This is a genomic window from Methylobacterium pseudosasicola, assembly GCF_900114535.1.
In the GTDB taxonomy this organism is placed as follows: Bacteria; Pseudomonadota; Alphaproteobacteria; order Rhizobiales; family Beijerinckiaceae; genus Methylobacterium; species Methylobacterium pseudosasicola.
In genome coordinates, this window is the sequence record NZ_FOTK01000008.1 from 166800 (window position 1) to 210848 (window position 44049).

Sequence of the window (44049 nt, forward strand, 5' to 3'; positions counted from 1 at the left end):
GGGCTACCTGACCCTGCGCCCGTCCTGCGACGCCTGTGGGCTCGATTACGAGAGCTTCGACTCGGCGGACGGACCGGCCTTCTTCGTCATGTCCATCGTCGGCCTGCTGGTGGTCGGCCTGGCCCTGTGGCTGGAGATCACCTACGAGCCGCCGATCTGGGTCCACGCGCTGGTGGCCGGTACGCTCTCGATCGGCCTGAGCCTGATCCTGGTCCGTCCGCTCAAGGGCATGCTGATCGCGCTCCAGTACAGCAACAAGGCCGAGCAGGGACGCTTCGAGCAGTGAGCCGATCCACGCCGCGTGCTGCCGCCTGGCGCGACCTCGTCGCGCCCGGTCTCGCTTCCCTGATCGCGCTCGCGATCCTGCTGAGCCTCGGGATCTGGCAGATCGAGCGCAAGAGCTGGAAGGAAGAGCTGATCGCCCGCATCACCCGGCAGACCAAGGCCGAGCCGGTGGCGCCGCCCGCCCCCGATTCCTGGGATCCGGCGCGGGACGAGTTCCGCCACGTGCGCGTCTCCGGCCGCTTCGCCAATGATCGCGAGACCCTGGTTCACGGTTTGGCGGCTGGCGAAACGCCTGGCCGGGCGCTGCAGGGCTACTACGTGATCACGCCGCTCCTGCGGACCGATGGTCCCACGGTCCTGGTCAATCGCGGTTTCGTGCCGACCGAGCTGAAGGCGCAGGCCGACCGCCGGGACGGTCTGATCGAAGGCCCGACCACCGTGACCGGCATCCTCCGCGCCAGCGAACCGCGCGGGCTGTTCGTGCCGGAGGCCGACCCGACGCGCGGCGAGTGGTTCAACCGCGACGTCTCCGGCATCGCCGCCGCGCGCGGGATCGCCGAGGCGGCGCCCTACCTGATCGAGGCGGATTCGGTGCCCGGCCAGACCACGTGGCCGCGCGGGGGCCAGCTGAAGGTCGATATCCCCAACAACCATCTGCAATACGCCTTCACGTGGTTCGCCCTCGCAGCGTGCCTGATCGGCGTCTTCGGCGTGTTCGCGTATCGGCGCCTGCACGACTCCGATGCCCTCGGCAGAGCGCGAGAATAAAATCGCGTTTGATTTCGCGGCAGGCAGAAGATTGCCGCCCGAACAGTCTATAAAACGGCAAACGGTTCCTTTGACCGGCGGCATGAGAGCCGGAATACTTCGCCTGTTCCTAAGCGGTCGCGCAAATCTGCATCCTGTATTCAGTTTGCCGCGACCCTTCGAAGATGCCGCGGAGCTATAACTCCGCGCGAGCGAGGTAGCGCGCCATGACCGTCCGTTTCGTCGAAGACACGCCGCCTGACCCCATCCGCTTCGCCTATTGGGTGCCCAATGTCTCGGGCGGCCTAGTGATCAGCAAGATCCCGCAACGCACGAGCTGGGACGCCGATTACAACCGCCGTCTGGCGCAGATCGCCGAGGAATCCGGCTTCGACTACGCCCTGACCCAGATCCGCTTCACCGCCGGCTACGGCGCCGAGTATCAGCACGAATCGGTGGCGTTCAGCCACGCGCTGCTGGCCGCGACCTCCCGGCTCAAGGTGATCGCGGCGCTCCTGCCCGGCCCCTGGCACCCGACGCTGGCAGCCAAGCAGATCGCGACCATCTCGCAGCTCAGCGGCGGCCGGATCGCCGTCAACATCGTGTCGGGCTGGTTCTCGGGTGAGTTCCGGGCGATCGGCGAGCCCTGGCTCGACCACGACGAGCGCTACCGCCGCTCGGAAGAGTTCATCCGCAGCCTGCGCGGGATCTGGACGCAGGACAACTTCACCTTCCGCGGCAATTTCTATCGCTACACCGACTACACCCTGAAGCCGAAGCCGGCCGATCCGCTGCCGGAGATCTTCCAGGGCGGCTCGTCCCGGGCGGCGCGCGACATGGCGGCCCGCGTCTCCGATTGGTACTTCACCAACGGCAACACGCCGGAGAACATCCGCGCCCAGGTCGACGACATCCGCGCCAAGGCTGCCGAGAACGGCAACCGCCCGCGCATCGGCGTGAACGCCTTCGTGATCGCCCGCGATACCGAGGAGGAGGCGCAGGCCGTCCTCCAGGAGATCATCGAGAATGCCGACCCGGATGCCGTGAAGGCGTTCGGCCACGAGGTGAAGAATGCCGGCAAGGCCTCGCCCGAGGGCGAAGGCAACTGGGCGAGGTCGAGCTTCAACGACCTCGTCCAGTACAACGACGGCTTCAAGACCAACCTGATCGGCACGCCGGACCAGATCGCCGAGCGGATCCTGGCGCTCAAGGATGCCGGCGCCGACCTCGCCCTGCTGGCCTTCCTGCACTTCCAGGAGGAGGTCGCGTATTTCGGCACGCACATCATCCCGCGGGTCCGCGCCCTCGAAGCCGCGCGCGAGAAGCGCGCCGAGGCGGCCTGATCTCCGCGCCCGATCTCAAAAAACCTGTCCTATCGGAGTGAGCCATGAACATCGCCGTCGATGCGCGCACGCTCGACACCCAGCCGCACCAGGGCGTTCCCGGCCCAGCGCGGCCGCCCTCCCCCGCCCACGTGATCCGTGACGATGCCGAGGCGCTGGCTGTGGCCCACCGCCTCGCCGCGGAGTTCCGGCTCGGCGCCTCCGAGCGCGACCGGAACCATACCCGGCCCCTGGCGGAGCTCGACGCCTTCTCCCAGAGCGGCCTGTGGTCGATCAACGTGCCCAAGGCCTATGGCGGCCCGGAGGTCTCCTACAAGACCCTGGCGCAGGTCATCGCGCTGATCTCGGCGGCCGATCCGGCGATCGGGCAGATTTCGCAGAACCACCTGGGGATCGTGGCGGCGATCCGGACCGTGTCGGACGAGCCGCAGAAGCGGCTGCTGTTCGGGGAGGTCCTGCGCGGCACCCGGTTCGGCAACGCCTTCTCCGAGCGCGGGACCAAGCGGGCCGCCGATTTCGACACCCGCTTCACCGATCACGGCGACCACGTGATCGTGCGCGGCCAGAAATTCTACGCCACCGGGGCGCTGCTGGCGCATCTCGTGCCGATCGTGGCCCTCGATGCCGAGGGCCGGGCCTGGTACGCCATCGCCGAGCGGGACGCGCCGGGGCTCACGGTGATCGACGACTGGTCCAGCTTCGGCCAGCGCGGCACGGCGAGCGGCACGGTGCTGATCGAAGATGTCCGGGTGGAGAAGAGCCACCTAGTGCCGGCCTGGAAGGGCTACGAGGCGCCGAGCGCGGACGGGGCGATCTTCCAGATCATCCAGGCGGCGGTCGATGCCGGCATCGGCCGGGAGGCTCTGGACGACACGATCCGCTTCGTGCGCGAAAAGGCGCGGCCCTGGATCGATAGCGGGCAGGAGCGTGCCCCCGACGACCCCTACACGATCCAGGCGATCGGCGACCTCACCATCCGCCAGCATGCCGCCGAAGCCCTGCTCGACAAGGCCGGCCTCGCCCTCGACGCGGCGGTGGCCCAGCCGGACGCCGAGAGCGTCGCCGCCGCGCAGCTCGCCGTCGCGGAGGCGGAGGTGCTGACCACCGACATCGCCCTGGCGGCCTCCAACAAGCTGTTCGAGCTGTCCGGCACCCGCTCGACGCTGGCCGCCGAAAACCTCGACCGGCACTGGCGCAACGCCCGGACCCACACCCTGCACGATCCGGTCCGCTGGAAGGTCGCCATCATCGGCAACCACGCGCTGAACGGCGTCGCCCCGCCGTTCCACGCCTGGAGCTAGCCGGGTCGCGTATAGAGTTGGCCGGCGCCCCGGATACCCATTCCGGGGCGCCGAACGTTCAGAGGACCGGCAGGCCCCGGGCCTTGGCTTCCTCGCCCGGCTCGACGTGGATCGTGACGACCGCCCCGGGGATCGTGGTCTCCAGGGCGCTCTCCAGCCGGTCGCAGATGGCGTGCGAGGCCTCAACGGTCATGCTGCCCGGGACCACGAGGTGGAAGTCGATGAACGTCGCCTGGCCCGCCGAGCGGGTTCGGACGTCGTGAGCTTCCAGGGCGCCCTCGCCGTGGCGGGAGATCAGCGAACGGATCTCGCAGACCATGTCGGGCGAGGCGGCCCGGTCCATGAGGCCGTCGACCGATTCGCGCACCATGCGGAAGCCGGACCAGAGGATGTTGAGCGCCACGAGCCCGGCCACCGCCGGGTCGAGGATCGGATAGCCGGTCAGCCAGACGGCCGCGACGCCGACGAGCACGCCGCAGGAGGTCACTACGTCGGCGAAGACGTGGCGGGCATCCGCGATCAGGGCCGGCGAGCGCCAAGCCCGGCCCCAGCGCATCAGCGCCCAGGCCCAGGCGGCGTTGATCGCCCCGGCGCCAAGGTTGATCGCGAGGCCGAGAGCCGGCGCGTCCAGCGGTTTCGGGGCAAGCAGGCCGAAATACGCTTCCCGCAGGATCAGGACCGCCGCCACGACGATGAGCGCGCCCTCGATCACGGCGGAGAAGAATTCCGCCTTGTGGTGACCGTAGGGATGCTCCGCATCGGCCGGGCGCGCAGCGACCCGCAGGGCCACGAAGGCGCCGATTGCCGCCACCACGTTGATGATGCTCTCGAGCGCATCGGAATACAGCGCCAGGCTGCTGGTGAGCCACGCCGCATAAAATTTGAGCGCGGTCACCACAAGGCCGATGCCGGCGCTGAGGAGGGCTGCTTTCTGGGTCCGGTCCATGGGGGCGCCGATCACGTGTCGACGTGCCCATACGGGACGCAGCTTGCCTCAGGCCACGGCAAAGCTTCAACGCTGCCGAATGAGTCTTAGCTTCGGCTATGCCTCGGCCGGTGGAATCCCCTGGCCGCGCTCGGCTTCGCGTTGCCGGCTCCGCTCGGCCTTGGCCCGCGCCTCGGCAGCCTTGCGCAACAGGCGCCGCTTCTGCCAGGCGAAGCGCGTGGTGGCCGCGATCGTCTCGAGGCGCGCCGCCTCCCGGTCCCAATAGCCGACGAGCTGACCATCGAGGGTGACGCGCCGGGTGCGGCTGGGCCTGAGCATGCGGTTCAGTCCTGCGGGGAGGCCGGCTCGCCGGTCTCGGCCACGATCAGCGAATCGGCATCGCCGCGAAAGCTGCCGGTCCCGGTATTGGGCACCGGCACGGCAGGGCTCCCAAAAGGCTCGCTCGGATAGGCCTCCTCGAACTTCGCCCGGGCGGCGGCCGGATCGTCGGCCTTGAGCACGATCTCCTCGGTGCCGGGTAAGGGCCAGCGCGGGTCGGCGGCATCGCGGGGTCGCACGGCGTACCAGGGCATCGTTTGAGCGTCTCCCGCGTCGGTGAGGCGAGAACCAGCAGGGCCGCGAACCGGTTCCGAGGTTGAAACCGCGTGCCGTTCGGTGCAGGCAGCCGGCGATGCGCGTAGACCTGTTCGATTTCGAGTTGCCGGAGAGCTGCATCGCCCTGCGCCCGGCCGAGCCGCGCGATGGCGGGCGGCTCCTCGTCGTGCGTCCGGGCGAGGCGCTGGCGGATCGCACGGTGCGCGACCTGCCCGGCGCGCTCCGGGCCGGCGATGCCCTGGTCTTCAACGACACGAAGGTGATCCCGGCGCGGCTTAACGGCGTCCGCACCCGTCCCGGCGCGCCCGGCCAGCGCACCGAGGTGTTGCTGCACCTGCGCGAGGCGCCCGCGCGCTGGCGCGCCTTCGCCCGGCCGGCCAAGCGTTTGAGCGTCGGCGACGCGCTTCAGTTTGGCGAGCTACGGGCCACCGTGTTCGCGAAGGGCGAGGCCGGCGAGATCACCCTCGATTTCGACCGCGCCAGCCCCGAACTCGACGCCCAGATCGCGTTGGAAGGCGCCCTGCCCCTGCCGCCCTACATCGCCGGCAAGCGCGCCACCGACGCCCGCGACGCGACGGACTACCAGACGATCTATGCCCGCCATCCGGGCGCCGTGGCGGCACCTACCGCGGGCCTGCATTTCTCCGATGATCTGCTGACGGCGCTGGATGCCGCCGGCCTGCAGCGCCACCACGTCACCCTGCATGTCGGCGCCGGGACGTTCCTGCCGGTCAAGGCGGACGATACCGAGGGCCACCGGATGCATGCGGAGATCGGCATCCTCGACGCCGAGACCGCCGCCGCCCTCAACGCCGTCCGGGCATCCGGCGGCCGGATCGTCGCGGTGGGCACCACGGCCCTGCGCCTGCTGGAGAGCGCCGCGCGCCCAGACGGCACGCTCTCGGCCTTCTCCGGTCCCACCGACATCTTCATCACTCCCGGCTACCGGTTCCGCGCGATCGACGCGCTGGTGACGAATTTCCACCTGCCGCGCTCGACCCTGTTCATGCTGGTCTCGGCCTTCTCGGGCCTCGACACGATGCGGGCAGCCTACGCGCACGCGATCCGGAGCGGTTACCGCTTCTACTCCTACGGCGACGCCAGCCTGCTGTTTCCGGGCCCGCGCGCGGACATCTCATGACCGTTCCTGCCATGACCGAGACCACGCCCTTCGGCTTCACTCTGCACCGGCAGGACGGAACCGCCCGGACCGGCGAGATCGCGACGCCGCGCGGAAACATCCGCACGCCGGCCTTCATGCCGGTGGGGACCGCCGCCACCGTCAAGGCGATGTATCCTGGTCAGGTGCGGGAGCTCGGCGCCGACGTGGTCCTGGGCAACACCTACCACCTGATGCTGCGCCCCGGCCCCGAGCGGATGGCGCGGCTCGGCGGCCTGCACACGTTCATGAACTGGGACCGACCGATCCTGACCGATTCCGGCGGCTTCCAGGTGATGTCGCTCTCGGCCCTGCGGAAGATCGACGAGCAGGGGGTGACGTTCCGCTCGCATATCGACGGCACCGCCCACCACATGAGCCCGGAGCGCTCCATCGAGATCCAGGGCCTGCTCGGCTCCGACATCCAGATGCAGCTCGACGAGTGCGTGCGCCTGCCGGCTGAGCACAAGGCGATCGAGAAGGCCATGCACCTGTCCCTGCGCTGGGCCGAGCGCTGCCGGATCGCCTTTGGCGAGCAGCCGGGCAAGGCGATGTTCGGCATCGTGCAGGGCGGCGACGTCCCGGCGCTCCGCGTCGAGAGCGCCCGCGCCCTGACCGACCTCGACCTGAAGGGCTACGCAGTCGGCGGTCTCGCGGTCGGTGAGCCGCAAGCAGTGATGTTTGCCATGATCGAGACCGTGGAGCCGCACCTGCCGCAGGCGAAGCCGCGCTACCTGATGGGCGTCGGCACCCCGGACGATATCCTGGGTGCGGTCGCCCGGGGCATCGACATGTTCGACTGCGTGATGCCGACCCGGGCCGGCCGCCATGGCCTCGCCTACACCCGCAACGGCCGGGTCAACCTGCGCAACGCTCGCCACGCCGAGGACACGGCGCCGCTGGACGAGAGCTCGACCTGCCCGGCCGCGCGGGACTATTCCCGGGCCTATCTCCACCATCTCGTGCGGTCGAACGAGATTCTGGGGATGATGCTGCTGACTTGGAACAACCTCGCCTACTATCAGGACCTGATGGCCGGCGCCCGGGCGGCGATCCGGGACGGGCGATTCGCGGATTACTGCGGCGCCACCCGCGAGGGCTGGGCGCGGGCCGAACGCGCCGCCGGCTGATAGGGCCGAGTCACGGGTGCGCAAGCACCCGGTAAATCCCGGCCGGGTCGTCGGCGCCGGTGCGGACTGCCGCATTCAGATCCGCCACGATCCACGCGGCCACCGGCAGACGGTAATGCAGCGCGTCCCAGTAATTTGCGTCCTGCATCGTCACCGGCGAAGACCTGCGGAAATCCACGACGACGGCTCCGTGCTTCGCACCGATCGCCGCGACGCGGGCCTTGCAGGTCTCCTCTCGCTGGCCAGCGAGCGTTCCGGGTGCGCCTTGCGCCGCCGCATGCACCGGCATGAAGGCCAAAAGCTTCAGGGCGCCCGCAGGGATTTTCGCGAGGAGCGCATCGAGGCGTGCCAGTGCCGGCATCGGGGCATCCGGCGAGTCAGTTGCGGCAGCCGGATCGAGGGCGCCGGCCCGGATATGGTCGCGAGCGCGCACGGGATCGTAGAGCGCCTCGGGCGGCGTGAAGACCGCGTAGCCGTCGGGGCGGATCCGCGGCCGGGCCAGGCCGAGGCGCGCCAGCCCGGCCTGTGCGGCGATCGTGACCGAGCGCAGGCTCACCTGCCGCAGCACGCCCCAGGGCGCCCCCGCTTCATAGAGCCAGTCCGGGAAGGCATTGGTGGTGCGGGCCGGCGGATCGGCAGCGCACCAGGTCGTGTCGAGCCCGAACAGGATCGCTTTCACCGGCCGGTGCGCGAGGAAGAGTTCGGCCAAGCGGATCTGCTCGTCCGGCGTCGCCGCGTTCATTGCTAGATTGGCGAAGCGCGCATCGAAAGCGGCATCGAGCGCGGCCGGATCGAGAAGCCGCGCCGTCGAGGTGCCGAACACGGCTGCATCGAATGGGCCGCCGCGGGCGATCTGCGGGTAGGAGAGCCGCTGGTTGGTGTCCATGATCGGACCGGGCGGATGGTCGGGACCCGCGCGCAGGCCGTAGGGGTCGAGACTCGCGACGCCGACGACGATTGCGAGGCCGAGCAACGCGGCGGCGATCAGGAAAGCCCGCGTGAAGCCGGCCCAAACGGTGGGCGCGGCGTCGGCATGAACGGGAGAGGCGGACGAATCCGGAGCCATGGGCAGGCGGCATACCCGCTTCGGTTCGAGGCGTCGCGGTGATTTGGAGGGCGGACCGTGTTCCGGAGGACGATGATCCGCCGCTACGTCGGGGGCGGAACCCTCGCCGGAACGGCCGGCGACCGGTCCGAACCGAAAAGGTCAAGTTTGTTCGATCTGAGAAGCCGGGAAGACCCTAACTCCGTGAAAGAGCTTGGTCGGAGTGGCAGGATTTGAACCTGCGACCCCCACGTCCCGAACGTGGTGCGCTACCAGACTGCGCTACACTCCGAAGGCCGGCTTGCGTGTCCGCAACTGCCGGCAGCGGGCTTATAGCTGCGCCTTTCCCGGACCGCAAGGGCGGTTTTGGGCGATCAGCCAAGGCGGCTCGGCCAATCGTCCGGGAAATGTCGAACTGCGATCCCAGCCTCTGCGGATCGCACCGCGACGGTCGCGGCGTAGCCCGGTCCGCAATCGACGCTCGTGAGGGTCCACGTGCCGTCCTGTGCCATGCGCAGGAAACGCGGCGGCTCGGGCGGCACGCTGACGCTGAAGCGATCAAGCGGCAGCAACAGGCCGGTGCCCAGCGCCTTCACCACGGCTTCCTTGCGGGTCCAGAGGCCGAAGAAGGCGGGATCGATGGCGCTCAGCGGCAAAGCCGCCAGGGCGGCGGCTTCGTCGGGCGCGAAATGCGCGCGGGCGATGCGCAGGGCGTCCGTGATGGGCCGGATCTCCTCGAGATCGACGCCGATAGCCGCGCCACGGGCGAGGCCGATGAGGGCGCGTCCGCCGGAATGGGACAGGTTGAAGTCGAGGGCGCCGCGCGCGGCCCCGCCGAGTTCAGGCTTGCCGCCGGCACCGGCCTCCAGGCGGATCTCGGCCGGCGCGAGGCTCAGAGCCTCCGCGAGGATCAGCCGGAGCGCCGCATGGCTCGCCCGATGGCGCGCGCGGTCGGCAGGCCGCAGGAAGCGATTGCCGCGGTCGCGCTCGTCGGCGTCGAGAACCGCCTCGCAAAGATCGAACTCGTTGGGCGACAGGGCGAGATCGACGACCCAGATGTCGGCCGCGCTCACGCGACGCCTCGCGGGTTCTGAGTGCACGACGTAGTCTGCTTAGGACGAAGCGGCACGGGTTCGGATCCGGTGACGGTGGGATGAGGAGCATCGGCGTGCGCCACCGGACCGGCAAGTGCATCCCAGCTTGAGCGCCCAATCGCGTGTGGGATGGCTGCAAACCCCGAGCCTCGCCGGGCGGCGCGCCCGCTACGGCGTGTTCTTCGCCACCTACCTCTATCAGGGCCTGATCGCCGGATTCTCGCTGACCGCCCAGGCCAATCATCTCGCGGCGCGTGGGGTCTCGGCCACCGAGGTCGGGTTCCACTTCGCCCTGGCCGGGTTGCCCTGGACGATTCAGCCGATTCTGTGGGGTCCGCTCATCGATCGGTCCGCCGATTTCCGCATGGGTCGGCGTCGGCCCTTCGCGGTGGCGGCGATCCTCGGTTGTCACGCGGCGATCGCCCTGATGCTGCTGCTCAGCGCCGATCAGGTGGGCCTGCTCGGCTTCGCCTTCCTGGTCCACAGCGTCTTCGCGTCCCTGCTCGACACCGCCTGCGACCGGATGATCATGGATCACGTGCCGGGGGACGAGCTCGGCCGGGTCTCCGCCTGCACGCGGGCCGGGTTCGTCGCCGGCACCAGCCTCAGCGCCGCACTCTTCGGCTGGACGCTCGCCGCCTATGGGCTGGATGTGAGTCTCGCCGGGTTGCTGGCGGCCGGAATTTTGGCGAGCCTGCCGATGCTGATCGTGCGCGAGGCGCCCAGCGACGCGCTGGTGGATTTCGGCCGGCGCGGCTCGGCACCGCGGCGCATCCCGTTTCCGCGCTTCCTGCGCCGCCTCGGCCTCGCCCTGCGCCGGAAGCGGGCGCTGCAGCTTCTCGCCCTGTGCTTCGGCCTCGACGGCGCCCTCGGGCTGTTCGAGCTGCCCTTCTCGGTCGACCTGCTCCAGGGCCAGGGATGGGACGCGGCGGCGCTGTCGCGCCTCCAGGCCGGTCTGGCCTTGGTGAGCGGGACCGCGGGCGCCTTCGCGATCGGCCTCTGGTCCGACCGGGCGGGGCCGGTCAGGCCGCTCAGACTGCTGCTTCTGGCGAGCGCGATGACCTTCGTGCTGGCCGGCGCCCTGATCGCCGCGGGTCTCCTCGGCTCGGCGGCGCCGCTGATCCTGGCGCTCACCAACGCGCTGCCGGGGCTGCTGATCGTCGCGCTGATGCCGGCCCTGCTTCAGGCCAGCCGCGGGCGCGCCGGCGCGGCGACCCAGTTCGAGGTCTACATGGCGGCGATGAATCTCGGCTCGGTCACCGGCACGGTGCTAGCGGGGTGGCTCGCCCCAATCATGCCGCTGGCCGTGCTGAGCGCGGTCGTCGCCGCCGTGTTCTTCGGCGCCTTCCTGGCGGTCGGCCGCGGCGATCTGCTCGCCTCACGTGGCTGAGGGTTGTGGGGACGCCGCGACGCGGCCGGGTCCCGCCGGGCGCGCGATGCGCTAGAACGCCCCCATGCCAGCCGCGAAACCCGACACGCCCGAACTCGACCTCACCGCCGAGGAGGCGCGCACCGAGCATGCGCGGCTCTCGGAGGCGATCCAGGAGGCCGATCGGCTCTACCACCAGGAGGACGCGCCCGAGATTTCGGACGCCGAGTACGACCGCCTGCGCCGCCGCCTCGAAGAGATCGAGACCCGTTTCCCGGATCTCGCCGGGACTGGGGCGGCCAGCACCTCGGTGGGTGCCAAGCCCTCGGAAAAGTTCGCCAAGGTCCGGCATGCCGTGCCGATGCTGTCGCTCGGCAACGCCTTCGATCCGGAGGAAGTCAGCGAGTTCGTGGCCCGGGTCCGCCGCTTCCTCGGGCTTGCCGAAGACGCGCCGCTCGCCTTTACGGCCGAGCCGAAGATCGACGGCCTGTCCCTGTCGCTGCGCTACGTGAATGGCCAGCTCGAGACGGCGGCGACCCGCGGGGACGGCGAAGTCGGCGAGAACGTCACCGCCAATGCCCGGACCGTGCACGACATTCCGGCGACGCTCGCCGGCACCGGCTGGCCGGAGATCTGCGAAGTGCGCGGCGAGGTCTACCTGTCGCACGCGGATTTCGCCGCGATCAACGCGCGCCAGGAGGCGGCCGGCAAGCCGCTCTTCGCCAATCCGCGCAACGCCGCCGCCGGCAGCCTGCGCCAGCTCGACCCAAGCATCACCGCCTCCCGGCCGCTGAAATTCTTCGCCTATGCTTGGGGGGAGCTCTCGGGGCCGATTGCCGAGACGCAGTCCGGCGTCCTGAAACGCTTTTCCACCTGGGGTCTGCCGGTGAACCCGCTCACCCAGACCTTCACCGACATCGAGTCGATGCTCGGCCATTATCGTCGGATCGAGGCGGACCGGGCCGGGCTCGGCTACGACATCGACGGCGTCGTCTATAAGGTCGACGATCTGGCGCTGCAGAAGCGGCTGGGCTTCGTCTCGCGCTCGCCCCGCTGGGCGCTGGCCCACAAGTTCGCCGCCCAGGAGGCGACGACGGTGGTGGAGGACATCGTCATCAATGTCGGCCGCACCGGCTCGCTCAACCCCCTGGCGAAGCTGAAACCGGTGACGGTGGGCGGCGTCGTCGTCTCCAACGCGACTCTCCACAACGAGGGCTACGTCAAGGGCGTCGGCGGCGACGGCGAGCCGATCCGCGACGGGCGCGACATCCGCGTCGGCGACACCGTCACGGTGGTTCGGGCCGGCGACGTGATCCCGAAGGTCATGGATGTCGACTTGACCAAGCGGCCGCCGGATTCGCAGCCCTACACCTTCCCCGAGACCTGTCCCGCCTGCGGCAGCCGCGCGGTGCGGGCGATCAACCCGCGCACCGGCCGCCCAGACGCGATCCGGCGTTGCACCGGCGGCCTGATCTGCCCGGCGCAGGGGGTCGAGCGGTTGAAGCACTTCGTGTCGCGCAACGGCTTCGACATCGAGGGCTTCGGCGAGACCTATATCGAGGTCCTGTTCGAGGCCGGGCTGGTCCGCCAGCCCGCCGACCTGTTCCGGCTCGACTTCGAGACCCTGAAGGCCGCCGTCGTGGCCCGGCGCGAGGCGCTTTCGGCCGAGCGGCGCGCCGAGGCCGGGGCGACCGAGCCGCCCAAGAAGGCCGCGAAGAAGAAGGGCGAAGAGGAAGACAAGGCGATCAAGAATCTGCTCGCCGGCGTCGAGGGACGCCGGACGGTGCCGATGAACCGCCTGCTCTTCGCCCTCGGCATCCCGCAGATTGGCGAGGCCACCGCCAAGGCCCTGGCCAAGCGCTTTCCGGACATGCCGTCGCTGATCGCGGCGATCCGCGAGGCGGCTGCCGTGCAGCCCGGGCCGGACTGGGTTGAGCTGACCGCCGTGCCGCGGGTCGGCGGCACGACCCGGGATCGCCTGCTGGATCTCGGCTTCCCAGACGACACGCCTTCCGACGCGCCGCGTGCCCGCCTCAGCGCCCCACAGCGCGAGAATCTGCTTCAGCATTACGGCGATGCTGATGGCGTGCGGGCCGCCCTCGCCCGGGCCGCCGCGCAGAAGCCCGGCGATGCCTACCGCCTGTTCGCCGATGACGGCGAGATCGGCCCGGTGGCGACCGACGCGCTGATCCTGTTCTTCTCCGAGCCGCACAATGCCGACGCGGTCGATGCCCTGCTTGAACAGGTGACGGTCGAGCCGATGGAGCGGCCGGCCGCGGTTTCGACCTTCGCCGGCAAGACCGTGGTGTTCACCGGCACCCTGGAAAAAATGACCCGCAACGAAGCCAAGGCGGTGGCCGAGCGGCTGGGCGCGAAGGTCTCCGGATCGGTCTCGGCCAAGACCGACTTCGTCGTCGCGGGCCCGGGCGCCGGGTCAAAGCTGAAGGATGCCGAGAAGCACGGCGTCCGGGTCGTGTCGGAGGACGATTGGCTGGGGATGGTCGCCCAGGGTTGAAGCGCGAGTCGCGCGGGCTTAGACCGGTCGGGAACACCCCGAGAACGTTCCCCGGCATGGTCCACCCGCGATGACGGTCCTGGCCCTCGACTTCGAGACGGCCAACGAGCGGCGCGACAGCGCCTGCGCGGTGGGGCTCGCCTGGATCGCGGACGGGCGGATCGTGCGGCGGGAAAGCCATCTGATCCGCCCGCCGGAGATGCGGTTCTCGCCGGGCAACATCCGGGTCCACGGCATCCTGCCAGCCAACGTTGCGGATCAACCGGACTTCGCCGGGGTGATGGCGCCGTATCTCGGCGACCTGTCCAGCGGCCTGATCCTGGCCCACAACGCGAGCTTCGATATCGGCGTGCTGCGCGCCGGTCTGGCCCGCGCCGGCCTGCCGGTGCCGGCCCTGTCCTATCTCTGCACCGTTCAGATTTCCCGGCGGGTGTTTCCGGCGCAGGAGGGGTGTGGCCTCGGCAAGGTCGCCCGGCGCCTCGGCATCCGCTTCGAGCATCACGATGCCGGCGAGGATGCCTATGCCTGCGCGGCGATCGCGCTGGCGGCCATGCGCGAGACCGAGACGCCGGACGTCCACGGCCTCGCCGCGGCGATCGGTGTGCCAATCACCCGAGTGACGGGCGGACCCACCCTCCCCCGCCGGGCTCCGGGGGCGATCAGCAATCGGGCGCTGGCCGCCTTTCCGGCGGCGCCCTCGGCGCTGAGCTTCACGATCCGGGGCTCCACCGGCAACCAATACAACGTCGTGCTGGAAGAGCGGGCCGGCGGCCCACAGCTGCGCTGCACCTGCACGGCCGGCCGCTACGGGATGCGCTGCCGCCACGTGAAAGCGCTGGAAGTCGGCGACATCACCGACCTCCTCTCCGACAACGCCAACGATGTCGAACTGCTCGCCCGCATGCTCGGCGCGAAGGTCCGCGTCGCCTGACGGTGGCTTTCCTGGCTGAAGGCGTTCGTAACGCGGCGACGCGCTCGATATTGATCGCGCCGATATACCGGTGCGTGATCAGCCGTCGACGCCGCGAGGCGAGCCGTTCCCGAGGCGGTCGGGAACGGCTCTCTGGCCCTGGTCTGATGGGCCTCGGCCAAAATATCAGGCGGCGCGTTTGTGCTCCCCGTAAAAAGTCCCGCCCTGCTCGGCCATGGCCGCCAGGGTGTCGGGCACCCGGAAGCGGGGGCCGTGCTTGGCCTCTAGGCCGCGGGCGAGCGCCACGAAGGACGCCGCGCCCATGAAGTCGATGTAGGACAGGGTACCGCCCGTGAAGGGCGCGAAGCCGAAGCCGAGGATCGAGCCGACATCGGCCTCCCGGGGATCCGTGACCACGCCCTCGCCGACCGTGCGGGCGGCTTCCAGCGCCTGCACCACCAGGAGCCGCTGCTTCAGCTCGTTGAAGTTCACCGCCTCCGGGTCGAGCCGATTGGGCTGCAGCTCCGCCAGGCCCGGCCAGAGGCGCTTGGGCGCGCCTTCCGGGTAATCGTAGAAGCCCTTGCGGTTCTTGCGCCCGAGCCGGCCCTGGCCTTCGACCATAGCGGTGAGGATCGACTTCTGGGCCGGGTCGACCGCCCCCTCCCCCACCTGCGCCTCGGTGGCCTTGGCGATCTTCAGCACAAGGTCCAGGGCGACCTCGTCGTTGAGCGAGAGCGGCCCGACCGGCATGCCGGCCTGGCGCCCGGCGCTCTCGATCATCGCGGGCGGCACGCCCTCGGCCAGCATCTTGTGGCCTTCGAGGATGTAGGCGCCGACGCAGCGGTTGGCGAAGAAGCCGCGGGCGTCGTTCACGACGATCGGTGTCTTCTTGATCAGCCGCACGTAATCGAGGGCGGTGGCGAGCGCCGCGTCGCCGGTGGCCTCGCCCTTGATGATCTCGACCAGCATCATCTTCTCGACGGGCGAGAAGAAGTGGATGCCCACGAACCGATCCGGCCGCTGCGAGCTCTTCGCCAGGCCGGTGATTGGCAGCGTCGAAGTGTTGGAGGCGAAGATCGTGTCGGGGCCGATCACCGCCTCGACCTTCTGGATCACCTCGGCCTTGACCTTGGGATCCTCGAACACCGCCTCGATCACGAGGTCGCACCCGCTGAGGGTGGCGTAATCCGCCGTGGTCGTGATCCGACCGAGCAGCGCGTCGCGATTGGCGGTCTTGGCGCGGCCCTTGTTGATCTGGCCGGTGATCAGCGTGTGGGCGTAGGCCTTGCCCTTCTCTGCGGCCTCGATCGACTGGTCGACCAGCACCACTTCGAGGCCGGCCTGGGCGGTGACGTAGGCGACGCCGGCACCCATGAAGCCGGCGCCGATCACCCCGACCCGCCGCAAGTTGGTGGCCGGCACGTCCTTGGGCCGGCGGGCGCCCTTGTTCAGCTCGCCCATGGAGATGAACAGCGTGCGGATCATCGCCGCCGCCTCCTTCGAGCGCAGGATATGCGCGAAGTACCGGCTCTCGACCCGCAGGGCGAGGTCCATGGGCAATTGCAGGCCCTCGTAGACCGAGGCCAGGATCGCCTTGGCGGCCGGGTAATTGTCGTGGGTCTCGCGGCGGTAGATCGCGTTGGCCGGCGGCCAGATCATCATGCCGGCCGGCGAGTAGACCTTGCCGGAGGGCGCCTTGAACTTCGGCACGTCCCAGGGGGCGACCGCGGAGCCGCCCTCGCGGATCCAGGCCTTGGCGCGCTCGACGATCTCGGCCTGCGGCGCCACCGCGTGGATCAGGCCCATGCCCTTCGCCATGGGCGCGCGGATCTGCTCGCCCTTGAACAGCATCTGGAGCGCGTCGCCGGTCTGCATCAGCCGGGCGACGCGCTGGGTGCCGCCGCCGCCCGGGAACAGCCCGACCTTGATTTCCGGCAGGCCGACCCGCGTTTTCGCGTCGTCCGAAGCGACCCGGTGATGGCAGGACAGGGCCAGTTCGAAGGCGCCGCCCAGGCACAGGCCCTGAATCGCTGCGGCAAACGGCTTGCCGCAGGTCTCGAGCCGGCGGAACAGCAGCGAGAGGCGGCGCGACGCCTCGAAGAAGTGGCGCATCGCCACCTCCTCGCCCTGCTCGGCTTTCAACTGCTCGTAGGCCCGGCGGTGCGCCTGCAGCATCGTGAGGTCGGCGCCTGCGGAAAAATTGTCCTTGCCGGTGGCGATGACGCAGCCCTTGATCGCGGCGTCCGAGGCGACCTGCTCGATGATCTGCTCGAGCTGGTCCATCACCCCCTCGGTGATCACGTTCATCGACCGGCCGGGCATATCCCAGGTCGCCATCGCAACGCCGTCTGAATCGATCTCAAAGTGGAAATCCGTCAGCGTCATGGTGCCGTCCTCTCAAAGTTACGCCGTCTAAAAGCCGAGGGTTTTGCGTTAAGGTTGCATTGAGTGCTGGGGCGCATGATCCGCCGGTCGGGGGGTACCGACGGAATCGGCACATGACGAAGGACAAAGGCTGCCGCGCTTGCCGCGACGGCGCCGCTCTCGACTTCGACTTCACGATGGCGTTCCAGCCGATCCTCGACGTCGGATCGGGACACGTCTGGGCCTACGAGGCTCTGGTGCGCGGGCCCAACGGAGAGCCGGCGGGCACGATCCTCGACCGGGTGACCGACGCGACGCGCTACCAGTTCGATCAGGCTGCGCGCGTGAAGGCGATCGAGCTGGCCGGGCGCCTGTTCCCCCGGGACAGCGACACGCGGCTCTCGATCAACTTCATGCCGAACGCGGTCTATGAGCCGAATGCCTGCATCCGCGCCTCCCTGGAGGCGGCCCGGCGGGTCGAGTTCTCGTACCGGCGCATCATGTTCGAATTCACCGAGCAGGAGCGGTTCCAAGACATCGAGCACGTGAAGCGCATCGTCGCCGCCTATCGCCAGCAGGGTTTCTTGACGGCGCTCGACGATTTCGGCGCGGGCTTCGCCGGGTTGAATCTGCTGGCGAATTTCCGGCCCGATCTCATCAAGATCGATATGGAGCTTGTGCGCGGCATCGACACCGATGCCGGCCGTCACGCGATCGTCGCGGGCGTCATCGCCATCGCCCGGGCCCTCGGGGTCACCGTGCTGGCGGAAGGCATCGAGACCGCGGCGGAGCGTGAGGCCCTGCGCGGCCTCGGGATCACGCTGATGCAGGGTTATCACTTCGCCAAGCCGAAGCTCGAAGCCTTGCCCCCCGTCGAGGGGTTCGGCCATCGGGCGGCCGCGCGCGCGGCCTGAAGCCAGCCGATCGCGCGCGGGGGAGGTCATGGGCTACTTCGGTGCCGGAGCGGGCGGAGCCGCCGGCGGCGGAACCGGCGGCGCCCCGGTCTTGGGCGCGTTGTCGGTGGCCGCAGCCACCGCCAGCATATTGAGCAGCTTCGTCACCGAGTTCTGCGAGATCGCCGTGACCGCCGAGTTGGGATCGGCGTTCATCGTCTGGAACTTCAGGTAGGTCGGGTCGGCGTAAATCTCGTCGAGATGCTTAAGCTCGGCCAGGGTGAACTTCTGGGCGTATTCCTTCGATAGCCCCTCGATCATGATGCCGCGCTGCTTCTCGAACTCGTCGGTGAGTTCCTTGCGCACGGCCTCGGCGCGCGATTCCGGCATCGGCGCCACGGTCTTCTCCAGGGCGACGTTGAAGCCGGTCTGGAGGTTCTTGATCAGGGTCTTGTTCACGAGCGCGGTCGCCGCGGTCACGCGGTCCGACGCTTCGTCGGCGCGCGCAGCGAGCGGCAGGCTCATGGAGACGCCCAGGCAGAGCGTCGCGATCAGGCGGTTCAAGGGCTCGACTCCCAATTTGTTATCGTTCGGCCCGGATTCGCGCCGCACGTCGTCCGCGCCTCTAGCAGCGTTCCCGGGCTTTGGGGAGCGGCCCCCACCGGCTCCCGCGCCGCAGTCTGGTCTCAGACCCGCTCGATGATCGTGGCGGTCCCCATGCCGGCGCCGATGCAGAGCGTGACCAGGGCGCGCTCCTTGCCGGTGCGCTCCAGCTCGTCGAGCGCCGTCCCGAGGATCATCGCCCCGGTGGCGCCCAGCGGATGACCGAGCGCGATCGCGCCGCCGGTGACGTTGACGATCTCGGGATCGAGATCGAACGCCTGGCAGAAGCGCAGGACCACGGCCGCGAAGGCCTCGTTCACCTCGAACAGGTCGATGTCCGACAGGCTCAGACCGGACCGGGCCAGGACCTTCCGGGTGACGTCGACCGGGCCAGTGAGCATCAGGGCCGGGTCCGAGCCGATATTGGCAAACGCCCGGATCCGCGCCCGGGGCCGCAGCCCGGCGGCGTCGCCGGCCGCCTTGGAGCCGATCAGCACGGCGGCGGCGCCATCGACGATGCCCGACGAGTTGCCGGCGTGGTGGACGTGGTTGACCGTCTCGACATCCGGATGCGCATCCGTCGCCACCGCGTCGAACCCACCCATCTGGCCCATCTGAACGAAGGAGGCCTTCAGCGCGGCGAGAGACTGCATGTCGGTGCCCGGGCGCATATGCTCGTCGCGGTCGAGCAGCGTGATGCCGTTCACGTCGCGCACCGGCACCACCGATCCACCGAACAGACCGTCCGCCCAGGATTTGGCCGAGCGCGCCTGCGAGCGGACCGCGTAGCCGTCGCAATCGTCGCGAGAGAAGCCGTACTTGGTGGCGATCAGGTCGGCCGAGACGCCCTGCGGCATGAAGTAGGATTTGATGGCGATCGCCGGATCGACCGGCCACGCGCCCCCCGAGGCGCCGATGCCGATGCGGCTCATCGATTCGACGCCGCCGCCCACCGCCATCTCGTGCTGGCCGCTCATCACCTGTGCGGCGGCGAAGTTCACCGCATCGAGGCCCGAGGCGCAGAAGCGGTTGATCTGGACGCCCGGGACGTGGTCGCCGTAATCGGAGACGAGGGCCGCGGCGCGGGCGATGTCGCCGCCCGCCTCGCCCACCGGGTCGACGCAGCCGAGGATGACGTCATCGACCAAAGCCGTATCGAGGCCGTTGCGGTCCTTGAGCGCCCGCAGGGCGGTCTCGGCCAGCCGCAGGGCCGTCACCTCATGCAGCGCGCCATCCGCCTTTCCACGGCCGCGGGGCGTGCGGACGTGATCGTAGATGAAGGCTTCGGGCATCGGCGTTCCCCAGCATGTTCTTGCCTGTTGGCGACGCGGCCATACCGGGCCGACTCGCTGGACGCCAGTCTGCCACGGCCCATACGCGTCGCACCATCCCGGGCCACAGGGAAACGGCCGGCCCGACAGGCGCCTGAAACGAAACCGCGCCCGATCGGGGTTCGATCGAGCGCGGTCGCGAGGTCGGTCAGCCTGGGTCCCGGCGGGATCCTAGTCCTGCAGCATGCGCTTCAGGAGCTCGACCTCATCGCCGAGCACTGCGTCCTCGCCGATCTGCTTCTCGATCTTACGCACGGCATGGAGCACGGTGGTGTGGTCGCGCCCACCGAACCGGCGACCGATCTCGGGCAGCGAGCGCAGGGTCAGCACCTTCGATAGGTACATGGCGATCTGGCGCGGCTTGACCACGGCGGCGGTGCGCCGCTCCGACAGGATGTCCGAGCGCGAGACGTTGTAGCGCGAGGCGACCAGCTTCTGGATGTCCTCGATCTTGATCCGCTTCGGCTCGCGGTTCTTCACAAGGTCGCGGATCGCGCTCTCGGCGGTCTCCATGGTCACGGCGGTGCCGGTGAGCGTGGCATGGGCCAGCAGCCGGTTGACCGCCCCTTCGAGGTCGCGGCCGTTGGCGGTGATCGCCCGGGCCACGTAGGTCGCGACCTGCGGCGACACGTCGAAACCCGGATGAGCGGCCCGCACCGCGGCAAGCCGCGCCGACAGGATCGAGACCCGCAGGGCCTCGTCCAGAGCGGTGATCTCGACCACAAGGCCGCCGCCGAGACGCGAGCGGACCCGCTCGTCCAGCGCTTCCAGCTCGGTCGGAGGCCGGTCCGAGGCGACGACGACCTGCCGGCCGGCATCGATCAGCGCGTTGATGGTGTGGCCGAACTCGGCCTGGATCGACTTGCCCTGGATGAACTGGACGTCGTCCAGGATCAGCAGGTCGATGCCGCGCAGCCGCTCCTTGTAGGCGAGCGCCGACTGGGTCTTCAGGGCGTTGACGAAGCCGTACATGAACCGGTCGGCGGTCAGGTAGATCACCCGGCGCCCGGCCTCGCGGGCGGCGTGGCCGATGCCGTGCAACAGGTGGGTCTTGCCCAGGCCGACACCGGCATGGAGATAGAGCGGGTTGTAGAGCGCGCCCTCGCCCTGGTGCCGGGCCACGCGCTCGGCGGCGGCGTGGGCCAGCGCATTCGAGCGGCCGATGACGAAGCTGGAAAAAGTCAGACGGGCGTCGAGCGGCGTGCCGCTAAGGTCACCCCCGGCATCGGCGTTCCGCTGCTCGGAGGCGGTCGCGACAGTAGCGGCCACGGGAGCCGGCGTGTTGGTGGCGTGGAGCCGGGCGAGCGGGCCGCTGGCCGGGCCGGCCTTCGGGGCGCCGACGACCGCGGGGCGGGCCGGGGCGCCGGTGCCGCGCACGCCGACCTCGATCCGGGCGATCTCCTCGGCCTCTGCCTTGAAGGTGCCGAGCACCCGGTCGAGGTAGTGAGATTCGATCCAGCTCTTCAGGAAGCGCGTCGGCACCGTCAGCCGCGCCGTACCGGCCGAGACGCCCTCGAGTTCCAGGCGGGCGAACCAGCTGGCGAATACGTCCTCGCCGAGCTCGGCGCGCAGCCGACGCTTCACCCGCGCCCAGGCGGATCCGAAATCCGTATTGCCGCCGCTGCGGCCTCCCTCGTCGTCGCTCGCCACCGTTCCGTCGACACGCATCACTGGCTCTCCCGACGCCGCCGGCGGAAACCCGCAGGCCGCGCGTACGCACGATTTACGCCCTCAGCGTCCCGCATGACCGGGCGGGACAGATCCCTTGAGTGGAGTCAACTCCCCACCGAGGAACTTTTGCCGATTGGAAGAGCCTATCAACAATTACCTACAGTTCCTTTAACAGTGGGACTTGTGGGGATGGCCCAGATTCCCAACCGCAAGTGTTTCCTGCCCCAACCAGACCGCTTGCTAGAGTCTTGGCGAATCGGATTGATTCGCTCTCGTCCCGATATCGGCGGCTTTTGCTTGAACGCCGTCAGTTTCTGTTAAGCTACACGCCGCCCTTAGACTCTGCAACGCGCGAAATTCTGGTCTAGGGTTAACGCTTCGCGACGGCCCGGGCGCTGAGCGATCCGACGCATCCGGACAGCGGACACGAAAAAGCCCGGCGCGACGGCCGGGCTTTGTCTCGTCCAGTGCTGCGGTGGCGGTTTAGGCGGCCAGCGCCTTCACCCGGGCGGCTAGGCGCGAGACCTTCCGCGAAGCGTTGTTCTTATGGACGATGCCGTGCTGGGCAGCGCGCATCATCTCGGGCTCGGCGGCCCGCAAGGCAGCCAGGGCGTCCTGCTGGTTGCCGGTGGCGATCGCCTCCTCGACCTTGCGGACGAAGGTGCGCATGCGCGAGCGGCGCGAGCGGTTGACCGCCGTGCGCTTCTCGATCTTGCGGGTCATTTTCTTGGCCGAAGCGGTGTTGGCCATGGAGTCCTCGTTCTCTTCGTCGGGCGATGCCGACGGGCCGGCTCAGCCGGAAATCGGTCGTCGCATCAGGTTGTCAGGCGATGGCCGAGACGCAGCGCGCGCGAAAGCGCGGCCCCTCGGCGAAGCGGCCTCTATAATTAGCGCGATGCGGCGCGTCAACGCGGAACAGCCCGCAGCTATCGGCGCGAGCCCAAGTTCTTAGATCTTGACATTTTTCCTATGTTCTTGTTTTGTTTCAGGCGGCCACGGAATGGGCGGTCTGGCAGGGCTTGGCCACGATGCGTGAAAAGTCTCAAGCGCACAGCGAGTCTATCGTCCTGCGCAACGTTCTCGCCGGTCTCGTACTGGAGACCAAGCTGATCCGCCTGCAGCGGCAGCTCCAAGCCAAAGGTTGGGAGACGCAGCCACGCGCCCCAGCAGGACAGCCAAACGGCGGCGAGTGGGTGCAGGGTCCCGGCGGTGGCCAGTGGGCCTCGCTCCACGAGGATCGACCCGGCGGACCGTCCCCACAGGATCCGCCCGCACTTACGGACAGCACGACGCTCGAGGATGGGACGCGCGTCCTCTCGATCCGAGTGCATGCTGGGCGAAAATCCTTCGATGAACAACACACCGTTACAGCGCCGGACGGCGAGCGCCGGATCTTCGAGACATCCGGCGCTACGCAAACAATCCTAGACGGTCAAACCGGCGATGTGCTGTCGCGCAGCATCTTCACGGCGACGGACTTCGTCTCGGAACCCCTCGTGCAGCCAGCTTTCCTTCCAGCTGTGCCGTTGGCGATCGAAGGCGCTCTTGCGGCGATTCAGTCAGCGCGAACGCTCGAACTCGCCCTTTCGCTGCTGACGGTTCTGTCAGCGCGCAAGAACGGCTTCGGAGCAGTGCTGGGGCTAACTGCGCACGAATATGCGCTCGACGCGAGTTCTCAGGCGAACATGGCGATCTGGGTCGGACCAATCGGTCAGCAAGCTCTCGACGGTGCTTGCCCACGCAACGGCGAAGTTCGAGCCATGACCAATGAAGTCGCGAAAACGGACAGGGCGTCGGGAAACTATCGGAACGCGACGGATTTCGGCAACAAAGTCCATATCGAAATCGCGAGACGGGTGAATTTACAAGCGGATCAGGATTTCAAAGCCGAACTCCTACTTGACCCTTCTGGACATAAGCCGAATGCACGACGCCCTGGAAACGTCAGGCTCGACCTGCTGGAAAATGTCAGAGCCTCGCAGACCGTGTGCATCTACGACTACAAAACCGGCAACGGGGAGATTTCGATGGCCCGCGCTGCGCAGCTCGTTGCAGCCGCGGCAAAATCATATCCTGGCCTTCGACGAATCATCATGATTCAAAAGAGACCGGAATTATGAGCTCGGCTCCGCAGATCAAAAGATTAGCCGGCCCTTTGTTCGCCCGGCATAACAATCTGGTGATGGTCGCCGGAAACATCGTATGTTTCTGCCCAGTTACACACTGCACTCGGTATGTTTACATCGATAATCGACCAAAGCGAGGTTACTTCACCGTCGAATGGCATGTCGACACCCTGTTTGAGCCTTCGGACTCTGCCTACATCGCCTTGGGTAGAACGTTCGGCCTGCTTGGCCGGTCGCTGCGCTACCGGCCCGAGGGGCAGACCGGTCTCTTCGAGTGGGATGACCCGACCATGCCCGGCGATTTCGTCGATCAGGTCGAGGCCGAGATCCTACCTCTGTTCGACAGCCTCGACACTTTGGAGAAGACGATCGCGTTCCTGCGCCCACACCCGCAGAACCCCTTCGCAAACTATCCGCCCTGGAAGACGCTCATGCATGTCGCCCTCGGCGAGATTTCGGCCGCACAAGCGACGTGGCAGGCCGTGATGCATCATTACGTGACCGGAACGGTCCTCCAGGACGCTCGGAGCCAACGCCAGTACGATCAGTGGTGCTTGTTGACCGAGCCGCTGATGGCTGACGATCGCGCGGCATTGGCGCGGTTGCTGCACGGCTGGGAGGCCTCCAACGTCATCGGCACGAAGCTTGAGTCTTATTGGCTTCCGACACCGTTCCCACTTGAACTCGGTGCGTGAAGTATCGTCTGACGGGTTGAAGATCGCAGCATACAGTGCACGACAGCAAACGATCACTCCGGCCAGCGCAAAGCCGCCGCCGCCGCCAGCGTGCCGACTACGGCGGCGATCAGGGTCAGCGCCGCCAACACCGCCAGCGGCACCAGGAACGGCACCGTGCCGCCCGTCGCCGCCTGGGCGGCCGAGACGCCGAAGATCAGGCTCGGAATCATCAGCGGCAGGACCAAGACGGCGAGAATCAGCCCGCCCCGGCGAATCGAGGCAGTCAGCGCCGCTCCGACCGCACCGATGAAGCTGAGCGCCGGGGTTCCGGCGAGCAGCGTCAGCGCCGTGGCGCCCATGGCGGTGCCGTCCAGGGCGACGAGGAGGCCGAAGAGCGGCGAGGCGAGCGCCAGGGGCAGACCGGTGGTCAGCCAATGGGCCGTGACCTTGGCGAGCACGATGCCTTCGAGGGGCACCGGGGCGGCACTCATCAGGTCGAGGGAGCCGTCCTCCTCGTCGGCCTGAAACAGTCGGTCGAGGCCGATCAGGGTCGAGAGCACCGCGGCGAGCCAGAGGATCGCGGGTCCGATCCGCGACAGCAGGTTGAGGTCGGGCCCCAGCGCGAACGGCACCAGGGCGACGATCATCAGGAAGAACACCAGCGACAGGGCACCGGAGCCGCCGACCCGACCGGCCAGGCGCAGGTCGCGGGCGATCAGGGCGAGGATCGCGCGGGTCACGCCCAATCCTCCAGGGGCTCGGGCTCCGGAGCGGCCGACGCCTCGATGCGCAGCTCTGCCGCCCCGTCGAGGCCGAGCGCCTGGTGGGTGGCGGCGATCACGAGGCCGCCGCCGGCCCGATGCGCCGCCATCAGGCCGGCAAGCAAGACCTGCGAGGCGGTGTCCAGGGCCGCGGTCGGCTCGTCGAGGAGCCAGAGCGGGCGCTCGCAGACCAGCAGCCGCGCCAAGGCCACCCGCCGCCTCTGGCCGGCCGACAGGTAGCCCACCGGCAGGTCGTGGGCATGGCCGAGGCCGAGCTGCTCCAGCGCATCCCGGGGCGACAGGCGCGGCGCACCGAGGAGTTTTTGGGCGAACAGCAGGTTCTCGCCGGCGGTCAGCGAACTCTTCAGCCCGTCGCGATGGCCGACGACGTGGAGAAATTCCGGCAGGCTCGCCTCGCCGACCTCGGCCACGTCGATGCGCCCGGCATCTGGCCGCAAGCGGCCCGACAGGATCGCGAGCAGGCTCGATTTCCCGGCGCCGTTCCGCCCGGTCACCGCCAGGGCATCACCCGGCCCGAGGGCGAAGGCCAGACCGGAAAAAATGCGGCGCCCGGAGCGGCGGCAGGCGAGATTGTCCACGCTGAGCCGCACCCGATACCCCACCCTCTCCCGCCGACGCGCGGCGCCTCCATGCCCGATTGCGGCCCGCAACGGAACCGTGCCGCTACGCTGCGTCTTTTTCTCCGGTACCGGAGGCTCCGATGAACGAGGCACACAACCCGACCGAGGCCGAAGTCGCCGCGACGGCGGATGCGATGGCAGGCCGGGCGCTGGTCGAGGCGCGGATGGCGCTCTGCACGTCCGAGGAACAGGCGGCGTTCTGGGAGGCGGTGGGGCGCTGCTTCGGCGGCGGCAAGCCGCCCGACATGCAGGCCGCCGACTGATCAGGTCCCCTTTCGCGTCAGCGCCCGCAGCGCGCCGCGGAAAGTGCGGACATCCTGCTCGGTCAGGCTCATGCGGTGGAGCATGTCGCGCATGTTGCGGGCGATGATCTCCCGCTTTTCCGGCGGGTAGAACCGGGCTTCGTCGAGGGCCGTCTCCAGGCTGCCGAACAGCGACATCAGCGCCTCGCGGGTGGCCGGCGGCGACAGCAGCTCCCCCGAGAACGGCAGGACCGCCCGCCCGCTGGCCTGGCGCCAGGCATACCCGACCAGCAGTACCGCCTGCGCGAGATTCAGCGAGGGGAAGTCCGGCGAGACCGGGAAGGTGATGATCGCATCGGCCAGCGAGACCTCGTCATTGGTGAGCCCCACCCGCTCGCGGCCGAACATCACCGCATTGCGTTGCCCCTCCCGGGCGACCAGCTCGCCCATGGCGGCCTCCGGGGCGAAGACCCGCTTCATCTGTCCGCGCTCGCGGGCCGTGGTGGCAAGGACGTAGTGCAGGTCACCGATCGCCTCGGCGACGCTGCCGTGGATCGTCGCCCGGTCGAGCACGTGGGTCGCGCCCGAGGCCGCCTCGCGCACGCCCTTCTTGGGCCAGCCGTTCTTCGGGTTGACCAGACGCAACTCCGACAGGCCGAAATTCGCCATGGCCCGGGCGGTCATGCCAATATTCTCGGCGAGCTGCGGCTCCACCAGGATCACCACCGGGGCGATCCCCGGCGGCACCTCGGTGATCTTCGTCGGCTTCTCGCTCGATGCGTCTGGGGTCGTCATGCCGGCCCTCTGGCACAGGGGGCGACCGCCCGTCGAGGGCCGGGTGACGAAGCCGGCCGGATGACAGCCCGCGCCTTCCGCTGCCGAAAAGGTCGCGCTATGTCGCCGGGGCGATACGGACCCGGTCGATATTCGGGCGGGCGACCGCACGGCCCTTGCATGCCGTGCGCGGGGACAACGCGAGAAGGCATCGGTCCATGGCGAAGATCAAGGTAGCGAACCCCGTCGTTGAACTCGACGGCGACGAGATGACCCGGATCATCTGGGCCGAGATCAAGAACAAGCTCATCCATCCCTATCTCGACGTCGACCTCGAGTATTACGACCTCGGCGTGGAGCATCGCGACGCCACCAACGACAAGGTCACAGTGGACGCCGCCGAAGCGATCAAGCGCCACGGCGTCGGCGTGAAATGCGCCACCATCACCCCTGACGAGCAGCGGGTGAAGGAGTTCAATCTTAAGGAGATGTGGCGCTCGCCCAACGGCACGATCCGCAACATCCTGGGCGGCGTGATCTTCCGCGAGCCGATCATCTGCAAGAACGTGCCGCGGCTCGTGCCCGGCTGGACCCAGCCCTTCGTGATCGGCCGCCATGCCTACGGCGACCAGTATCGCGCTACCGATTTCAAGGTGCCCGGCAAGGGGCGCCTGACCATCAAGTTCGAGGGCGACGACGGCACCGTCATCGAGAAGGAGGTGTTCAAGTTCCCGGACGCCGGCGTCGCGATGTCGATGTACAATCTCGACCAGTCGATCATCGACTTCGCCCGCGCCTCGCTGAATTACGGCCTGGCCCGCAAGTACCCGGTCTACCTGTCGACCAAGAACACCATCCTCAAGGCCTATGACGGCCGGTTCAAGGACCTGTTCCAGAAGGTCTACGAGGAGGAGTTCGAGGCCAAGTTCAAGCCGCTCGGGATCACCTACGAGCACCGCCTGATCGACGACATGGTCGCCTCCTGCCTGAAATGGTCGGGCGGCTACGTCTGGGCCTGCAAGAACTACGACGGCGACGTGCAGTCGGACACCGCCGCGCAGGGTTTTGGCTCGCTCGGCCTGATGACCTCGGTGCTGATGACCCCGGACGGCCAGACCGTCGAGGCCGAGGCCGCCCACGGCACCGTCACCCGCCACTACCGCGAGCACCAGAAGGGCCGCGAGACCTCGACCAACTCGATCGCCTCGATCTTTGCCTGGACCCGCGGCCTGTCGCACCGGGCCAAGCTCGACAACAATGACGAGTTGGCGAAGTTCTCGGCGACGCTGGAGAAGGTCTGCGTCGACACCGTCGAGGCCGGTCACATGACCAAGGATCTCGCGCTCCTGGTCGGCCCCGACCAGAAGTGGCTCTCGACCACGGGCTTCCTCGATAAGGTCGATCAGAACCTGAAGAGCGCGATGGGCGTCTGAGACGACTTTTCGGTTAAGGCTTGAGCGGCGGGCGCCTCCAGGGCGCCCGCCGTTTTCATGTCGTCGTCCGGCGGGGCCGGCCGAGCGCCAGGGCGGTCGCCGCCAGCGTCACCGCCATCCCCACGGCCTCGGCCATATCGATGCGCTCCCCGGCAAAGGCGTAGCCGATCAGGACGGCGATCACCGGGCTGACGAAGGCGTAGAGCCCGGCCCGGAACGCGCCCCAGTCGCGCAGCAGCATCAGGAAGATCGGGAAGGCGATCAGCGATCCGCCGCCGACCATCACGGCGAGCCCCTGCAGGACGCGCGGGTCTGGGAGGGCGGCGAAGCGGGCCGGATCCCAGCCCTCCACGGCCAGCGAGATCGGGATCAGCCCGAGCGTGCCGAGGCCCGATTGCCAGAAGGCCAGCACGACCGGCGGAGTCACGCGCACCAGCGGGCGACTGATCACCGTGCCCCAGGCATAGGCGAACGTGCCGAGCGCCACCGCCGCGAGGCCGATTGCAGCCTGCCCGCCCTCCCCGCCGGTGCCGAGGCGGCTGGAGAACAGCAGGCTTAAGCCGGCGAGGCCGAGGATGATGGCTGCGACCCGGAGCGGGGTGATCGGCTCCTGCCGGTAGGCCGCCCCGATGCCGATCAAGAAGATCGGAATCAGCCCGAGATTGACCACGGCGGCCAGCCCGCTCGGGGCCTGCGCGAGCCCCCAGAACACAAGGGCGTAGCAGGCCGTGGTGATGAGCATCGAGGCCGCCAGGACGCGCCCCGGTTGCTCGACCCGCAGCGTGAAACCGCGCAGCCGCGCCAGCACGAGAAACCCGAGCGCCGCGAAACTGAAGCGGAGGCAGGCGAAGAAGATCGGCGGCAGGACCTCCATGGCGAGCTTGGTCGGCAGCCAACCGGCGCCCCAGATGAACGCCATGAGGAGGAAGGCGAAGATCCGGCTCGATTCCGCCGGCCGTCGCCCGGCCGCATCGGCCAGCGATGCTTCAGACATCGGCCGCCGCCCTGGCGCCCGCGCAATCGATCATCGGCCGGGAGACCATCACGGTCGGGGTCCTGCACGTCGTCGCGACCATCGGCGGAACTCGCCCGGCGCCAGACCCTATGCACCGCATCCCGACCTCGACCTTCAATTCCCGGCCGATCCGGATAGACCGGCCGTGGGTCGAACTGGCGCCCTGGTCCGGGACGGTCAATCGCGCGCCGAGCACAGCAGGCGCGAGTTCCAAGCAGGGGCCACGGCGCAATGAGCCGCAGCCCCTGCCTGATCAGGCTTCCGCCTGACGATCCGGCCCGCAACTCTCCGCGAGCGCGCGGCCGACCTCGATCAGCAACAGGTCGATCGCGGCCCGCATCAGCGGGTCGCCGACCGAATCGATCAGGTCGCGCACCGTCAGGCACTGGGCCGCGAGGGTGTCCAGCGGGGCATCATTCATGTTGGGACTTCTCATCAGGCAGCCAGGTAGGCCGGCTCGGACACGAGGACGGAGCGGCTGTCGCCATGCACCGTGCGGAGGCGCGCCAGGGTGCGCTCGTCGAAGGCGGCGGTGGCCGCCATGATCTCCTCGCCGCCGATCAGCACCGGCAGGCCCAGCGGCTGGGCGCGGAAATGCAGCTGGATGACGTGGATCATGTAGAGGGTCGGCATCTGCAGCAGCAGGCCGGTGAGGCCGTGCGCCATGCCCCACTCGACGATGCCGGTGAGCAGCGCGATCGAGACTGGGTTGACCACCCGGCCCCGGGCACGGTGCGAGCGGGCCACGCCCTGGCGGGTCCATTCCCAGAGATGGGGACCGGCAGGCCGCTCGCCCTCGCAGAGCTGCGGATAGACGTCGGACAGGAGGTGCGGGCGGGTGGTCGGCAGCAGGCGGCTGTAGCCGATGACCCTGTCGCCCTCCATGGCCAGGAAGTGCACCGCGTGGGCCGTGTCGAACTGGTCGATCTCGCGCCCGTCCGGCCGGGCCAGATCGGTCCAGCCCTTCTCCTCGACGAAGATTTCGTGCCGCAGGCGCCAAGCCTGCTCCATCGCGCCGGCATATTGCAGCGCGTTGGCGGGGGTGACCACATGGATCATGGAACAACCTCACGTCTCTATGGCGTGAGTGTCCCGCGTCGGTGGCCGGGTGTGTACTACGTAAAACCGTAGGGTCGCGTGCATCGAAAGCGGTCAATACAACCGCAAATATCGGCTGCGGGCGGCGGGGTGCCCGTCCGCGCTGGTGTTGCCTCTAGGTTATCAGGCCGGCCCGCAGCGCCTGGGCCACGGTATGCGCCTTGTTGACCGTGTCGAGCTTCGTGCGCGCCGAGCGCAGATGGTAATCGACCCCCGCCGCGGTGATGCCCATGACCATGCCGATCTCCACATCGGTCTTGCCCTCGGCGGCCCATTGCAGGGTTTCACGCTCCCGGGGCGACAGGCGCACCGGCTCGCCGGGCACCGGCCGGCTGTTCATCAGCAGCAACTGCCCGACGGCGTAGGTCGCCACCAGATTGACCGCGATCCGGTCGGCCGCCTCGATCTCGATCGCCGCACCGGAGAAGCTGATGCCGCCCGGTTCGCCGTCGAGGGTGACGAACGGGATCGTCAGGCCGGCCCGGATGCCGAACTCGGTGGCCTCGTTCATCACGCGACCGGCCGCCGGAGTGTCGGGCTGCACGGCGCCCCAGTCGAATGGCACGGCGCTGGTGCAGAGGCGGCGAACCGTCGGGTCGTGCACCGCGTAGCCGCGGGCGACGTAACGGCGGGCCCATTCCTCCGGCATGGTGCTGGCCAGAACGTATCCGGCGTGACGCCGCGCCGGGAGGTTCGGCTCCGGCACGATGCCGGCCATGACGTAGGAAATCCCGTAGCCCCCGAGTGCGCCGACCAGCAGGCGGGCGATCTCGTCGGGCGTCGCGGCCCGGTCGAGATCACGTAAGACGTTGAACGTCCTGTCCAAATGTCTCGCTTGCGGCATGCTCGCCCCGAAATTTTGCACGTAGCGCGACAAATCGCTGGCCACCACAACCTTAGGATGGCATCTGCGGCGCTTCGGCGATAGGTTGTCGGCGAAATCTCTCCCGCGAGGCCGAATTCACTTCGGCTTCGATGTGTGACCCGTATCGGGTGCGAGCTTCGAGCCAATGATCGACGATGAGACGCCTCCGACGACGCGCTACCTGCTCGAACGCATCGCCCAGACTCTGGACGTGCCGCCCGCCTATTTCTTCCGCGTCGAGTCCACGCCGGCCGATCCGTCCGGGCCGAGCATCGCGCAGTGCGAGGAGGCCGCCTCCCTGTTCCGTGCGATCCGGTCGCCGACCCGCCGCGGCGCGGTGCTGAAGCTGCTCCGCGAGATGGCCGCCGATAGCTGATCGCCCGCTCGTCCCGTCTGTCTTTGATTCTTAGGGACGTTACGGCCTCTGCCGCCCTTGCGAGCGCAGGAAAAACCGGCCCCCCGCTCCGGCCGGAAACCGCAGCGGCTTTGCGCGGTTCAGGCGGCCACCAAGAGAGCAGCACCGGCGACGCCGGAGAGGACGAGCCGCAGGCGGCCGAGCCACAGCGGTACGAGGCCACGGCGGGGCAGGTCCTGATCGATCAAGCCCCAGGCCAACACCAGGGCGCCGAGGATGCGCAGATCCCAGGGCGCCGGCGCGGCCATCGCCGCCCAGGCCACCAGGGATGGGATGATCGCAAGGAGGTAATCGCCGTTACCGGAATTGCGGGCGGCGGCCGCGCCCCAACGGATTCCGCCCAGGAACGACGCGATCACCGCCCCGTAGGCTGACAGGATCGTCCGCGGCGACAGGCCGATGCTGCTCAGGCCGCCATCGGTGCCCGAGACAGCCAGCGCCGCGAAGCCCAGGAACGGAATGAGGCCGGCCACGCCGAGCACGAGCGCGCTGATCGGGACGGGGTTCCGATGCGCCATCCATCCTCCGAGCCGCCCTACGGGCAGCGGCCACGCGTCTTCAACACGGGCGGTACCACCTGTGCGAAGCGTTCCCGCATCACGGCAGAGCGGTCAAGCTGGGATCGGGGCGGCAAAAGAGAGCATCACCCCGAACGGTTTGCCGCCTTTCGGGGTGATGCTCGAGCCGCCATCCGCGACCACTATGACTTGCGCGACGGCGCGGTGAAGGTGTTCGGGTTCGGCGTGGGTGCGCCGAGCAGCGACATCGGCGCGGTGATGCCCTCCTTCGGGGCGGGCGGCTCGTTGACCGCCGGGTCGATCTTGCGCGGCTTGAAGGTGGCGGCGAGGCTCTTGGCGCTGGCGAGGTCGGCGGGGCTCAGCTTGTTCGCCACGTCGTCGCGCTTCTTGGCGGCGTCGTCGTCGCCCTGCGCCGCCGCGGCGGAGAACCAGGCGTAGGACTGCACCAGATCCTGCGTCAGGCCGAGGCCGCGGGCGTAGAGCACCGCGAGGTTGTACTGGCTGTCGCGGACGCCGAACTCGGCCCCCTGCCGGAACCACGAGGCCGCCGACGCGAAGTCGGGCTTGCCGTTGGCGGCGGGGTTCTCGGCGTAGAGCACTGCCAGATTGTGCATCGAACGGGCATGACCCTGCTCGGCGGCGCGGCCGTACCAGAGCTTCGCCTTGTCGAGGTCGCGGACGAGGCCCGAGCCCTTCTCGTAATGACCGGCGAGCTTGTACTGAGCCGGGGCGTAGCCGGCGACCGCCAGCTTCTCAAACAGTTTTGCCGCAACAGCGAGGTCACGCGGCATGCCCCGGCCATCCGCCTCGCGGGTCGCCAGATCCCAGATCGCCGTGCCGTCGCCGTCGAGCGCCGCCTGCTTCACCTTGGCGAGTGCCGGCGGCAGGGTGCCGAGATCCGCCTGCATCGTGTTCATGCCCGAGACCTGCGGCACCGCCGCCTTGACGTTCGCCGGACGCGGGTCGGACGGGGGCGTGGTCGGGATGGCCTGCGTGGTCACGGGATCGGCGATCGGCGCTTTGGGCGTCTGCGCTTCGGGGGCGGCCTCAGGGCGCGTGTCCCGGGCCGGCTCGGTCCGGGCCGGGGCGACCTGCGAGGTCTGGACCGGGCGGGGGGCCTCCTCGGGCGCGCGCAGGCTGATCGCCTGGAGCGCGCCGAGCGCCAGCACGATGGCGGCCAGCCCGAGCAGCAGCGGCCGGCGGCGGCGGTTGATCTCGGCCCGCAGGCGATCGAAGCGGCTCTCTCCCGATACCGCCGGCTCGCTGTCGCCCTTCTGGGCGCGCAGGTCCCGGCGATCGGCCGGCGCTTCCGCGGCCAGTTCCGCCTGGGCGGCCTGGGCGGCGCGGCGGGCCGCCGCGATGAAGCTGGTCTTGATGTCGGTCTCGCCGGCCTCCGGGTCCGGACGGCCGCGCGCCGGCTCAGCTGAACGGTCCCGGGTGGCCCGGCGGGCAGCGGTCTCCCGCGCCGGGCGCGGCTCGCGTCCCGGGCGCCCGCTACCGGGCTCCAGCAGGTCGTCGGCCAGGCGCGACGCCTCGGAGGCAGCGCTGCGGGCGACCTCCGGGCTGGTCGAGGCGAGCAGGCGATCGTCGAGGGACGGCCCTCGCGGGTTCATCGCCTCGGCCGGGCCGAGCCGGTTGACCAGGCGTTCGAGGGCGGACTGGACGCCCTCCAGGGTGGCGCCGAGGCGCTGGTCCGACGCGATCTGCCGCGCCTGCATGTCGGCGAGGCTCGCCCGCAGAAGCCCGATCTCACCGAGATCGGCGCTGGGGATCGCGGATCCCTTCAGCGTCTGAGCGACGGCGTTGCGCGCGGCGCGCTCGACGGCGGCCTCGCTGGGCGCCGATTCGCGGAGCGCCGCGACCTGCTGCAGCAGGTCGTCCATGGAGCGACCGAGGCCGGCCAGGGCCGGATCGCCGCCGCGGGGCGCATCGAGCCGGCCCGCCAGCGAGACGACCTGCTTCTCCAACGCGTCGAGGCCCTCGTATTCCGAGCGGCTGCCGACCTGATCGACCTTGTCCACGAGGCTGCGCAGCATCGCGTGGATCGAGGCCATGTCGCCGGACTGAGCCGGATCCGACGCCCCGGAACGGTCGAACCGCTGGTCCCGGGTGTACAGGCCGTCGACCTTGTCGGCGAGCGTCTGGATCTGCTCGGCGATGGCCGCCGGCGCGGCGGTGCGCACGTCGCTGCGGATCTCCTCCAGCAGCGGGCGCAAGCTCGCATCGGTGCCGGTCCGCTGCAACTGCGCGATCTGGGCGCTCATGGCCTGGAGACTGTTCGCCAGCCCCTGGATGCGCTCCGGACCGGCCAGGGCGCCGATGAGGCGGCGGATCTCTTCAAGCTCGGCGAACAGGCCGGCCAGGGTATGGCCGTCCGAACCGGCGGGGCCGGTGGCGGCGACGCTGTCGAGGCGCTCGGCCAGACGGCGGACGTCATCGGCAACGCGGGTGTGGACGTTCTCGGCCACCTGCTCGGCCAGGCGCTCGACCTGCGCCCGGACCTGCTCGATCGGGGCCGCGATGGCGGCGAGATCGGTGCCGACCTGCGCCCGCTCGATGCCGTGGGCGAGCGAGATCACCGCCTGCTCGAGGGCGCCGACATCCCGGCTGGTCGCCAGCTGGTTGATCGCCTCGCGCAGGCGCACGGTCTCGCGCTGCAACTCGGACACGGCGGCCGACGGGCCGGCCATCTCCTCGACCCGAGCCTCCAGGCGGCGGGCGAGGTCCATGCGCATGCTCGCGACGACGCCGCCATCGGACTGGCCGGCCACGAGCGCCCGCTCGCCGACGCCCTCCGACAACTCGCGCTGGCGCTGGCGGATATCCTGGACGGCATTCCGAACCTCGACCACGTCCGGGCGCCCGCGGCGGGCGGCGGGGCGCGCGGAGGCGAATTGCTCGCCGAGCAGGGACATGCGCCGCTCGATGTCGCCGAGGCGCTCGGTCACCTGCTGGACCGGCGTCGCCTTCAGGGCGCGCTCGATCCGGGTTTCGATCTCAGCCAGACGCCGGGCTTCCGCCTCCTGGGCGAGGCGCCGTTCCTCGTCGAGGGTCCGGTTGAGGCCGTCGATGCGGCTCATCAGGGCGGCGAAGCCCTGGCCGTAGGAGTCGGGGCCCGATTCCGGCAGCGTCTCGGCCGGCCGTGCGAATCGGGAGGCTTGGTCCGCGAGGTCGTCGTGGTGATCGATCTCGTGCCGATCCTCCGGCCTAACGGCCTTCTCGGTGCGGGGCCGGCGACGCGGGCGGCGATTCCCCTGCACGCTCTGCTGCTGGGGCACCACCGAGGCGATCCAGGTCTCGAGCGGCACCCCCGCTCGCGCCGCGACATCACGGGCGGCATCCAGCACCTCCGGGTCGAAACTGTCGAGCTGCGGCATGGCGTTACGGGTCATCGGAGGCCTGTCGTCGGCAGCGTTCAGCGCTGATCCTGTTCGCGGGGCGGGACCGAGAGACGGTATCCACGGAACGCGGGTGCCGGATCGTTCGAGGCGACCTTTAACTTTCTTGGTAAACACACGGTTAAGGCGAGGTTGACCCAGTAATCTTCGGCGCAGGCGTGCATGAGCCTGACACGTCGCCCGCCCGCGTCGGCTGCGCCGTTGCTCCGGACGCGGGCACGCGCTTAGATGCCCGCAAACGGGCGGGCCGATAATGGCGATCAGCCCGCGCAAGGGGGAACCAGGTCATGCCGATTTACCGCGCACCGGTCGACGACACGCTGTTCCTGCTCAACGATGTCCTGGGCTTCCACAACCGGGACAACCTAGCCGGGTTCGCCGATGCCTCTCCGGACGTGGTCGAGGCGGTTCTGCGCGAGGGCGCCAAGCTCGCCGAGGAGGTTCTGGCTCCGGTGAACCGGGCGGGCGATCTGGAAGGCTGCCGCCGCGAGCCGGATGGCAGCGTGCGCACGCCCACGGGCTTCAAGGCCGCCTACGACGCCTACGCCAAGGGCGGCTGGATGGGCCTCGCGGTCCCGGAAGAATTTGGCGGCCAGGGCCTGCCGCACACGGTCAACACCGCCATGCAGGAATTCGCCTCCGGGGCGAACCTGGCGCTCGGGATGTATCCGGGCCTGACCCAGGGGGCGATGGCCGCGCTCCTGGTCCACGGCACGGACGAGCAGAAGGCGCTCTACCTGCCCAAGATGGTCGAGGGCGCCTGGACCGGCACCATGAACCTCACCGAGCCGCATTGCGGCACGGATCTCGGGCTCCTGAAGACCAAGGCAGTGCCGAACGGCGACGGCTCCTACAGCCTCACCGGCACCAAGATCTTCATCTCGGCCGGTGAGCACGACCTGGCCGAGAACATCGTCCACCTGGTCATCGCCCGGATCGAGGGCGCGCCGGCCGGGACCAAGGGCATCTCCCTGTTCGTGGTGCCGAAATTCCTGGTGAACCCGGACGGCTCGCTCGGCGCCCGCAACGGCGTGTCCTGCGGTTCCCTGGAGCACAAGATGGGCATCCACGGGAACAGTACCTGCGTGATGAACTACGACGGCGCCACGGGCTGGCTGGTCGGCCAGGAGAATCGCGGCCTCAACGCCATGTTCGTCATGATGAACGAGGCGCGGCTCGCGGTCGGCGTCCAGGGGCTCGGCCAATCCGAGGTCGCCTATCAGAACGCTGTCGCCTACGCGAAGGAGCGGCTCCAGGGCCGGGCGCTCACCGGCGCCAAGGCGCCCGACAAGGCGGCGGACCCGATCCTGGTTCATCCGGATGTCCGCCGGACGCTCATGCAGATCCGCGCCTTCAACGAGGCCGCCCGCGCCCTGATGCTCTGGACCGCCCTGCAGGCCGACATCCTGCACCGGTCCGAGGATGCCAAGGAGCGCCAGACTGCCGACGACCATCTCGGCCTGCTCACCCCGGTGGTGAAGGGCGTGCTCACCGATCGCGGCTTTGCCAACGCCGTCGAGGCGCAGCAGCTGTTCGGCGGCCACGGCTACATCGAGGAATGGGGCATGTCGCAGTTCGTGCGCGATGCCCGCATCGCCATGATCTACGAGGGCGCCAACGGCATCCAGGCCATGGACCTGATCGGCCGCAAGCTGCCCAAGGACGGCGGCCGGGCGATGATGACCTTTTTGGGCGAGGTCCAGACCTTCCTGAAGGACCACGGCGAGGATCCCGCCATGGCGCCGTTCACCCAGCCGCTCCAGGCCGGGCTGAACGATCTCCAGGGCGCCGTGATGTGGCTGATGCAGAACGCCTTCGCGAAGCCCGACAATGCCGGCGCTGGCGCCGCCGACTTCATGCACCTCTTCGGCCTCGTGGCACTCGGTTACATGTGGGCGCGGATCGCCAAGGCGGCCCAGGCCCGCAACGCCGAGGAGGCCTCGCCCCGCTGGGACTCCAAGCTTACCACCGGCCGGTTCTTCATGGAGCGGATGCTGCCGGAGACGAGCCTGCGTCTCGCGCGGATCAAGGCCGGGGCGGAGACGACGATGGCTCTAGCGGACGAGGTTTTTTAGGCTTGGGCCTGTCCTACCCATCCACCTCATCCTGAGGTAGCGCGAAGCGCCCTCAAAGAAGGCCTCTAGAGATCGTTGAGATTCTGGAGGCCTTCTGACGAAGCGCCCGCTTCGCGAGCGCATCTAAGAGGAAAGGCGCAGTTGGGAGATCCCGAATTACGCGGTTCCCCGTCAGATCATTCAGCCCATCATCCAACGCGGTCATTGCGAGCGTAGCGAAGCAACCCAGGGCAGCGCACGATCTCAAAATTTAGCGAATCCCTGGGTTGCATCGCTACGCTCGCAATGACGGGATAGCTACGAATCAGGTCCTCGAAAGCCGCGCGAGATGCCTGCCCTGCTCTCACCCGCTTGAAAGTGGGAAGGCCACTTTCAAGCCCGCAGCGCGCCGTCCAGATCCTCGATCAGGTCCGCCGGATCCTCCAGCCCGATCGACAGCCGCACCACCTCCGGGCCCGCGCCGGCGGCGGTTTTCTGGTCAACGGTGAGTTGGCGGTGCGTGGTCGAGGCCGGGTGGATCACCAGCGAGCGGGTGTCGCCGATATTGGCGAGGTGCGAGAACAGCTGCAGGTTCGAGACCAGCTTCACCCCGGCCTCGTAGCCGCCCTTCAGCCCGAAGGTGAAGACCGCGCCTGCCCCGTTCGGCGTGTAGCGCTGCGCAAGCGCGTGGTAGCGGTCGGTCTCGAGGCCTGGATAGCTCACCCAGGCCACGGCCTCGTGCTGCGCCAAGTGCTTGGCCACAACCAGGGCGTTGTCGGAATGGCGCTGCATCCGCAGCGGCAGGGTCTCGATGCCGTTGAGGATCAGGAAGGCGTTGAACGGCGACAGGGACGGGCCGAGGTCGCGCAGGCCGAGCACGCGGCACGCGATGGCAAAGCCGAAATTGCCGAAGGTCTCGGCAAGCACCATGCCGGAATATTCCGGCCGGGGCTGGCTCATCATCGGATAGCGCGCGTCGCCCGCCCACTGGAACGAGCCGCCGTCAACGATCAGGCCGCCGATCGAATTGCCGTGGCCACCGAGGAACTTGGTGGCCGAGTGCACGACGATGTCGGCCCCGTGCTCCAACGGCCGGATCAGGTACGGCGTCGCCATGGTGTTGTCGACGACCAGCGGGAGGTTGTGTTTTTTCGCGACGGCGGACAGCGCCGCGATGTCGGTGATGACCCCGCCCGGATTGGCGATGGACTCACAAAAGATCGCCTTGGTGCGCGGCGTGATCGCCGCCTCGAACGAGGCCGGGTCGTCGTTGTCGGCCCAGGCCACCGACCAGCCGAAGTTCTTGTACGAGTGATTGAACTGGTTGATCGAGCCGCCATACAGCTTGTTCGAGGCGACGAACTCGTCCCCCGGCTGCATCAGCGCGTGCATGGTCAGGAACTCGGCGGCATGGCCCGAGGCCACGGCGAGCGCCGCGGTGCCGCCTTCGAGCGCGGCGATGCGCTCCTCCAGCACCGCGTTGGTCGGGTTGGTGATCCGCGAGTAGATGTTGCCGAAGGCCTGGAGCCCGAACAGCGAGGCGGCGTGGTCGACATCGTCGAACACGAAGCTCGTGGTCTGGTAGATCGGCGTGGCCCGCGCGCCGGTGCTCGCGTCGGGCGCGGCGCCGGCATGGATCGCCAGCGTGTTGAAGCCGGGCAGGCGGTCGGTCATGGTCGGGTCTCCTCGCACCGTTCCGCCTGTATGCCCGCCCGGGAGCGGTGCGCAAGGTCGTGGCGGGCGCCCTCCGGCTACGCGTCGTGCGATGCGCCGATATCGACGTGAGGCTGCCCGGCATCGACCAGGGCGCGGTCGACGGCCTCGATCGCCAGCAGGGTCCGGGTCAGGTCCTCCGCCATGGAGATCGGGGCGACGTCGAGGCCGCCCAGCCGCTTGGCGATGGCGTTCCTCTGCCGCGCCAGGGCGCCGCGTGCGCGCTTCAGGTCTTCGACCTCGTCGAGGGTCATCCGCTATCCCTTTCCCGGCCCGAGCCGATCAGTCGCCGGGCGTCCAGTCGATGTTCGGCCGCTGCGCCAGCATCCGGTCGAAGTAGTTGGCGACCGCCTGGGCGCCATCCGTGTGCATCATCGCGACCGGATGCGCGAGGTAGGCGCGGGCCAGATCCATCGGAATCTGCCCGGACTGGAGCGCTTTCAGCACTTCGTCGATGAAGGCGTCGTTGGCCTCGTTGAAGTCACTCGACAGCTTCTTGCGGTCGTTGAGCGCGTTGATCGGCATGCCGTGTCCTCTGGTGCGGTCTGGGGGCGCGCGCGAAAGAGATCGCGGGCAGTCTGGCAAGTCTTTGTGCCACGTCAGGAAATGGCGGATTGCAACGGCGCGCGAGCGTCCGGTCGAACCGATGCGCGGGTGAAATCTTCGCCACCGCCGAACAGTCGATGCACCTTTCACGAGCGTGCGATGGCACACTTAAGTAACCGTGCGGGGCGGCGCGTTGGAGCGGAAATCCGGCGTGGTACGTTAATCTGCCATGTCGATCGATCTGATAGCCGCCCACAGCGTCGAAGTCATTCCCTGCGCGAGCGATCCGCGGTGCTTTCGCTGGATCATCCGGGCGGGCGGCGGCGCGGTGGTGGAGCACTCGCCCTACGCCTTCGTGACCCAGAACGGCGCCCGGATCTCAGGGGAGTGCTGGATCCGCGAACATTTCGCCGATGGGGCGCGGAGCTGAGGCCGCAGCCTTCGCCGGCTCTTCGCCCACACCGCCAATTAGGCGAAGAATTGAAGGGGGGTGTGCCGCCGGCGCTAAGTCTCTTCGCAGCAATTGCCGCGTCGCACTGAAGCGGACTGATCGCGTCTCGCCGAAACCAGCAGAGGCAGGCTAAGCCTCAAAAAGCAAAAACGCCCATGCGGGCGTTTTGCAAGATCTCAACCGGGATTTGGAAAACTGGAGCGGGCGAAGGGATTCGAACCCTCGACCCCAACCTTGGCAAGGTTGTGCTCTACCCCTGAGCTACACCCGCTCACTAGTGCCTGGCCGCCTGGACTTCCGTGCCGGCGGCCCCCGGCGGCGCTCTCTAAACACCATTCCGCCGGGGGACGCAAGCGCCCTTTTTCAGGTTCGTGACGATTCACCAATTCGGGTCGGGCGGGAGGCCCTGGCGGATCTCTTGGAGCCGAGCCAGTGTCGCCCGGGTGGTGCCCTCGGGTGGTGCATCGGCCGGGAAGAATCCGCAGGCGGCGATCTCCCGGTCGGGGGCCTTCGGGCGCAGCACCGCGAAGGCCGGCAGCACGAACACCGCGACATGGTCCCGGGGCGCGGCGGCGGCGTTGCGGTAGAGCCCGTGCAGGCGCAGGGGCGCCTCGGCGACGATCTCCGCCTCCTCGCGGAATTCGCGCTCCATGGCGGCGCTGGCGGTCTCGCCGCGCTCGACACCGCCGCCGGGCAGGTGCCAGCCGCTGATGTAGGTGTGGCGGACCAGGGCGACGCGCCCCTCTCCATCGAGGGCGACGCCGCGCACGCCGAGCGTCACGCCCCGGGACGCGAGCGCCCCGAGGTGGAACAGGCGCCGCAGGAACGGCCGGTCGAGAAGCATGTTTTGGGGCGCTGTCAGACGACGTCGAGGGTGATCTCGCCCAGGCCGGCGATCGCCGCGACCATGCGCTCGCCGCGCCGCACCGGGCCTACGCCCGACGGGGTGCCGGTGAAGATCAGGTCCCCGGGCTGCAGGGTGAAGTAGGTCGACAGGTAGGCGATCTGCTCGGCCACCGACCAGATCATGTCGGCGAGGTCGCCCTTCTGGCGGACGTCGCCGTTCACCGCGAGCGTGATCGACCCCTTGGCCGGATGGCCGATCGCCGAGGCCGGGTAGAGGGCGCCGATCGGGCCGGAGCCGTCGGCCGCTTTCCCGAGATCCCAGGGCCGCGACAGCTTCTTGGCCTCGTCCTGGAGGTCGCGCCGGGTCATGTCGAGGCCGATCGCGTAGCCATAGACGTGGTCGAGAGCCGTCTCCACCGGGATGTCGCTGCCGCCGCCCGCGAGCGCGGCCACCAGCTCGACCTCGAAATGGTAGTTCTCGGTCTTGGGCGGGTAGGTGTGGGGCGTCGGCTCGGACCCGACGCACTGCAGGGCATCGGCCGGCTTCATGAAGAAGAACGGCGGCTCGCGGTCGGGATCGGCGCCCATCTCGCGGGCATGGGCGGCGTAGTTGCGCCCGACGCAGTAGACGCGGCGCACGGGGAACAGGTCGCTGCTGCCGGCGATCGGCAGGGCGATGCGGGGCGGGTTCTGGATGACGGAGAGCATCGCAACCTCTGCGGTGGGGCGCCCTGATCCGGGCGCTTGGCCGTCCCGGGCGTGGGTAAGGCGTGGGTAAGGGTTGTAAGGCGTGCAGGGGCCTGCGCCATCCCGGCGCTTGCAAGGCCTACGCCCTGGTCTACAAAATTTTGCCGATGATGCCGCCAGCCCTCACCCACGATACGCTGCTCAGCGCCCTGCGCGACGGGCTCGGCGCGCGGCACGTGCTGACGGAGCCGGACGACCTCGCCCCCTACTTGGTCGAGAGCCGCAAGCTGTTCACCGGCTCGGCGCTGGCGGTGCTGCGCCCGGGCAGCACCGAGGAGGTCGCCTTCGCGGTCCGGGCCTGCACCCAGGCCGGCATCGCCGTGGTGCCGCTCGGCGGCAATACCGGGCTCACCGGCGCCGGCATCCCGCAGGGCGGCGTGGTCCTGTCGCTGGAGCGGATGAACCGCCTGCGCGCGCTCGATCCGGTGGATTCGACGATCACCGTCGAGGCCGGGATGATCCTCTCGGAGGTGCAGGATGCGGCCGAGCGGGCCGGCCTGCTGTTCCCGCTCTCCTACGCGTCGCGGGGGTCCGCTCGGATCGGCGGCGGTATCGCCACCAATGCCGGCGGCATCGCGGTGCTGGCCTACGGCAATGCCCGGGACCTCGTCCTCGGGCTAGAGGTGGTGCTGGCCGACGGGCGGGTGTGGAACGGGCTGAAGGCGCTCCGGAAGGACAATGCCGGCTACGACCTCAAGCAGCTGTTCATCGGCTCCGAGGGGACGCTGGGCATCGTTACCGCGGCGGTGCTTAAGCTGTTTCCGCGGCCGCGTTCCACCAGCGTCGCCTTCGTGGGCCTCGACTCCGCCCGCGCCGCCCTGGACCTGTTCGTGGACCTCCGCGCCCGGATGGACCGCGACCTCACGGCCTTCGAGTACCTGCCCCCCTTCGCCCTGGAGATCGTGCTCCGCCACGTCCCCAGCACGGTCCGGCCGCTCTCCGGGGACCATGGGGCCTACGCGCTGATTGAGATCTCCTCCGCGCGGCCCGACGCAGATACCCGGGCCGAGCTGGAAGCCGCCCTCGGTGCGGCTTTGGAGGCCGGGATCATCGCCGACGCGACCATCGCGGCGAGCGGCGCCCAGAACGCCGCGCTCTGGAGCCTGCGCGAAGGCGTGCCCGAGGCCCAGACCCGGGAGGGTGCCTCGATCAAGCACGACGTCTCAGTGCCGCTCTCGAAGCTGCCCGAGTTCCTGGAGCGGGCGGGCGCGGCCTGCCTCGCGGCGATGCCTGGCCTGCGCCCCTGCGGCTTCGGCCATTTCGGCGACGGCAACATCCACTTCAACCTGACCCAGCCGGCGGCCCTAGACCGCGCGGCGTTCCTGGCGGAATGGGGCCGGTTCAACCGGATCGTCCACGACATCGTGCACGAGCTCGGCGGCTCGATCGCGGCCGAGCACGGCGTCGGCCTGATCAAGCGCGACGAGCTCGCGTATTACGGTGACCCGGTCGGGCTCGACCTGATGCGCCGGGTGAAGGCGGCGCTCGACCCGGCAGATTTGATGAATCCGGGGAAGGTTCTTCCGGGCCGGGACCGGACGCCGCCGGCTCTGGCTTAGCGGGCAAAAGCCGAACCCCGGCGTGGTCGGGTTTCGACCGTTCACGGTCATGCAGACAGCGACCGGCACTTTTCGAAAGCGTCCATGCGTCGGACGTGCAGCCCCTTCGACTTGGGGTGGAAAGCGGACACACCACCCCTGAGTCTCACATGCCCGATTCGGCTATCAGACGACGCGCATTCCACGTGCTCGTAAAGGACATGATTCAGCGCTTTCGAGATGTTTGCAGTAACGGTCGGCATCGGACTGTTGCGCTTGGCCGGCGACTCCCGGTCTTTGCAGAGACCGTTCTAAAAACAACCCCGTCATCCCGGGGCCGCGTAGCGGAACCCGGGATCCAGAAGCATTGGCGGATGAATGGCTTGCGCTGACGGCGGCTCTGGATCCCGGGCTCGCCTGCGGCGCCCCGGGATGACAGGGTGGAGGCTGAAGCGTCTGCGGAAACCTGGGATCCGTGGAGGAAGGATAGCCCTCCGCGACCCATCGCCTGCTGCCGCGATGCTTTCTCGGCTGTCACCCTGGCAAGTCATAGGCGCCTACCATCGGACCTAGAGCAGTCACCGACCGGGTTGAATCGTCTGGGGTTTCCGCCACGACGGGGTTGTGATTCGATGCGCGGCTTTCCGAGGAGGAGAGCCGATGGCGTCTGCCCTATCTGTCGATCTGCGCGAGCGGGTCGTGGCTGCGATCGAGGCGGGCGCGTCACGCCGGGAAGCGGCACGACGTTTCGAGATCAGCCCGGCCAGCGCCGTGCGCTGGCACGGGGCCTTCGTGCAGGAGGGGCGGACGCAGGCCAAGCCGATGGGTGGCGATCAACGCTCGCACACTATCGAGGCGCAGGCCGACCTGATCCGGCAGACCTACGAAGAG

At 68.9% G+C, this 44049-nt stretch carries 44 protein-coding genes and 2 tRNA genes (1 of these 46 cut by a window edge); 20 read left to right on the forward strand and 26 right to left on the reverse strand.

The window, feature by feature from the left end:
• From BM228_RS10835 to BM228_RS10850, 4 genes are all read left to right on the forward strand, one after another.
• A protein-coding gene (locus tag BM228_RS10835; protein WP_208612017.1) for a DUF983 domain-containing protein crosses the window boundary here: on the forward strand, nt 1–286 show its 3' portion. 89 nt of this gene lie to the left of the window's left edge; the window shows 286 of its 375 coding nt (coding positions 90–375); its start codon lies off the left edge, out of view; it ends in the stop codon at nt 284–286.
• Nucleotides 283–1053, forward strand: a complete 771-nt coding sequence (locus BM228_RS10840) for an SURF1 family protein (protein WP_092039823.1) — start codon at nt 283–285, stop codon at nt 1051–1053. The genes BM228_RS10835 and BM228_RS10840 overlap by 4 nt, the downstream gene beginning before the upstream one ends.
• A 206-nt stretch (nt 1054–1259) precedes the next feature.
• Nucleotides 1260–2375, forward strand: a complete 1116-nt coding sequence (gene sfnG, locus BM228_RS10845; protein WP_092039826.1) for a dimethylsulfone monooxygenase SfnG — start codon at nt 1260–1262, stop codon at nt 2373–2375.
• A gap of 44 nt (nt 2376–2419) precedes the next feature.
• Nucleotides 2420–3676 (forward strand): SfnB family sulfur acquisition oxidoreductase, encoded by a 1257-nt coding sequence (locus tag BM228_RS10850; protein ID WP_092039829.1) that lies wholly within the window; start codon nt 2420–2422, stop codon nt 3674–3676.
• Nucleotides 3677–3734: 58 nt separating this feature from the next.
• On the opposite strand, the gene BM228_RS10855 is transcribed toward BM228_RS10850, so the two are convergent.
• The 3 genes from BM228_RS10855 to BM228_RS10865 form a co-directional block, all read right to left on the reverse strand.
• Nucleotides 3735–4622 (reverse strand): cation diffusion facilitator family transporter, encoded by an 888-nt coding sequence (locus tag BM228_RS10855; protein WP_092039832.1) that lies wholly within the window; start codon nt 4620–4622, stop codon nt 3735–3737.
• Between the two features lie 96 nt (nt 4623–4718).
• Nucleotides 4719–4940, reverse strand: coding sequence for a hypothetical protein (locus BM228_RS10860; RefSeq protein ID WP_092039835.1), 222 nt, complete (start codon nt 4938–4940; stop codon nt 4719–4721).
• 5 nt (nt 4941–4945) lie between these two features.
• Nucleotides 4946–5194 (reverse strand): hypothetical protein, encoded by a 249-nt coding sequence (locus tag BM228_RS10865; protein ID WP_092039837.1) that lies wholly within the window; start codon nt 5192–5194, stop codon nt 4946–4948.
• A 98-nt stretch (nt 5195–5292) separates the two neighbouring features.
• Between BM228_RS10865 and queA the strand changes: the two genes are divergently transcribed.
• Both queA and tgt read left to right on the forward strand, forming a co-directional pair.
• Nucleotides 5293–6357, forward strand: coding sequence for a tRNA preQ1(34) S-adenosylmethionine ribosyltransferase-isomerase QueA (gene queA / locus BM228_RS10870; protein ID WP_092039839.1), 1065 nt, complete (start codon nt 5293–5295; stop codon nt 6355–6357).
• Between the two features lie 11 nt (nt 6358–6368).
• The gene (gene tgt, locus BM228_RS10875; protein WP_425284929.1) at nt 6369–7505 is read left to right on the forward strand and encodes a tRNA guanosine(34) transglycosylase Tgt; all 1137 of its coding nucleotides are present in this window, start codon (nt 6369–6371) and stop codon (nt 7503–7505) included.
• 10 nt (nt 7506–7515) lie between these two features.
• On the opposite strand, the gene BM228_RS10880 is transcribed toward tgt, so the two are convergent.
• The 3 genes from BM228_RS10880 to BM228_RS10890 form a co-directional block, all read right to left on the reverse strand.
• Entirely contained in the window at nt 7516–8571 is a 1056-nt protein-coding gene (locus BM228_RS10880; RefSeq protein WP_208612018.1) for a hypothetical protein, read from the reverse strand.
• Nucleotides 8572–8765: 194 nt separating this feature from the next.
• Nucleotides 8766–8842 (reverse strand) — tRNA-Pro (locus BM228_RS10885).
• A gap of 82 nt (nt 8843–8924) precedes the next feature.
• Nucleotides 8925–9623 carry a 4'-phosphopantetheinyl transferase family protein gene (locus BM228_RS10890; protein ID WP_092039843.1) on the reverse strand — a complete coding sequence of 233 codons (699 nt, stop codon included), beginning with the start codon at nt 9621–9623 and terminating at the stop codon, nt 8925–8927.
• Between the two features lie 127 nt (nt 9624–9750).
• On the opposite strand from BM228_RS10890, the gene BM228_RS10895 reads away from it, so the two are divergent.
• The 3 genes from BM228_RS10895 (at nt 9751) to BM228_RS10905 (ending at nt 14459) form a co-directional block, all read left to right on the forward strand.
• Nucleotides 9751–11034: an MFS transporter gene (locus BM228_RS10895; RefSeq protein WP_244537096.1), complete on the forward strand. Its 1284-nt coding sequence runs from the start codon at nt 9751–9753 to the stop codon at nt 11032–11034.
• 64 nt (nt 11035–11098) lie between these two features.
• Complete coding sequence (gene ligA / locus BM228_RS10900) at nt 11099–13528, forward strand: NAD-dependent DNA ligase LigA (protein WP_092039847.1); 2430 nt, start codon at nt 11099–11101, stop codon at nt 13526–13528.
• Nucleotides 13529–13598: 70 nt separating this feature from the next.
• Nucleotides 13599–14459, forward strand: a complete 861-nt coding sequence (locus BM228_RS10905; RefSeq protein ID WP_092039849.1) for a 3'-5' exonuclease — start codon at nt 13599–13601, stop codon at nt 14457–14459.
• Between the two features lie 165 nt (nt 14460–14624).
• Here the strand turns inward: BM228_RS10905 and BM228_RS10910 are convergent, their stop codons facing one another.
• Nucleotides 14625–16823, reverse strand: coding sequence for a 3-hydroxyacyl-CoA dehydrogenase NAD-binding domain-containing protein (locus BM228_RS10910; protein WP_092039851.1), 2199 nt, complete (start codon nt 16821–16823; stop codon nt 14625–14627).
• Nucleotides 16824–16936: 113 nt separating this feature from the next.
• On the opposite strand from BM228_RS10910, the gene BM228_RS10915 reads away from it, so the two are divergent.
• Nucleotides 16937–17716: an EAL domain-containing protein gene (locus BM228_RS10915; RefSeq protein ID WP_092039854.1), complete on the forward strand. Its 780-nt coding sequence runs from the start codon at nt 16937–16939 to the stop codon at nt 17714–17716.
• Nucleotides 17717–17749: 33 nt separating this feature from the next.
• On the opposite strand, the gene BM228_RS10920 is transcribed toward BM228_RS10915, so the two are convergent.
• The 4 genes from BM228_RS10920 to rpsT form a co-directional block, all read right to left on the reverse strand.
• The gene (locus BM228_RS10920) at nt 17750–18259 is read right to left on the reverse strand and encodes a DUF2059 domain-containing protein (protein ID WP_092039856.1); all 510 of its coding nucleotides are present in this window, start codon (nt 18257–18259) and stop codon (nt 17750–17752) included.
• 122 nt (nt 18260–18381) lie between these two features.
• Nucleotides 18382–19590, reverse strand: a complete 1209-nt coding sequence (locus tag BM228_RS10925) for an acetyl-CoA C-acetyltransferase (protein WP_092039859.1) — start codon at nt 19588–19590, stop codon at nt 18382–18384.
• A 210-nt stretch (nt 19591–19800) separates the two neighbouring features.
• On the reverse strand, nt 19801–21297 hold the full coding sequence (dnaA, locus tag BM228_RS10930) for a chromosomal replication initiator protein DnaA (RefSeq protein ID WP_092039862.1): 1497 nt from the start codon (nt 21295–21297) through the stop codon (nt 19801–19803).
• Between the two features lie 486 nt (nt 21298–21783).
• A complete protein-coding gene (gene rpsT, locus BM228_RS10935; RefSeq protein ID WP_058190105.1) occupies nt 21784–22050 on the reverse strand; it encodes a 30S ribosomal protein S20 in 267 nt (88 codons plus the stop codon).
• A gap of 230 nt (nt 22051–22280) precedes the next feature.
• Here rpsT and BM228_RS10940 point away from each other — a divergent pair, with 230 nt between their 5' ends.
• Nucleotides 22281–23420, forward strand: coding sequence for a hypothetical protein (locus tag BM228_RS10940; protein WP_092039864.1), 1140 nt, complete (start codon nt 22281–22283; stop codon nt 23418–23420).
• Nucleotides 23417–24121, forward strand: a complete 705-nt coding sequence (locus BM228_RS10945; protein ID WP_139234075.1) for a hypothetical protein — start codon at nt 23417–23419, stop codon at nt 24119–24121. Before BM228_RS10940 ends, BM228_RS10945 begins: the two co-directional genes overlap by 4 nt.
• Nucleotides 24122–24174: 53 nt before the next feature.
• Here BM228_RS10945 and ccmB read toward each other — a convergent pair whose 3' ends face one another.
• Both ccmB and ccmA read right to left on the reverse strand, forming a co-directional pair.
• Nucleotides 24175–24843: a heme exporter protein CcmB gene (ccmB, locus tag BM228_RS10950; RefSeq protein ID WP_092039869.1), complete on the reverse strand. Its 669-nt coding sequence runs from the start codon at nt 24841–24843 to the stop codon at nt 24175–24177.
• Nucleotides 24840–25475: a heme ABC exporter ATP-binding protein CcmA gene (gene ccmA, locus BM228_RS10955; protein WP_092039871.1), complete on the reverse strand. Its 636-nt coding sequence runs from the start codon at nt 25473–25475 to the stop codon at nt 24840–24842. The genes ccmB and ccmA overlap by 4 nt, the downstream gene beginning before the upstream one ends.
• A gap of 110 nt (nt 25476–25585) precedes the next feature.
• On the opposite strand from ccmA, the gene BM228_RS10960 reads away from it, so the two are divergent.
• On the forward strand, nt 25586–25768 hold the full coding sequence (locus BM228_RS10960) for a hypothetical protein (RefSeq protein WP_092039873.1): 183 nt from the start codon (nt 25586–25588) through the stop codon (nt 25766–25768).
• On the opposite strand, the gene BM228_RS10965 is transcribed toward BM228_RS10960, so the two are convergent.
• Entirely contained in the window at nt 25769–26542 is a 774-nt protein-coding gene (locus BM228_RS10965; protein ID WP_208612019.1) for an RNA methyltransferase, read from the reverse strand.
• Nucleotides 26543–26739: 197 nt separating this feature from the next.
• On the opposite strand from BM228_RS10965, the gene BM228_RS10970 reads away from it, so the two are divergent.
• Entirely contained in the window at nt 26740–27954 is a 1215-nt protein-coding gene (locus BM228_RS10970; protein ID WP_092039876.1) for an NADP-dependent isocitrate dehydrogenase, read from the forward strand.
• Between the two features lie 55 nt (nt 27955–28009).
• Here the strand turns inward: BM228_RS10970 and BM228_RS10975 are convergent, their stop codons facing one another.
• Nucleotides 28010–28948, reverse strand: a complete 939-nt coding sequence (locus BM228_RS10975; protein WP_092039879.1) for a DMT family transporter — start codon at nt 28946–28948, stop codon at nt 28010–28012.
• Between BM228_RS10975 and BM228_RS33730 the strand changes: the two genes are divergently transcribed.
• Nucleotides 28936–29238 carry a hypothetical protein gene (locus BM228_RS33730; protein WP_139234076.1) on the forward strand — a complete coding sequence of 101 codons (303 nt, stop codon included), beginning with the start codon at nt 28936–28938 and terminating at the stop codon, nt 29236–29238. The two genes, BM228_RS10975 and BM228_RS33730, sit on opposite strands and share 13 nt — an antisense overlap.
• Here BM228_RS33730 and BM228_RS10985 read toward each other — a convergent pair.
• The 3 genes from BM228_RS10985 to BM228_RS10995 all read right to left on the reverse strand — a co-directional run bounded on the left by BM228_RS10985 (nt 29223) and on the right by BM228_RS10995 (nt 30893).
• Nucleotides 29223–29390 (reverse strand): hypothetical protein, encoded by a 168-nt coding sequence (locus tag BM228_RS10985; protein ID WP_244537097.1) that lies wholly within the window; start codon nt 29388–29390, stop codon nt 29223–29225. The two genes, BM228_RS33730 and BM228_RS10985, sit on opposite strands and share 16 nt — an antisense overlap.
• Before the next feature lie 14 nt (nt 29391–29404).
• The gene (locus BM228_RS10990; RefSeq protein ID WP_092039886.1) at nt 29405–30028 is read right to left on the reverse strand and encodes an acyl-homoserine-lactone synthase; all 624 of its coding nucleotides are present in this window, start codon (nt 30026–30028) and stop codon (nt 29405–29407) included.
• Nucleotides 30029–30182: 154 nt separating this feature from the next.
• Entirely contained in the window at nt 30183–30893 is a 711-nt protein-coding gene (locus BM228_RS10995; protein WP_244537098.1) for a LuxR family transcriptional regulator, read from the reverse strand.
• Between the two features lie 184 nt (nt 30894–31077).
• Between BM228_RS10995 and BM228_RS11000 the strand changes: the two genes are divergently transcribed.
• Nucleotides 31078–31308, forward strand: coding sequence for a hypothetical protein (locus BM228_RS11000; RefSeq protein ID WP_092039889.1), 231 nt, complete (start codon nt 31078–31080; stop codon nt 31306–31308).
• A gap of 119 nt (nt 31309–31427) precedes the next feature.
• On the opposite strand, the gene BM228_RS11005 is transcribed toward BM228_RS11000, so the two are convergent.
• Nucleotides 31428–31865, reverse strand: coding sequence for a DUF3429 domain-containing protein (locus BM228_RS11005; RefSeq protein WP_092039891.1), 438 nt, complete (start codon nt 31863–31865; stop codon nt 31428–31430).
• A 182-nt stretch (nt 31866–32047) separates the two neighbouring features.
• On the reverse strand, nt 32048–35257 hold the full coding sequence (locus tag BM228_RS11010; RefSeq protein WP_092039894.1) for a tetratricopeptide repeat protein: 3210 nt from the start codon (nt 35255–35257) through the stop codon (nt 32048–32050).
• A gap of 293 nt (nt 35258–35550) precedes the next feature.
• Here BM228_RS11010 and BM228_RS11015 point away from each other — a divergent pair, with 293 nt between their 5' ends.
• A complete protein-coding gene (locus BM228_RS11015) occupies nt 35551–37338 on the forward strand; it encodes an acyl-CoA dehydrogenase C-terminal domain-containing protein (RefSeq protein ID WP_092039896.1) in 1788 nt (595 codons plus the stop codon).
• Between the two features lie 372 nt (nt 37339–37710).
• On the opposite strand, the gene BM228_RS11020 is transcribed toward BM228_RS11015, so the two are convergent.
• From BM228_RS11020 to BM228_RS11030, 3 genes are all read right to left on the reverse strand, one after another.
• Nucleotides 37711–38991 (reverse strand): O-acetylhomoserine aminocarboxypropyltransferase, encoded by a 1281-nt coding sequence (locus BM228_RS11020; protein WP_092039899.1) that lies wholly within the window; start codon nt 38989–38991, stop codon nt 37711–37713.
• Nucleotides 38992–39068: 77 nt separating this feature from the next.
• On the reverse strand, nt 39069–39284 hold the full coding sequence (locus BM228_RS11025; RefSeq protein ID WP_092039902.1) for a hypothetical protein: 216 nt from the start codon (nt 39282–39284) through the stop codon (nt 39069–39071).
• Between the two features lie 28 nt (nt 39285–39312).
• On the reverse strand, nt 39313–39555 hold the full coding sequence (locus tag BM228_RS11030; RefSeq protein ID WP_007561629.1) for a hypothetical protein: 243 nt from the start codon (nt 39553–39555) through the stop codon (nt 39313–39315).
• 250 nt (nt 39556–39805) lie between these two features.
• Here BM228_RS11030 and BM228_RS11035 point away from each other — a divergent pair, with 250 nt between their 5' ends.
• Complete coding sequence (locus tag BM228_RS11035) at nt 39806–40006, forward strand: hypothetical protein (RefSeq protein WP_092039905.1); 201 nt, start codon at nt 39806–39808, stop codon at nt 40004–40006.
• A gap of 217 nt (nt 40007–40223) precedes the next feature.
• Here BM228_RS11035 and BM228_RS11040 read toward each other — a convergent pair.
• From BM228_RS11040 to BM228_RS11050, 3 genes are all read right to left on the reverse strand, one after another.
• A tRNA-Gly gene (locus BM228_RS11040) sits at nt 40224–40298 on the reverse strand.
• 108 nt (nt 40299–40406) lie between these two features.
• On the reverse strand, nt 40407–40871 hold the full coding sequence (locus BM228_RS11045) for an NUDIX domain-containing protein (RefSeq protein WP_092039908.1): 465 nt from the start codon (nt 40869–40871) through the stop codon (nt 40407–40409).
• 14 nt (nt 40872–40885) lie between these two features.
• Complete coding sequence (locus BM228_RS11050) at nt 40886–41581, reverse strand: fumarylacetoacetate hydrolase family protein (protein WP_092039912.1); 696 nt, start codon at nt 41579–41581, stop codon at nt 40886–40888.
• Between the two features lie 149 nt (nt 41582–41730).
• Between BM228_RS11050 and BM228_RS11055 the strand changes: the two genes are divergently transcribed.
• Both BM228_RS11055 and BM228_RS11060 read left to right on the forward strand, forming a co-directional pair.
• Nucleotides 41731–43179, forward strand: a complete 1449-nt coding sequence (locus BM228_RS11055) for an FAD-binding oxidoreductase (RefSeq protein WP_092039963.1) — start codon at nt 41731–41733, stop codon at nt 43177–43179.
• A 639-nt stretch (nt 43180–43818) separates the two neighbouring features.
• Nucleotides 43819–44049 (forward strand): helix-turn-helix domain-containing protein (locus BM228_RS11060; protein WP_208612020.1); only part of this gene is annotated, 231 nt, incomplete at its 3' end.

Excerpts from the sequence above, each read along its gene's own strand:
- BM228_RS10970 (WP_092039876.1), top strand. The coding sequence starts at position 26,740 with ATGGCGAAGATCAAGGTAGCGAACCCCGTCGTTGAACTCGACGGCGAC.
- sfnG (WP_092039826.1), top strand. The coding sequence starts at position 1,260 with ATGACCGTCCGTTTCGTCGAAGACACGCCGCCTGACCCCATCCGCTTC.
- BM228_RS10960 (WP_092039873.1), top strand. The coding sequence starts at position 25,586 with ATGAACGAGGCACACAACCCGACCGAGGCCGAAGTCGCCGCGACGGCG.
- BM228_RS11025 (WP_092039902.1), bottom strand. The coding sequence starts at position 39,284 with ATGACCCTCGACGAGGTCGAAGACCTGAAGCGCGCACGCGGCGCCCTG.
- rpsT (WP_058190105.1), bottom strand. The coding sequence starts at position 22,050 with ATGGCCAACACCGCTTCGGCCAAGAAAATGACCCGCAAGATCGAGAAG.
- queA (WP_092039839.1), top strand. The coding sequence starts at position 5,293 with ATGCGCGTAGACCTGTTCGATTTCGAGTTGCCGGAGAGCTGCATCGCC.
- BM228_RS10965 (WP_208612019.1), bottom strand. The coding sequence starts at position 26,542 with ATGACGACCCCAGACGCATCGAGCGAGAAGCCGACGAAGATCACCGAG.
- BM228_RS10985 (WP_244537097.1), bottom strand. The coding sequence starts at position 29,390 with ATGAATGATGCCCCGCTGGACACCCTCGCGGCCCAGTGCCTGACGGTG.
- BM228_RS11055 (WP_092039963.1), top strand. The coding sequence starts at position 41,731 with ATGCCGCCAGCCCTCACCCACGATACGCTGCTCAGCGCCCTGCGCGAC.
- BM228_RS11050 (WP_092039912.1), bottom strand. The coding sequence starts at position 41,581 with ATGCTCTCCGTCATCCAGAACCCGCCCCGCATCGCCCTGCCGATCGCC.
- ligA (WP_092039847.1), top strand. The coding sequence starts at position 11,099 with ATGCCAGCCGCGAAACCCGACACGCCCGAACTCGACCTCACCGCCGAG.
- BM228_RS10990 (WP_092039886.1), bottom strand. The coding sequence starts at position 30,028 with ATGATCCATGTGGTCACCCCCGCCAACGCGCTGCAATATGCCGGCGCG.
- BM228_RS33730 (WP_139234076.1), top strand. The coding sequence starts at position 28,936 with ATGCTTCAGACATCGGCCGCCGCCCTGGCGCCCGCGCAATCGATCATC.
- tgt (WP_425284929.1), top strand. The coding sequence starts at position 6,369 with ATGACCGAGACCACGCCCTTCGGCTTCACTCTGCACCGGCAGGACGGA.
- BM228_RS11020 (WP_092039899.1), bottom strand. The coding sequence starts at position 38,991 with ATGACCGACCGCCTGCCCGGCTTCAACACGCTGGCGATCCATGCCGGC.
- BM228_RS10865 (WP_092039837.1), bottom strand. The coding sequence starts at position 5,194 with ATGCCCTGGTACGCCGTGCGACCCCGCGATGCCGCCGACCCGCGCTGG.
- BM228_RS10925 (WP_092039859.1), bottom strand. The coding sequence starts at position 19,590 with ATGCCCGAAGCCTTCATCTACGATCACGTCCGCACGCCCCGCGGCCGT.
- BM228_RS10975 (WP_092039879.1), bottom strand. The coding sequence starts at position 28,948 with ATGTCTGAAGCATCGCTGGCCGATGCGGCCGGGCGACGGCCGGCGGAA.
- BM228_RS11000 (WP_092039889.1), top strand. The coding sequence starts at position 31,078 with ATGATCGACGATGAGACGCCTCCGACGACGCGCTACCTGCTCGAACGC.
- BM228_RS11015 (WP_092039896.1), top strand. The coding sequence starts at position 35,551 with ATGCCGATTTACCGCGCACCGGTCGACGACACGCTGTTCCTGCTCAAC.
- BM228_RS10860 (WP_092039835.1), bottom strand. The coding sequence starts at position 4,940 with ATGCTCAGGCCCAGCCGCACCCGGCGCGTCACCCTCGATGGTCAGCTC.
- BM228_RS10850 (WP_092039829.1), top strand. The coding sequence starts at position 2,420 with ATGAACATCGCCGTCGATGCGCGCACGCTCGACACCCAGCCGCACCAG.
- dnaA (WP_092039862.1), bottom strand. The coding sequence starts at position 21,297 with ATGCGTGTCGACGGAACGGTGGCGAGCGACGACGAGGGAGGCCGCAGC.
- BM228_RS11010 (WP_092039894.1), bottom strand. The coding sequence starts at position 35,257 with ATGACCCGTAACGCCATGCCGCAGCTCGACAGTTTCGACCCGGAGGTG.
- BM228_RS11030 (WP_007561629.1), bottom strand. The coding sequence starts at position 39,555 with ATGCCGATCAACGCGCTCAACGACCGCAAGAAGCTGTCGAGTGACTTC.
- BM228_RS11045 (WP_092039908.1), bottom strand. The coding sequence starts at position 40,871 with ATGCTTCTCGACCGGCCGTTCCTGCGGCGCCTGTTCCACCTCGGGGCG.
- BM228_RS11005 (WP_092039891.1), bottom strand. The coding sequence starts at position 31,865 with ATGGCGCATCGGAACCCCGTCCCGATCAGCGCGCTCGTGCTCGGCGTG.
- BM228_RS11035 (WP_092039905.1), top strand. The coding sequence starts at position 39,806 with ATGTCGATCGATCTGATAGCCGCCCACAGCGTCGAAGTCATTCCCTGC.
- BM228_RS10880 (WP_208612018.1), bottom strand. The coding sequence starts at position 8,571 with ATGGCTCCGGATTCGTCCGCCTCTCCCGTTCATGCCGACGCCGCGCCC.
- BM228_RS10915 (WP_092039854.1), top strand. The coding sequence starts at position 16,937 with ATGACGAAGGACAAAGGCTGCCGCGCTTGCCGCGACGGCGCCGCTCTC.
- BM228_RS10855 (WP_092039832.1), bottom strand. The coding sequence starts at position 4,622 with ATGGACCGGACCCAGAAAGCAGCCCTCCTCAGCGCCGGCATCGGCCTT.
- BM228_RS10910 (WP_092039851.1), bottom strand. The coding sequence starts at position 16,823 with ATGACGCTGACGGATTTCCACTTTGAGATCGATTCAGACGGCGTTGCG.
- BM228_RS10945 (WP_139234075.1), top strand. The coding sequence starts at position 23,417 with ATGAGCTCGGCTCCGCAGATCAAAAGATTAGCCGGCCCTTTGTTCGCC.
- BM228_RS10905 (WP_092039849.1), top strand. The coding sequence starts at position 13,599 with ATGACGGTCCTGGCCCTCGACTTCGAGACGGCCAACGAGCGGCGCGAC.